This window comes from Mycobacterium pseudoshottsii JCM 15466 (assembly GCF_003584745.1).
GTDB classification, from domain to species: Bacteria; Actinomycetota; Actinomycetes; order Mycobacteriales; family Mycobacteriaceae; genus Mycobacterium; species Mycobacterium marinum.
Genome location: NZ_AP018410.1, coordinates 2,478,389 through 2,536,059, shown reverse-complemented (window position 1 = coordinate 2,536,059; position 57,671 = coordinate 2,478,389). Strand labels below are relative to the sequence as shown.

General features: G+C 64.6%; 45 protein-coding genes and 11 pseudogenes (2 of these 56 running past the window's edge). 17 read left to right on the top strand and 39 right to left on the bottom strand.

Features of this window, described 5'->3' with window-relative positions:
• Both MPSD_RS11585 and MPSD_RS31035 read left to right on the top strand, forming a co-directional pair.
• A protein-coding gene (locus MPSD_RS11585) for a DegT/DnrJ/EryC1/StrS family aminotransferase (protein WP_020787759.1) crosses the window boundary here: on the top strand, nucleotides 1-327 show its 3' portion. It extends 234 nt beyond the left edge of the window; 327 of the gene's 561 nt are visible here — the last part of the coding sequence; its start codon lies off the left edge, out of view; the stop codon is at nucleotides 325-327.
• A pseudogene (locus MPSD_RS31035) lies at nucleotides 328-1,976 on the top strand (mmar_2319 family lipooligosaccharide biosynthesis protein).
• Nucleotides 1,977-2,008: 32 nt separating this feature from the next.
• On the opposite strand, the pseudogene MPSD_RS11575 reads toward MPSD_RS31035, so the two are convergent.
• A pseudogene (locus tag MPSD_RS11575) lies at nucleotides 2,009-2,608 on the bottom strand (mmar_2318 family lipooligosaccharide biosynthesis protein); the annotation flags it as partial.
• Nucleotides 2,609-2,750: 142 nt separating this feature from the next.
• On the opposite strand from MPSD_RS11575, the gene MPSD_RS11565 reads away from it, so the two are divergent.
• Nucleotides 2,751-3,953, top strand: a complete 1,203-nt coding sequence (locus tag MPSD_RS11565; protein WP_420811902.1) for an ISAs1-like element IS2404/ISMul1 family transposase — start codon at nucleotides 2,751-2,753, stop codon at nucleotides 3,951-3,953.
• Between the two features lie 7 nt (nucleotides 3,954-3,960).
• Here the strand turns inward: MPSD_RS11565 and MPSD_RS11560 are convergent.
• The 6 genes and pseudogenes from MPSD_RS11560 to MPSD_RS11535 all read right to left on the bottom strand — a co-directional run.
• A pseudogene (locus tag MPSD_RS11560) lies at nucleotides 3,961-4,146 on the bottom strand (phytanoyl-CoA dioxygenase family protein); the annotation flags it as partial.
• Nucleotides 4,143-5,178 (bottom strand): annotated as a pseudogene (losA, locus tag MPSD_RS11555) (glycosyltransferase LosA). The pseudogenes MPSD_RS11560 and losA, both read right to left, overlap by 4 nt.
• Before the next feature lie 293 nt (nucleotides 5,179-5,471).
• Nucleotides 5,472-6,404, bottom strand: coding sequence for an NAD-dependent epimerase/dehydratase family protein (locus tag MPSD_RS11550; protein ID WP_020787768.1), 933 nt, complete (start codon nucleotides 6,402-6,404; stop codon nucleotides 5,472-5,474).
• Between the two features lie 85 nt (nucleotides 6,405-6,489).
• Nucleotides 6,490-7,983 (bottom strand): glycosyltransferase, encoded by a 1,494-nt coding sequence (locus tag MPSD_RS11545; RefSeq protein ID WP_020787769.1) that lies wholly within the window; start codon nucleotides 7,981-7,983, stop codon nucleotides 6,490-6,492.
• Between the two features lie 29 nt (nucleotides 7,984-8,012).
• Nucleotides 8,013-9,032, bottom strand: a complete 1,020-nt coding sequence (locus MPSD_RS11540) for an NAD-dependent epimerase/dehydratase family protein (protein WP_086085694.1) — start codon at nucleotides 9,030-9,032, stop codon at nucleotides 8,013-8,015.
• On the bottom strand, nucleotides 9,029-10,285 hold the full coding sequence (locus tag MPSD_RS11535) for a nucleotide sugar dehydrogenase (RefSeq protein WP_020787771.1): 1,257 nt from the start codon (nucleotides 10,283-10,285) through the stop codon (nucleotides 9,029-9,031). Before MPSD_RS11535 ends, MPSD_RS11540 begins: the two co-directional genes overlap by 4 nt.
• A gap of 290 nt (nucleotides 10,286-10,575) precedes the next feature.
• Here MPSD_RS11535 and MPSD_RS11530 point away from each other — a divergent pair, with 290 nt between their 5' ends.
• From MPSD_RS11530 to MPSD_RS11520, 4 genes are all read left to right on the top strand, one after another.
• A complete protein-coding gene (locus MPSD_RS11530; RefSeq protein ID WP_232022817.1) occupies nucleotides 10,576-11,100 on the top strand; it encodes a GtrA family protein in 525 nt (174 codons plus the stop codon).
• A gap of 19 nt (nucleotides 11,101-11,119) precedes the next feature.
• On the top strand, nucleotides 11,120-12,394 hold the full coding sequence (locus tag MPSD_RS11525) for a hypothetical protein (protein WP_232022816.1): 1,275 nt from the start codon (nucleotides 11,120-11,122) through the stop codon (nucleotides 12,392-12,394).
• A 165-nt stretch (nucleotides 12,395-12,559) separates the two neighbouring features.
• Nucleotides 12,560-13,024, top strand: a complete 465-nt coding sequence (locus tag MPSD_RS29225; RefSeq protein WP_232022815.1) for a hypothetical protein — start codon at nucleotides 12,560-12,562, stop codon at nucleotides 13,022-13,024.
• 127 nt (nucleotides 13,025-13,151) lie between these two features.
• A complete protein-coding gene (locus MPSD_RS11520; RefSeq protein WP_011739649.1) occupies nucleotides 13,152-13,364 on the top strand; it encodes a dodecin in 213 nt (70 codons plus the stop codon).
• Between the two features lie 19 nt (nucleotides 13,365-13,383).
• Here the strand turns inward: MPSD_RS11520 and lipL are convergent.
• The 4 genes and pseudogenes from lipL to mutA form a co-directional block, all read right to left on the bottom strand.
• A pseudogene (gene lipL / locus MPSD_RS11515) lies at nucleotides 13,384-14,670 on the bottom strand (esterase/beta-lactamase LipL).
• A 63-nt stretch (nucleotides 14,671-14,733) separates the two neighbouring features.
• Nucleotides 14,734-15,723 carry a methylmalonyl Co-A mutase-associated GTPase MeaB gene (gene meaB, locus MPSD_RS11510; RefSeq protein ID WP_015356067.1) on the bottom strand — a complete coding sequence of 330 codons (990 nt, stop codon included), beginning with the start codon at nucleotides 15,721-15,723 and terminating at the stop codon, nucleotides 14,734-14,736.
• 88 nt (nucleotides 15,724-15,811) lie between these two features.
• Nucleotides 15,812-18,073 (bottom strand): methylmalonyl-CoA mutase, encoded by a 2,262-nt coding sequence (gene scpA, locus MPSD_RS11505; RefSeq protein ID WP_020787777.1) that lies wholly within the window; start codon nucleotides 18,071-18,073, stop codon nucleotides 15,812-15,814.
• 5 nt (nucleotides 18,074-18,078) lie between these two features.
• On the bottom strand, nucleotides 18,079-19,956 hold the full coding sequence (gene mutA / locus MPSD_RS11500; protein ID WP_119571726.1) for a methylmalonyl-CoA mutase small subunit: 1,878 nt from the start codon (nucleotides 19,954-19,956) through the stop codon (nucleotides 18,079-18,081).
• Nucleotides 19,957-20,148: 192 nt separating this feature from the next.
• Between mutA and MPSD_RS11495 the strand changes: the two genes are divergently transcribed.
• Both MPSD_RS11495 and MPSD_RS11490 read left to right on the top strand, forming a co-directional pair.
• Entirely contained in the window at nucleotides 20,149-20,922 is a 774-nt protein-coding gene (locus tag MPSD_RS11495; RefSeq protein WP_012394052.1) for a TVP38/TMEM64 family protein, read from the top strand.
• 64 nt (nucleotides 20,923-20,986) lie between these two features.
• Nucleotides 20,987-21,962, top strand: a pseudogene (locus MPSD_RS11490) (S1 family peptidase).
• A gap of 4 nt (nucleotides 21,963-21,966) precedes the next feature.
• Here the strand turns inward: MPSD_RS11490 and MPSD_RS11485 are convergent.
• Nucleotides 21,967-23,473 (bottom strand): annotated as a pseudogene (locus MPSD_RS11485) (ATP-binding protein).
• Nucleotides 23,473-24,216: pseudogene (locus tag MPSD_RS11480) on the bottom strand (response regulator transcription factor). Before MPSD_RS11480 ends, MPSD_RS11485 begins: the two co-directional pseudogenes overlap by 1 nt.
• 874 nt (nucleotides 24,217-25,090) lie before the next feature.
• Between MPSD_RS11480 and MPSD_RS11470 the strand changes: the two are divergent.
• Nucleotides 25,091-25,694 (top strand): annotated as a pseudogene (locus MPSD_RS11470) (TetR/AcrR family transcriptional regulator).
• A gap of 32 nt (nucleotides 25,695-25,726) precedes the next feature.
• Nucleotides 25,727-26,194, top strand: coding sequence for a nitroreductase family deazaflavin-dependent oxidoreductase (locus MPSD_RS11465; protein WP_020787783.1), 468 nt, complete (start codon nucleotides 25,727-25,729; stop codon nucleotides 26,192-26,194).
• Here the strand turns inward: MPSD_RS11465 and MPSD_RS11460 are convergent.
• Together MPSD_RS11460 and MPSD_RS30775 are read right to left on the bottom strand one after the other, a co-directional pair.
• Nucleotides 26,191-26,547 (bottom strand): DoxX family protein, encoded by a 357-nt coding sequence (locus MPSD_RS11460; RefSeq protein WP_020787784.1) that lies wholly within the window; start codon nucleotides 26,545-26,547, stop codon nucleotides 26,191-26,193. The two genes, MPSD_RS11465 and MPSD_RS11460, sit on opposite strands and share 4 nt — an antisense overlap.
• Nucleotides 26,544-26,666: pseudogene (locus tag MPSD_RS30775) on the bottom strand (SPFH domain-containing protein); the annotation flags it as partial. The pseudogene MPSD_RS30775 and the gene MPSD_RS11460, both read right to left, overlap by 4 nt.
• 141 nt (nucleotides 26,667-26,807) lie before the next feature.
• On the opposite strand from MPSD_RS30775, the gene MPSD_RS11445 reads away from it, so the two are divergent.
• Nucleotides 26,808-28,010, top strand: a complete 1,203-nt coding sequence (locus MPSD_RS11445; RefSeq protein WP_420811901.1) for an ISAs1-like element IS2404/ISMul1 family transposase — start codon at nucleotides 26,808-26,810, stop codon at nucleotides 28,008-28,010.
• 20 nt (nucleotides 28,011-28,030) lie between these two features.
• On the opposite strand, the pseudogene MPSD_RS11440 reads toward MPSD_RS11445, so the two are convergent.
• Nucleotides 28,031-29,074 (bottom strand): annotated as a pseudogene (locus MPSD_RS11440) (SPFH domain-containing protein); the annotation flags it as partial.
• A gap of 21 nt (nucleotides 29,075-29,095) precedes the next feature.
• Nucleotides 29,096-29,530 (bottom strand): NfeD family protein, encoded by a 435-nt coding sequence (locus tag MPSD_RS11435; RefSeq protein WP_086085654.1) that lies wholly within the window; start codon nucleotides 29,528-29,530, stop codon nucleotides 29,096-29,098.
• Between the two features lie 57 nt (nucleotides 29,531-29,587).
• Between MPSD_RS11435 and MPSD_RS11430 the strand changes: the two genes are divergently transcribed.
• On the top strand, nucleotides 29,588-30,538 hold the full coding sequence (locus tag MPSD_RS11430) for a hypothetical protein (protein ID WP_086085655.1): 951 nt from the start codon (nucleotides 29,588-29,590) through the stop codon (nucleotides 30,536-30,538).
• Between the two features lie 6 nt (nucleotides 30,539-30,544).
• Here MPSD_RS11430 and MPSD_RS11425 read toward each other — a convergent pair whose 3' ends face one another.
• The 9 genes from MPSD_RS11425 to MPSD_RS11385 all read right to left on the bottom strand — a co-directional run bounded on the left by MPSD_RS11425 (nucleotide 30,545) and on the right by MPSD_RS11385 (nucleotide 39,608).
• Nucleotides 30,545-31,567: a ferrochelatase gene (locus MPSD_RS11425; protein WP_020724996.1), complete on the bottom strand. Its 1,023-nt coding sequence runs from the start codon at nucleotides 31,565-31,567 to the stop codon at nucleotides 30,545-30,547.
• Nucleotides 31,568-31,573: 6 nt separating this feature from the next.
• Nucleotides 31,574-32,383: an NADH-dependent enoyl-ACP reductase InhA gene (gene inhA, locus MPSD_RS11420; RefSeq protein ID WP_015356077.1), complete on the bottom strand. Its 810-nt coding sequence runs from the start codon at nucleotides 32,381-32,383 to the stop codon at nucleotides 31,574-31,576.
• A 78-nt stretch (nucleotides 32,384-32,461) separates the two neighbouring features.
• The gene (fabG1, locus tag MPSD_RS11415; RefSeq protein ID WP_011739633.1) at nucleotides 32,462-33,229 is read right to left on the bottom strand and encodes a 3-oxoacyl-ACP reductase FabG1; all 768 of its coding nucleotides are present in this window, start codon (nucleotides 33,227-33,229) and stop codon (nucleotides 32,462-32,464) included.
• A gap of 114 nt (nucleotides 33,230-33,343) precedes the next feature.
• Nucleotides 33,344-34,351: a VWA domain-containing protein gene (locus MPSD_RS11410; RefSeq protein WP_086085647.1), complete on the bottom strand. Its 1,008-nt coding sequence runs from the start codon at nucleotides 34,349-34,351 to the stop codon at nucleotides 33,344-33,346.
• A 34-nt stretch (nucleotides 34,352-34,385) separates the two neighbouring features.
• Complete coding sequence (locus MPSD_RS11405; RefSeq protein ID WP_051153799.1) at nucleotides 34,386-35,297, bottom strand: DUF58 domain-containing protein; 912 nt, start codon at nucleotides 35,295-35,297, stop codon at nucleotides 34,386-34,388.
• A 59-nt stretch (nucleotides 35,298-35,356) separates the two neighbouring features.
• Nucleotides 35,357-36,472 carry a chaperone MoxR1 gene (moxR1, locus tag MPSD_RS11400; RefSeq protein WP_086085648.1) on the bottom strand — a complete coding sequence of 372 codons (1,116 nt, stop codon included), beginning with the start codon at nucleotides 36,470-36,472 and terminating at the stop codon, nucleotides 35,357-35,359.
• 198 nt (nucleotides 36,473-36,670) lie between these two features.
• Nucleotides 36,671-37,390: an NlpC/P60 family peptidoglycan endopeptidase RipB gene (gene ripB / locus MPSD_RS11395; protein WP_020787788.1), complete on the bottom strand. Its 720-nt coding sequence runs from the start codon at nucleotides 37,388-37,390 to the stop codon at nucleotides 36,671-36,673.
• A 25-nt stretch (nucleotides 37,391-37,415) separates the two neighbouring features.
• Entirely contained in the window at nucleotides 37,416-38,825 is a 1,410-nt protein-coding gene (ripA, locus tag MPSD_RS11390; RefSeq protein WP_036426688.1) for an NlpC/P60 family peptidoglycan endopeptidase RipA, read from the bottom strand.
• 231 nt (nucleotides 38,826-39,056) lie between these two features.
• Nucleotides 39,057-39,608, bottom strand: coding sequence for an Rv1476 family membrane protein (locus MPSD_RS11385; protein WP_020787790.1), 552 nt, complete (start codon nucleotides 39,606-39,608; stop codon nucleotides 39,057-39,059).
• Between the two features lie 302 nt (nucleotides 39,609-39,910).
• On the opposite strand from MPSD_RS11385, the gene MPSD_RS11380 reads away from it, so the two are divergent.
• A complete protein-coding gene (locus tag MPSD_RS11380) occupies nucleotides 39,911-42,730 on the top strand; it encodes an aconitate hydratase (RefSeq protein WP_086085649.1) in 2,820 nt (939 codons plus the stop codon).
• 9 nt (nucleotides 42,731-42,739) lie between these two features.
• Nucleotides 42,740-43,303, top strand: a complete 564-nt coding sequence (locus MPSD_RS11375; RefSeq protein WP_086085650.1) for a TetR/AcrR family transcriptional regulator — start codon at nucleotides 42,740-42,742, stop codon at nucleotides 43,301-43,303.
• 1 nt (nucleotide 43,304) lies between these two features.
• Here MPSD_RS11375 and MPSD_RS11370 read toward each other — a convergent pair whose 3' ends face one another.
• From MPSD_RS11370 to MPSD_RS11345, 6 genes are all read right to left on the bottom strand, one after another.
• Nucleotides 43,305-43,496, bottom strand: a complete 192-nt coding sequence (locus MPSD_RS11370) for a helix-turn-helix domain-containing protein (RefSeq protein ID WP_020787792.1) — start codon at nucleotides 43,494-43,496, stop codon at nucleotides 43,305-43,307.
• Nucleotides 43,497-43,580: 84 nt separating this feature from the next.
• The gene (locus MPSD_RS11365) at nucleotides 43,581-45,209 is read right to left on the bottom strand and encodes an ABC-F family ATP-binding cassette domain-containing protein (protein ID WP_012394033.1); all 1,629 of its coding nucleotides are present in this window, start codon (nucleotides 45,207-45,209) and stop codon (nucleotides 43,581-43,583) included.
• 24 nt (nucleotides 45,210-45,233) lie between these two features.
• Nucleotides 45,234-46,043 carry an enoyl-CoA hydratase gene (locus MPSD_RS11360; protein WP_086085651.1) on the bottom strand — a complete coding sequence of 270 codons (810 nt, stop codon included), beginning with the start codon at nucleotides 46,041-46,043 and terminating at the stop codon, nucleotides 45,234-45,236.
• An 83-nt stretch (nucleotides 46,044-46,126) separates the two neighbouring features.
• Entirely contained in the window at nucleotides 46,127-46,456 is a 330-nt protein-coding gene (gene trxA, locus MPSD_RS11355; protein WP_036427390.1) for a thioredoxin, read from the bottom strand.
• An 81-nt stretch (nucleotides 46,457-46,537) separates the two neighbouring features.
• Nucleotides 46,538-46,879, bottom strand: a complete 342-nt coding sequence (locus MPSD_RS11350) for a thioredoxin family protein (protein ID WP_086085652.1) — start codon at nucleotides 46,877-46,879, stop codon at nucleotides 46,538-46,540.
• 94 nt (nucleotides 46,880-46,973) lie between these two features.
• Nucleotides 46,974-48,953, bottom strand: coding sequence for a heavy metal translocating P-type ATPase (locus tag MPSD_RS11345; RefSeq protein WP_020787795.1), 1,980 nt, complete (start codon nucleotides 48,951-48,953; stop codon nucleotides 46,974-46,976).
• A 347-nt stretch (nucleotides 48,954-49,300) separates the two neighbouring features.
• On the opposite strand from MPSD_RS11345, the gene MPSD_RS11340 reads away from it, so the two are divergent.
• Both MPSD_RS11340 and MPSD_RS11335 read left to right on the top strand, forming a co-directional pair.
• Nucleotides 49,301-50,398, top strand: coding sequence for a PE family protein (locus MPSD_RS11340; protein ID WP_086085653.1), 1,098 nt, complete (start codon nucleotides 49,301-49,303; stop codon nucleotides 50,396-50,398).
• A gap of 105 nt (nucleotides 50,399-50,503) precedes the next feature.
• Nucleotides 50,504-52,333 (top strand): acyl-CoA dehydrogenase, encoded by a 1,830-nt coding sequence (locus tag MPSD_RS11335; protein WP_011739954.1) that lies wholly within the window; start codon nucleotides 50,504-50,506, stop codon nucleotides 52,331-52,333.
• Between the two features lie 68 nt (nucleotides 52,334-52,401).
• Here MPSD_RS11335 and MPSD_RS11330 read toward each other — a convergent pair whose 3' ends face one another.
• From MPSD_RS11330 to sufD, 7 genes are all read right to left on the bottom strand, one after another.
• A complete protein-coding gene (locus MPSD_RS11330) occupies nucleotides 52,402-53,604 on the bottom strand; it encodes an ISAs1-like element IS2404/ISMul1 family transposase (RefSeq protein WP_420811900.1) in 1,203 nt (400 codons plus the stop codon).
• 61 nt (nucleotides 53,605-53,665) lie between these two features.
• On the bottom strand, nucleotides 53,666-54,613 hold the full coding sequence (locus MPSD_RS30235) for a PE domain-containing protein (protein ID WP_165601484.1): 948 nt from the start codon (nucleotides 54,611-54,613) through the stop codon (nucleotides 53,666-53,668).
• A 183-nt stretch (nucleotides 54,614-54,796) separates the two neighbouring features.
• Nucleotides 54,797-55,144, bottom strand: coding sequence for a metal-sulfur cluster assembly factor (locus MPSD_RS11315; protein WP_011739953.1), 348 nt, complete (start codon nucleotides 55,142-55,144; stop codon nucleotides 54,797-54,799).
• Nucleotides 55,137-55,634 (bottom strand): Fe-S cluster assembly sulfur transfer protein SufU, encoded by a 498-nt coding sequence (gene sufU, locus MPSD_RS11310; RefSeq protein WP_085979812.1) that lies wholly within the window; start codon nucleotides 55,632-55,634, stop codon nucleotides 55,137-55,139. The genes MPSD_RS11315 and sufU overlap by 8 nt, the downstream gene beginning before the upstream one ends.
• Complete coding sequence (locus tag MPSD_RS11305) at nucleotides 55,631-56,884, bottom strand: cysteine desulfurase (protein ID WP_086085740.1); 1,254 nt, start codon at nucleotides 56,882-56,884, stop codon at nucleotides 55,631-55,633. The genes sufU and MPSD_RS11305 overlap by 4 nt, the downstream gene beginning before the upstream one ends.
• Before the next feature lie 2 nt (nucleotides 56,885-56,886).
• The gene (sufC, locus tag MPSD_RS11300; protein WP_020787799.1) at nucleotides 56,887-57,669 is read right to left on the bottom strand and encodes a Fe-S cluster assembly ATPase SufC; all 783 of its coding nucleotides are present in this window, start codon (nucleotides 57,667-57,669) and stop codon (nucleotides 56,887-56,889) included.
• Nucleotides 57,666-57,671, bottom strand: partial view of a Fe-S cluster assembly protein SufD gene (gene sufD, locus MPSD_RS11295; protein ID WP_012394023.1) — the final stretch only. Its footprint extends 1,194 nt past the window's final position; only the last 6 of its 1,200 coding nucleotides appear in the window; the start codon falls outside the window, past its right edge — the gene reads right to left on this strand; its stop codon occupies nucleotides 57,666-57,668. Before sufD ends, sufC begins: the two co-directional genes overlap by 4 nt.

Below are 57,671 nucleotides of genomic sequence, written 5' to 3'. Positions count from 1 at the left end.
GAGCAACGCGGGCTCCTACGCCGCCCGATCATCCCCGAAGGCTGCTCTCACAACGCCCACATGTACTACGTGCTGCTGGCACCGGGCACCGATCGCGCGGGTGTGCTCGCCGCGCTGGCAAAGGAAGACATAAACGCCGTCTTTCACTACGTGCCCCTGCACGATTCGCCGGCCGGCCGTCGCTACGGCCGTACCAGCGGTGACCTGACCGTCACGAACGACTCGTCTTCCCGGCTGATCCGTCTGCCGATGTGGGTCGGACTGCAGGAGGCCGATCAGAACCGGGTCGTCGACGCCTTGACGCGCATCTTGACGTTCGGCGCGTGAATGAGCGGCGAAGTGACAGACTCCTCTCCTCCCGCCGCCGAGCCTGCCGAGGAAACTGGGCCATCGACGGCTCGTCGTCGCGCTCTGAAGGCAACGGCAGCCGCGTTCTTCTGCCTGGGCATCTGGGCACTGTCGCCGATCTATCCCGACGAGATCGCCTATCGCCAACAGTTTGGGCGCATCATCCCCGACCATGGGGTCATCTATGGCCTCTATGAGATGTGCCCGTCCAACATAAAAACGGTTCCGCTCGTTTTGGAACCGGTCGCCTGGCTGCTCGGCCAAACCATGCGCATTCTGTCGCCGCTTGAAATGCGCATCCTGTCTTTCGCAGCCGTGTTGGCCGTGGTGTTCATGGCAGTCCGCCAAGCGGCTAGCAATCGGAATCCAGCTGCCGGCTACCTGGTTCTGGCTTCGTTCGTGGGGGTGGCCGGGGCCGGTCTGATCTTCGTTCGATATGAATTTGCGCTGGAACTCCAACTCCTGTCCTGTCTCGTTGCCGCGGCACGGCTGACGAGTAGACGAACCGGCGTGGCGGGAGACCTAGGCGTTGCCATCGGATTGCTCCTGGCTGCTGCGCTGTCGGTGTGGTCCCATGTCCAGGGATTACTGTTTCTGCCCCTCACCGCCTACCTCTTGGCTCGCCTAGCCGTGCGCCGGTTCGGGTCCGTGGGATTGCTGGCGGCCGCCGTTCCGTTCGTGCTGTTCGTTCCTCCGGCCATGAAGCTGCACCATTCGGCCTGCACTAAGCACCCCGAGATTGAGGCGTTCTGGCGGAGCCTGGCTTTTGATGGCTCCGACCTCGGCGCACGGAATTTGGCTGTGGCGCTGGCCAACACCGCACGCTCCTATGTTGGCAGCTTTGTCTATGCGCCACTTTTTCCAATCCGTTTTCTCCCTGGCGTCGATGCCCCGAGCGGCCCGTCACCGTGATGAACCTGTTCATCTCGGTGGTCGTCGTCCTCTTGGCGGGGCTTGTCCTTTACCTCCTGACGATGGCGTCCATTCGCTGCGGCAAGTCGATCCGGTTCCGCTCCAGGGACACCACGTTTCCCGAACGGTTCGAGAAGAATCAGCCGGTCGTCATCGCGGCACTGATCACGCTTCCCGTAGCAATTCTCTTTGTCTACGACGCACAGCACGCCTTCTATAGAAATTTCTACTTGAACCACTTGACGTCGGTCGCCGCTTGCCTGATTCTCGCGTCGGTCTCCGGTCCCCTCGCTCTCCGCTTCACCAAGGGCGCTAGCGTCCTCGTTGGAATCGTGGTCGGGGCCTCGTTGATATTCAACGCATTCCTGTTCGTACGGCCGTTGGCGAACGGGTATGAGGGCCCATCGCTATCCGTCCTGCGCAGGTGGCCGCAAGTATCGCGCGACACCGCCAAACTGGCGCGGGTGTGCAAAATGGACCTAGGGCGGGGCCGTATCATCGTCGACGATCTCACCCAGGCGGGCGTTTACTCCAGGCCAATGACCATTCCGCTGACCTACCTTCATCTGCAGGCAAATCTTGTTGGCATGAGCGCCCACGACGCCGCTATCGAGATGAAGGCCAACTATGCGATCCTGCGCTGCCCCGACTTTGACGTCTTGGGTGTTGCGCCACAGGGTAGAACCGGGGACGTCTGCTGTTACACGTTCGGCTAGATCCGGGCGCCGCAGCCGCCATCCATCACACGCTAATCATCCAGAACTGCTAGACCGAATCCTGTGCGACCATAGCCATCGCCTGGATAAATCAGAAAACGCTGTCCTTTATGGTCGAAGACGCAAGGGTACCCGACCGAATTAGCGTCCCACTCGCCAGGCGAGGCATCAATACCGTTGTCTTTACCGAGTTGCGTCCATATCACGCCGTCCTCCGACACCGCGTGATAAATGCTGTATTGTGCGCCACGCGCGCAATACCACATTCTGTACAACCCGGGATCGCGGACGACGCAGGGCCGGGCGGCAGCGATGTCATCACATCCGGCTGTATCAATAGCGACCAGTTCTTGTTTCTCCCAGTGGATGGCATCGATCGACTCCGCACTCTTAATCACGTGCGGAAGTCCGTCCATGTTTTTTGTCTTCTGTTCCCAACGCACATTCGAGCCGTACCACATGCGATATTTGTCGTCATCCCGGATTACCCAGGGATACGAAATTGAGTACGGATCCCCCTCGTCCAGCGGAACAACCGGGAATGTGGACCAACGCTTGAACGGCCCGCCCGCTTGGCTAATGGCAAGGCCAATGGCATTTTTCCAGGGTACGGTGACGGCAAGATTCCAGCCAGGGCTCCGGCGTTGTTGATTAGCAGGCTTGTGAGCTGGGTTGATGATCTTTGGTGCCGCGCTATTGGGGCCGGAGTGTAGGCACGGGCTATCTGGAGAACGATCGAGTTGGTTACTGTTCGTCGTTGGTCTGGAGTTGCCCGTGCCTACCGTTTCAGTATTGCGTGTGTCGTCGGTTCCAGAGGTGTTCGACCGCTGGAGTCCTGGTGAGCGCAGCGAGCTCATCGGATCGGAGTTTCTCGATGTGTTGGCCTCGGTGCCAGACCCGAGGGACCCACGCGGTCGGAGGTATTCGCTGATGGCTTTGTTGGCGATCGCGGTTCTGGCCACTGCCGCGGGGATGCGCGGCTATGCTGGTTTTGCCACATGGGCGGCCACCGCTCCCGATGATGTGTTGGCCCAATTAGGGGTCCGGTTCCGGCGGCCCAGTGAGAAGACCTTCCGCGCTGTTTTGTCTCGGCTAGACCCCGCCGACCTCAACGCCAGGATGGGCAGTTACTTCACTGCACACGTGGCCAGCAGCGACCCCAGTGGATTGGTGCCGATCGCGTTGGACGGCAAGATGCTGCGTGGTGCTTTACGCGCCAAAGCGACAGCCACGCATCTCGTGTCGGTGTTCGCCCACCGTGCCCGATTGGTGCTCGGTCAACTCGCTGTCGCCGAGAAAAGCAATGAAATTCCCTGCGCACGTGCCCTGCTCACGCTGCTGCCGGGTAGCTTGCGGTGGCTGGTCACCGTGGATGCGATGCATACCCAGGTCGTCACCGCGAAGTTGATCTGCGCCACCTTGAAGTCGCACTACCTGATGATCGTCAAGTCCAACCAAGCCAAAATATTTGCGCGTATCACCGCGCTGCCCTGGGCCGAGGTGCCCGCAGCCGCTACCGACGACTCCCGCGGCCACGGCCGTGTCGAGACCCGCACCCTGCAAATCATCACCGCTGCACGAGGAATCGGCTTCCCCTACGCAAAACAAATCATCCGGATCACTCGTGAACGCTTGATCACCGCCACCGACCAGCGCAGCGTGGAGGTGGTCTATGCCATCTGCAGCCTGCCGTTCGAGCACGCCCGCCCTACCGCGATCATGACCTGGATGCGTCAACACTGGGGAATCGAGAACAGCCTGCACTGGATACGCGACGTCACCTTCGACGAAGACCGTCAAAGGGCACATACCGGAAACGGCGCACAGGTCCTAGCAACGCTACGCAACACCGCGATCAATCTGCACCGCCTCAACGGCGCCGACAACATCGCCGAAGCCTGCCGGATCACCGCTTTGACCGCCAACCGCCGCCTAGACCTCCTCAATCCACAATTCCCCAGCTCACAAGCCTGCTAATCAACAACGCCGGAGCCCTGCGCTCCTGGCCGATCTCGCTGAGAATTCGCTCCTGCACCAGGTACATACGATCGCGGGTTGTGGCGAGAAACCCCGCATCAAGCACATCTTCGACAACTGCGTAACCTACGCAGTGCAGCGCGTCCTGCAGCTGGACCAGCCATGGACTGGCATCACACTCGACGGCTGTCATAGCCCTCGATCGCCCCGCGGCGAACGAACCGGATCCGCGCCGAAGCGTTCCCAGCTCGCCGGGGGCATGGCGCGGAAAGCGGCCTCAAGCGACGCCGGCCCCTGGGACGTGAAGTTCGGCCCGTAGATTCTTCGGATTATCGTGTACGGCCGCTGCTTGGTTTCGGTGAAGATCTTCGAAATATAGATTCCAATCAGCCCCAGGCAGAAAATCGTCAGGCCACCCCAGCATCCAGATGGAAACAATCAATGACGGCCAACCACCGAGCAAGACCCGGAAGAAAAGCCGATCGATGATCAAGTATCCCGCGGCCAAGCTGGAAATCATGAAAATTACAGCACCGAGATAGAAAATGAAGACCAGGGGTTTGTTACTAAATGATGTGACATTGTCGACCAACGCCTTGACCTTGTGCGCGAAGGTATATGTGGTTGTTCCCTTCGACGCCTTGTGCACAGACATCGGAATCTGATTGAAACCCGTAATCTGCCACAGGCCGGCGATCGAGAGTTCTCGCTCCTGGTGCTGGACCAGACAGCGCACATAATCGGCTCTCATCAACCGGACGGTGAGGACGTTTTCGTGCAGCGGTGGGTTGCACAGCATCGCGGACGCGCGATAGTGCATCTTGGGGCCAAAGTTCTTCCACCAGCTGCCAGGGCGCTGCGCCTGGCAACCAAATACCACGTCAGCGTCGGTCGCTATCAGCTTCTCGTAGAACTGTTCGAGGAGGGCGGGATCCTCCTCCAGGTCTGAGTCGATCAGAAAAACGAGATCACCGGTGGCGTGCGCCAAGCCGGTCATCATCGCCTTGTGATGACCGAAGTTTCGTGACAGCTGAATCACCCGCACGCTGGGATCTTTACCGAGCAACGAAACCGCCTGATCAAGCGATCCGTCCGGCGAGCCGTCATCGACGAAGATCATCTCGACGTCGCTCGTAATCTTCTCCGCCGCCGCGCGAACTCGCCGGTAGAACTCGAGCACATACGGCTCGGACATGTACAGGGTCGTTACGATCGAGAGACGCATTGCCAATCCAATCCACCGCTGCAGAGCATCTTTCCCGGGGATCATACCGAGGGCACACGGGCATGGCGGCGGTTTTGGACTCGTTGGATTCGCCGATCGAGAACTCGATGATCACTTTGACTGTTCGCATTTGCCGGTCTCGATATCGACCATTGGCGGATTACCCGAAAAACGCCCCCGCTGAAAATATTTCAGCTCCTCGCCGCCGGCTCAGGCAATCGAACACGCCACACATTGCATAATCGAAAAAGTGACCATCCCCGGCAATTTCGCCAACTCTGCGCCGAAACTGCTTAGGCCATACCAAGCACTCCGCGGGCGGTGATCTCGATCTGACGATCAAGGGGTGCGCTAGCCAAATCCCACTTCTGGCACAGCCGCTGCCAATCCCGGCCGTCAGAATGGTATTGATCCGGATTGCGGGGATCGATCTCGTCGCGGCTGATCACCGCATCGGGGCGCACCACCGCGGCGACCCGCGCGGCAAGCTCGGCCATCTCCACCAGCTCGCCGCCGCTGTCGATGGTGACCGGGCCAATCCCGCCCTCGGCGATCGCCACCGCCAGCAGCTCTTCAGCTAGGGAATACCGACGGAATACCGGGCGGCGGGCGGTGATCCGGATCGCCCCCGAACTGGCTGCCCGGATCATCGACCCCAGCGCGTAGGCCTCCGGCTTCTGCACGTGAGCACCCGAGATACTCCAGGCCCGCACGACTGCGGGCACCGTCCCGGCCTCGGCAGCGGCCTGCGCCAGGCGCTGCTCGGCCTCACGCTTGAGGTAGCCATACGGGTTGTCCTCGATCGGGTCCATCAGCGCGTCTCGCGGATAGACCGCCGCACCGCTGGAGACCGTGAGCGCGAGCCGGACGTCGGGTAGCTGTGTCGCGTAGACCAGGCGCTCGGTGAGGGCACGGTTGGCGCCAACATATTCGCCCAGCGGCATGCCGGCGACTAGGTCGCGCGTAAGAAACGCACAGTCCAGCACGACCGTGGGCGCAAAGGAGGCCACTTCCCGCTCGTCCCATACCCGGCAATCGATGTCGCGATCCCCGACCCGAATGGTCCGGGCCCGGCTGGCCAGGGCCAGCGTGGGCAGGCCCAGCGGGGCCAGCAGATCCAGTGCGGTGCGCCCGAGCCAGCCCGATGCGCCGGTGACAAGCACTCGGTCCTCGCCAAGCGCCCGCGCCGCCAGTGCGCGCGCGCTCGCATTCACCAATGTCGTCACGGAGCAAGTCCACCCGTGGAGCAGTTCAGGTGCGCACGGCCAGGAGCCTGCGGCCGCGCGGGCCGGCATTCCTGCGTACTCCGATTCACCTCGACGGCAATGTCTTTCGGCTCTGCTGAGCATCAACACAGCGGCGCCGGCGCGCGAGCCACATGGCCCCGAGCGCGGCCAGCGAGCCGGTGGTCCCGCGCAACACCGGACCCCGCATCGCCAACCCGTACCAGTGCAGATACGAGGGCAACCAGCCGACCAGGTCGAACTTGCTGGTGCCGGCGGTCCGGTCTTCCCAGCTGCTGGGCACCTCATCGACGCGAAAGCCCATCAAGTGCGCCTTCGTGGTGAGTTCCAAACCCACCTCAAACCCCTTGATGCTCTCCACTGGAACTTCATCGAGGAAACGCCGGCTGTATCCGCGGAAGTTGGTCGTCGCATCATGGGTGGGCATCCTGCCCACGTAATGCAGGCTGAGCCCGGCCGTCCTCGACATCAGCGTCTTCAACCGGGGCCCGCCGGTCTGCGAGCCGCCGGGCATGTACCGCGAACCGCTGACGATGTCGGCTCCCTCGTCGCGAATCTTGGCTGCCATCAACGGAATCACCGACGGCGGATCAGACAGGTCGGCCATGCTGGTCACGACGACGTCCCCACGGGCCGCCGCAAAGCCGGCGATCAGGGCATTGGCCACGCCCTTGCCGATGGAGTTGCGGACCAACCGCAGCGTCCCCGGCTTGTCTGGCATCGCCGCGAGCGCCGGTAACGTCGTGTCCTCGTCGAAGTCGTAGCAGACGAGTAATTCGTGGGGCACGTCCGACAACGCCTCGGTCAATCTGCGGACGCAGACTTGAATGTTCTCGCCCTCGTTGTAGACCGGGATCACCACGCTGATCAGGCGCTCGTCGTCGAGGTCGGTTCGTTCTTTGCGGGCACGAATCACGAACTGCTTGCCGAAAATCGGCCACGCCGCCCGGGAACGCAGGTACTGCCGCACCAAGATTGGCGCCTGCGGCCAGGGCGACCTCGTCGTATAGGGCAAGAACCGGTCGTAGTCGTCGACGATCCTCAGATGCTGGGATTCGAGCACCTCAATGAGCGAACGGTCGCTGATCGGCACCGTGTGGTCCCAGAAATCCCAATAGTCGCCACTGAGAAAGCGAATATTGGGCCCCATCGCTATGAGGTGCCCCCCGGGCGTGAGCACACGGTGTGCCTCAGCGATGGTGCGCTCCACCTCGGCCTTGCTCTGCAGGTGCTCGAGCAGGTTGCTGGTGAAAACCACATCCACCGACTCGTCGGCCAAGAAGCTGAGATCATCGGCCCGCCCGCCGTGGAACTCGATGCCGGGCTCGAGCATGTCGGCGCTGTCGGGATTCAGATCGACACCGATCCGACGTGCGGCGCAGACATGATTGAGGAACTCGCCGTAACCACAGCCGAGATCGAGCACCGTGTCGCTGCGCCTGACCCACGCTTGAAAGAAATCGCGAACTAGTACGGCCCAAATGGCGGCACGCGATTCGCGGGCGTGGCCAAAGCGATTGCGATAGAGCTGCTGCAGGTCGGGTTCACCTGCGATGCGCATGGCGTCCTCGTGGGTAGCACCAATACACGTCAGATCGTCTCGGCCTCAACCGCGTTCACGATCCACGGGATGACTTCGTCGAGCATGGCGTCAAGCGTAGTCGTCGCCTCGAAGCCGAGTACCTGGGTCGCTTTGTGAACGTCGGGAGAGCGCAGCTGCACGTCGTGCTCGAATGGCGGATCACTTTCGTAACGGAAGGGAGTGTCAGGGCGCATCTTGCGCCAGATCACTTCTGCCAGTTCCAGCACGGTGGTGGCTTCCGGGGTCGACAGGTTGAAGTCGCCGTTGAGTGCCGCGGGGTGCTCCATGCAGGTGCGAATCCCCCGGGCCAGGTCCCCACCGTAGGTGTAGTGGCGTACCTGGCTACCGTCCCCCAGGATGTGCAGCGGATCTTGGCCCTTGACGACCTTCTGGACCAGGTCTGGCACGACGTGGCTCATCGCGAGTTTGACATTTCCGCTTGGGATTTCACGGCCACCAAGCGCGCGTTGTTCACCGGTTCCGACACAGTTGAAGGGCCGAATGATGGTGTACGGCAGCCCGTACTGCTCGTAGGCGCCATGGGCGAAGTACTCGCAGGCCAGCTTCTGGAAGCCGTAAGTGCTTGTTGGAGGCGGGCATTCGGTGATGTGCTTTTCCGGCGTCGGGAAAATGCTGGCGTTCTCGAACACCATGGAAGAACTGATCACGTTGATCTTCTTCAGCCAACCCTTGCGGTATGCATAGATCGCCGTGTCAAAGTGGGCAGCCGCAATTCGCTCGTTCTCGGCCAGCAAGTCGTAGGCGTACTCGTGAAAATAGGTGATGCCACCGATGCGGGCGGCGCTGGCCACCATCTGCTCGCAACCCTCGACCAGGTCGAACATCAGGTCAACGTCTTTGACGTCGCCCTCGACGAAGTGGTAGTTGGGGTGGTCGTCGTAGCTCTTCGTTACCTTGCCGTACTTGGAATAGTTGTCGATGCCGACCACTTCGTGCCCAGCCTGCAACAGCTCTTGGACGACGTACCCGTTGATGAATCCTGCACTGCCGGTTACCAGTACCTTCACCGGGCCGCCGCCGTCCCCAGGTCCGCCAGGTTCGCCCCGTTGCACGGGTCAACGTCGAGCTCGGTGACGTCCAGACACCCCCAGACATCCTCAACCACTTTGCCGCGCGGGACCCGAAGGCCCCGATAGGCGGAGTGGGGCACGCCTACAACAATGACGTCGGACCGGTCCACCACGGTCTGCAGCGGGTGGTAATCCTTGCCCTCGAGGAATGGGTCGTGCAAGATCACTTCCTTTGCTTCCAGCATCAGCAGGTGCCTGAGTTTAAAGCTGAGCGAGTCGCGCGTGTCGTCGCAGTCGGCCTTGAACGTCATACCGAGTATGCCAACCGTCTTGTCACGCAGATTAACCCGGCGCTTGAGCATGTTGACGATGAACTGCGGCTGGCCTTCGTTGATCAGCATGGCCGAATGCCCGAGCATGAAGTTGTTGTTGCTGAACGCGGCGAGCTGCATGGTGTCCTTGAGCAAGCACGGGCCGGCCGCGAGTCCGGCCCTCGGCAGGCTGTCGACGCGGCTGTTCTTGTAGGTCGCGGCATGGTGAACTCGGTCGAAATCGAGCCCCGCCTCGCGACTGAGCAGGTAAAACTGGTTGGCGACCGCGAACTGGATATAGCGGTAGCTGTTGCAGAAGAGCTTGGCCAGCTCAGCTTCTTGCGGCTCGACCTTGATGATCTCACTGGCTATCCCGGAGAAGAGCTCGCGGACCACCCGAAGTCCCTCGGCGTCGAATCCGCTGATGATCTGCGGGATGATCCGCAATTCCCGGATCGAATGTCCTTGGGCGATGCGCTCCGGACAGAAGGTGACGTGAACGCCAATCCCACGTTCGGAGAACATGTCGTGGACCCGCTGGCTCAGTTCCGGGTAGACGGTGCTTCGCAGGATCAGGGTCTGCCCATCGTGGAAGTACGGGCTGATCTCATCGATCACCCGAAAGAACGTGTGCGCCTGAGGCGTTAGGTATTCGTCGACCGGAGTCCCCACCACACAGATCACGATGTCGGAGTTGCGGACCACCTGCGAATCGGTGCTACCGCTGATTCGCCCGGTTGGCAGCAGCCGCTTGAGGAGATCCTCGGCTCCGGTCTCGATGAAAGGCATCCGCCCGGCCATGATGGTTTCCAAGGCTTCGGCGTTGGTGTCGAGGATGTCAACGTTGTACCCCTCGTCCGCAAGCACCAGCGCCAGCGGAAGCCCGACGCGGCCGGCGCCCCCGACAATACAGATCCGTTCGGACGGTTGAGTTGTCACGCGAACCGCCGCCTCCCCTTCATGCTCTCGGCCTCGTTAAGGGGTTGGACCATAACAAGGGCCGGTCGTTTGTCTAGATAGGTCTATATGGATGGTGTTGGAGCCTACGAGATCACCGCCAGAGCCTGCGGCATTTCTCGCGAACCAACAAGGCCGGTCCTCCCCGCGGCTCCGTTGACGGCGGCAGCCTTTCGCTACAGCATTTCACGCGCGCCGCGAGCTTGTCTTTTGAATGGTGAAGATCCGGATTCCGGCCGCGCCGGCCCGCCCGGATTCTCGAGTTCTGGCCCGTGCCTACTTGGTTGCAGGTAACTTGGCTGACCATGGGGCCGGCGGGGGGCTGGATCATGCACACCAGCAGCGAAGCAGCGCGCAGAAAGCTGCGTTATGGCGCGGTAGCGCTGGTGTTTCTGCCCATCGGACAGGGCCTCATCCAGGTGCTGGGCCCGTGGCTGCACAACTACACCATCGCCTCGCTGCTGGCCGCGGGCGTGGCCACCATTCCCAACTTCTTCGCCAACAAGCACTTCGTTTGGCGGGCAACGTCGGGGGGCGATCTGCACAAGCAGGTGCTGTTGTTCTGGACGATGGTGATGCTTGCCGTCGTTCTGGCCACCAGCTTCACCTACCTCGTCGACCGCGCGATGGCCGCTGAGCCAACGCCGGTGCATGGCCTCGCCGTATTCTTCGCCCAGGTGCTTGGCTTCGGTGTCGCATGGGTCGGCCGCTTCTTACTCCTGGACAGGTGGCTCTTCAGGCTCGACCAACGTCCGGCCGGACACACCCACCTGGTCTTCAGCGAGATGCGGGCCTGATCCGGGATAACTTGCACGCATGCTTTCAACGCAGTCGGAGCGCGCCAGCTCCTGGTTTTCGGAGACGACATGGGGCTCCGCACGCTGGCAGCGTTGCCTGGCCGCACTTGTTGCCGTGGTCTTTTTCTGGCCTCAGGTACCCGTCGAAGCCCCAACCGGGGTAGACCCGTCCTGGCAGGCCGCGGTGGCGCTGGGCCAAATCCGCCACCTCGCGTGGGGACCCCAAATCGTCTTCACCTACGGACCGCTGGCCTTTCTGCAGGACAGTTCCTACTACTCACCGCTTCAGGCCGTGCTGTCGACGATCTATCAGGTAATCGTCGTGGCAGCGCTGTTCCTGGGTATCGCCGCGGCGCTGCGCCAACGACACCCACCGATGACATCGCTCGCATTGGCGTTCGTGACCACCGGCGTCACCGCCATCGCGATGGGGACCATGTACCCCGAAATGGTCGTGCTGGCGGCCTTGGCGTGGGCCAGTGTTCCCCTGTTGCGGTCCGACCCGCAACGGTCGACGGTCTTCATCACCGCCACCGCGCTCGGCGTGGTGGCGGGATTTGAGCTGCTGGTCAAGTTCAACACCGGCCCAGTGGTCTTGGCCATCGCCCTGGGCATGTCGCTGCTGCTGGATTGGAAAGCACGGTGGCGGCACTGCGCTACTGTCGCCGCGTTCGCCGCCACCGTTCCGGTCTGCTGGCCGCTCATGGGGCAACCACTGGGCAACCTGCCAACGTGGCTGCGGCTCAGCTCCGAGATCGTGTCCGGATACATCGATGCGCAGTCAGTGCCGATCCCCTTGGATGCCGGCGGCGCCGTCACCTTGACCCTGGTCTGGTTCGTTGCGCTTTTCGTCATGTTCTTTCGCGGCAGCCCGCAGATCCCACGCAAGTATGTGGTGCTGGTCGGGGTGACAACCGTGCTTGTCGCCAAGAGTGCGTTCGGACGCTACGACACGATTCACTTCGCCGCCCTGCTCGGACTGATGGTCGTTGCGATGGCGGTGGGGGGTGTGTTCGAAATACTTCCTCGGGCAGCCAAGTTCGTCGTCGTCGCCGTCGTCGTGATCTTTGTTGCCGGCGTGGTGGCGATCGAACTGCGCCCCCTCGGGGTGATACAGGCACCAGTGCGCGCACTCGACCGATTGGCAACCGTCGCCGTACCAGGTCACGCCCGCAGCCATATCGAGGAGGCCAAGGCACGCCAGCGTCGGCTCTATGATATTCCCAGCCGCTTCGTCAAGACGATCGGGCCGGATCCGGTTCACATCGACCCGGATGAAACCTCAGCCGTGTGAGCCTACGACTTCGCCTGGCACCCGGCGCCGATATTCCAGACCTACTCGGTCTACACACCGGCGCTGGACAAGCTAAACCGCGACACCCTCGCGGCCGGGCCGCAGTTCGTCCTGTCGCTGCGATCGGCGACCTCGCCCGCCACCGGTATCAACGGACGGCTCGGCGTGCAGGAGAACCCGCTGTATTCGCGCGCACTGCTGTGCGATTTCCGCCGCAGCGCGGTGGAAGACCATTGGGCGCTGTTCACCCATACCCAGCCCCTGTGCGGACCGCTCACCCCGATCTCAGAAGTCGTTGTCCACGACGGCAAGCCCGTCCCGGTGCCCAAACCAAGCGGACCGGACGTGGCCGTCCTGGTCGGCGTTGATCTGGAGCCAACCTTCATCGACCGGCTTTTCATGGGATCGCTCGTTCCCCTGACCTCTTTCACGGTGAACCTGGACGGCGTCAGCTATCGCCTCATCGCCGGCAACGCCGCGGAGCCGTTTCTGATCAAGACGCCCGATTCCGTCAGCGCCACCAATCTCGAGATCGACTCCCGCACAATCGGTGTTGACCGGAGCCGGTCGCTGGGCCAGGGCAAGCCCACGGCGCGGCTGCGCTTTTACGAGATGCACGTCAGCCCCTGACGCTGGACGCGCTTGGTCATTTGCACCGAGCCAGCTGCGTGTCGGGCCTCATCCGGCGCCGACCACCGGCGCAAGATGATTCTTCGGACCCTCTTGGGACGTCAACACTCAAAGATAAGGGGACGAAATGAGCGATCACACCTACCGGGTAATCGAGATCGTCGGAAGCTCGGCCGACGGAGTCGACGCGGCAATCCGCAACGGTTTGACCCGGGCCGCCCAGACTATGCGCGCCCTGGACTGGTTCGAAGTCGAATCAGTGCGCGGCCATCTGGTTGACGGCGCCGTCGGCCACTTTCAGGTGACCATGAAGGTGGGCTTCCGGCTCGAAGATTCTTAGCGCTAGAACGCCCCTGGGCTCAGCCCGCGACGGCTCCCGGCTCCGAGTACGGCGCCCCGATGCCCGTGACCGGCTGGTAGCCACGCTCGCGGGCCTTGGCGGCCGCCTGCCGGATCAGGGCATAGATGGCGACGAAACCGGCGTGGTCGGTGGCCACCAGCGGAGTCAACAGCCGATTGTGCACCAGCGCAAACGCCACGCCGGTCTCCGGATCTGTCCATCCGACGGACCCGCCCATCCCGACGTGACCGAACCCCGGCATCACGTTGCCGATGGGCAGACTGTGGTAGCCCAGGTGAAAAGCCATCGGCATGAAGAGATTGCGATCCGGCTGCAGCCGCCGCTCGCCGGTCAGCCCCGCCACCAGCTCCCGCGACAGGAACTGGGTGCCGTCAATCTCGCCGCCGTTGGCGATCGCGCCGTACATCCGCGCCAGCGCGCGGGCGGTGACGACTCCGTTGGCGGCCGGAATCTCGGCGTCCAGCATGGGGGTTTCGCCCTGAACCGTCGCGATGACGCCCGGAAAGTACATCGAACGGAATCCGCTGGAGAACTGGTTGGCGATCTTATGCGCCGCAAAGGTGACCAGCGGGTTGGCGGCGATGTCCTGCGGCATGATGATCTGGGCGACCTGCGTGGGCGAGCCCGCCGGCGGCCGGCCCAGATGAAAACCGTCGGTGTCCAGTGGCTCGGCGAGCTCCTCGCGGAACAGGACGCGCATGTCCTTGCCGGTCACGGCCCTGGCCAGGCCGGACATCAACCAACCGAAGGTAAGCGCGTGCTAGGCCGGTTTGCCGAGCAGCCTTCCCGGAGCCGCCGCCGCCAGCCGCTCCTCCATCACGACGTGATCCAGCAGGTCTTCCTGGCTGGCACCGCGCAGTCCCGACAAGCCCGCCGCGTGCCGCATCACCTCGCGGACGGTGAGCTTCTCCTTGCCGTTGGCCGCGAACTCCGGCCAGTACTGCGCGACCGGCGCCTCGTAATCGATCAGCCCCCGATCGGCGAGCCGGTGGATCACGGTGGCGGCCATGCCCTTGGTGGCCGAGAACACCATCGGGGCCGAGTCCGCTGACCACGGGACCTCGCCCTTGCGGTCCGCCCACCCTTTCCACACGTCCACGACAGGCTGGCCGTCCAGGTAGACTGCCAACGCTCCCCCACCAAACCGGCGAGCGGGAAACATGCTGGAGAACATTCGAACGACGCACGCAAATTGAGAGTCCGCAGCGCCGGATACACGATGGCCTGCGTCAGGGTCACCGTGGGAAGAAACCGCGCGGCGATTGACTCCGATGTCTATCGTCACATCTTGAATTTACTTGGATTTCATAGAGCCCAGTGTCAAACCCGGAATTAATTTACCATTCCGTTAGGACTGCGCGGTATCCAAAATTTGCTGGGCGGCCAGAGCGGGAGTCAGCTCCCCCGCCCGAACCCGGCGCTCGACGTCGGCTCGGATCTTGCGCACGTCCGGGTTGGACAGCACTCGGTCCAGCACCGCATCTCGCACCATCTGCCATGTCCAGTCCACTTGCTGTTCGCGTCGGCGCGCTTCGAACTCACCGGCCTCGGTGAGCACTTGGCGATGGCGCTCGACAGCTTCCCACAGCTGTGTCAGACCGGTTCCTTCCACCGCGCTCATCGTGAGAACCGGTGGCCGCCAGATTGTTTCGCGTGGGTAGATCAGCCTGATAGCGCCGGACAGCTCCCTGGCTGCCAAACGCGCATCGCGCAGATGTTCCCCATCGGCCTTGTTCACGACCACGATGTCGGCCAGCTCCAGCACACCTTTCTTGATGCCCTGTAGTTGGTCGCCGGTGCGCGCCAAAGTCAGCAAGACGAAGGTGTCGACCATGTTTGCGACGGCCACTTCGGACTGGCCGACGCCGACCGTTTCGATCAGAACCACGTCGAAGCCGGCGGCTTCCAAGAGCACTACCGATTCCCGCGTTGCCTTTGCTACGCCGCCCAGAGTTCCCGACGTCGGAGAGGGCCGGACGTAGGCATCCGGGTGCATTGCCAACCGCGCCATCCGCGTCTTGTCGCCCAGAATCGATCCGCCGGTACGCGTCGACGAGGGGTCCACCGCCAGCACGGCCACCTTGTGGCCCTGCTCGATGAGGTACATGCCCAGGGCCTCGATCGTGGTGGACTTCCCCACTCCCGGGACGCCGGTAATACCCACCCGATGGGCCTTCCCGGATTCGGGGAGCAGTGCCAGCAACAGCTCTTGGGCCTGCCGCCGATGGTCGGCGCGGGTGGACTCCAGCAGCGTGATCGCCCGTGGCAGCGCGGCACGGTCGCCATTGCGCACGGCGGCGGCCAGTTGCTCGACCTTGGCGTCGTCCGGGGAGGTCACCGGCCCCACCTCATCGGACACGCCCTGGTGCAGATGCGCGGCGGAATGCGCGATGGCGTCACACTCACGCGAGTAGTTTTACCGGCCACTAGTCCAGCGGGTATCCCAGCCGCTCGGCCAGCTTGTGCAACAGGCCGATGGCGGCGTCGGCGATCACGGTGCCGGGCGGATAGATGGCCGTGGCCCCGGCGGCGTACAACTCGTCGAAGTCGCCCGGTGGGATGACACCACCGACCACGATCATGATGTCCGGCCGTCCCACCTTGGCCAGCGCGTCCCGCAAGGCCGGCACCAACGTCAGGTGGCCAGCGGCCAGCGACGACACGCCCACGACGTGCACGTCGTTGTCGGCGGCCTCGCGGGCCACCTCCTCGGGCGTGGAGAACAGTGAGCCGACGTCCACGTCGAACCCGATGTCGGCAAACGCCGTCGCGATCACCTTCTGGCCGCGGTCGTGGCCGTCCTGGCCCATTTTGGCGACCAGGATGCGGGGGCGACGGCCGTCCGCCTCGGCGAACTTCTCGACAAGCTCGGTCGCTTTGGAAAGCGGGGTGATGTTGCCGCCTCCTTGAACTTCGTCCCGGTAGACGCCGGCGATGGTGCGGATCTCCGCCTGATGGCGGCCATACACCTGTTCCAGCGCATCGGAGATCTCTCCGACGGTGGCCTTGGCGCGGGCCGCGTCGATGGCCAGCGCGAGCAGATTATTACCCAACCCGTCATCGCCGGCCCGACCGTGGGCGGCGGCGGCGCGGGTGAGCTCGGCCAGGGCGGCATCGACCGCCGCCTGGTCGCGGCCGGCTCGCAGTTCTTGCAGTTTGGCCAGCTGCTCGGCACGTACCCGGCTGTTTTCGACCTTGAGTACCTCGATCTGCTGGTCCTCGTCGACTTGGTACTTGTTCACCCCGATGACCGGCTGCTGGCCGGAGTCGATGCGCGCCTGGGTGCGCGCGGCCGCCTCTTCGATGCGCAGCTTGGGAATCCCCTCGCCGATGGCCGCCGCCATGCCGCCGAGTTCGGCAACCTCGTTGATTTGAGCACGTGCCCGCTGCGCAAGCTGGTGCGTCAGCCACTCCACGTAGTACGAGCCCGCCCAGGGGTCAATCGGGCGCGTGGTACCCGACTCCTGCTGCAGCAGCAGCTGAGTGTTGCGCGCGATGCGTGCGGAGAAGTCGGTGGGCAGTGCCAGCGCCTCGTCAAGTGCGTTGGTGTGCAACGACTGGGTGTGCCCCTGGGTGGCGGCCATCGCCTCGATACAAGTGCGGGCGACGTTGTTGAAGACGTCCTGCGCCGTCAGCGACCAGCCTGAGGTCTGCGAATGGGTACGCAGCGACCGCGATTTGGAGTTCTTCGGCTCGAACTTCGCCACCAGCTCACTCCACAACAACCGGCCGGCACGCAGTTTGGCGACCTCCATGAAGAAGTTCATCCCGATGCCCCAGAAGAAGGACAGCCGGGGCGCGAACTTATCGATGTCCAGGCCCGCATCCAGGCCCGCTTTGATGTAATCGACACCGTCGGCAAGGGTATATGCCAGCTCCAAATCCGCTGTGGCTCCGGCTTCTTGGATGTGATAGCCGGAGATCGAGATGGCGTTGAACTTGGGCATTTTCACGCTGGTGTAGGCGAAGATGTCGGAGATGATCCGCATGGACGGCTTGGGCGGATAGATGTAGGTGTTGCGCACCATGAACTCTTTGAGGATGTCGTTTTGGATGGTGCCGGCCAGTTTCTCCGGCGGCACGCCCTGTTCCTCGGCCGCGACCACGTACAACGCCAAGATCGGCAGCACGGCGCCGTTCATGGTCATCGACACCGAGACCGACGATAGGTCGATACCGTCGAATAATTGCCTCATGTCGAGAATGGAATCGATTGCTACGCCCGCCATTCCAACGTCGCCCTGAACACGGGGGTGATCGGAGTCGTAGCCGCGGTGGGTCGCCAGATCAAAGGCGACGGACAGCCCCTTCTGGCCAGCGGCCAGATTGCGACGGTAGAACGCATTGGAGTCGGCAGCGGTGGAGAAGCCGGCGTACTGGCGAATGGTCCATGGCTGGTTGACGTACATCGTCGGATACGGGCCCCGCACATAGGGCGGCTCCCCAGGAAAGCTGTTCACCGGATAGCCGTCGGCCTGCGCTGCCCTGCGGTCGGCACCGATGTAAACGGGTTTGACCTCAATACCTTCCGGCGTCTGCCATCGAAGTTGATCGGTTGCGTACCCGTGCGCAGCAGCGGTCGCTGCTACTTGTTTCTCCACCGACGCTTCGGTGGCCGACGCCACAGCGCGCTCGCCATGAAGTGGTACGTCAGCGAAACTGCCGATGGCCGATGCAGTGGTAGTCATCGTGGCTACGCTCCCAACCGCGTGAGCAGATCGGACAGGGCTTGCACCGCATTGATTTTCGCGGTCAAGAATTCGTCGGGCCGACTCGCGACGTCAACCGCCTCGTCCAGTGCGCCCGGCGGTCCGGCCAGGTAGACCCGGGAGATGCCGGCCGATCTTGCCGCCTCGACCACGGCGGGCGCCTCGTCCCGATAACGGCGGTCGGTGCCGCAGATGACCGCGACCGTCGGCGAACCCGCCTCAGCTACCGCCGTTGCGACGCCTTGCGCGTCGACGGTTCCCGGATTGAGCGCCTCGACGCCACCCGAGGCCAAGAGATTCGATGCGAAAGTCGCCCGAATGTTGTGTTCAGCCAGCGGACCCAGTGGCAGCAACAGCACCCGCGGTCGCGCTCCGGTGTCGGACAAGTAGGCATCCGATCGATCGCGCAATGTCTCGAATTCGGCGCCGTAGCGCAACAGCTTTCCGCAGCCGTCGGGCGAGAAACCGCGATCCGGTTGCGGCAGAGCAGGTTCGTCGAGGTTGGGAAATTCGTTGACCCCGGTGATCGCGATCCGCCGATGCGCGATGTCGTCGGCGCGGCGTGCGGCGAGCTCGGCGATCTGCCCGGCGACGTAGTCATGGGCGTTGGCAAATCCGCCACGCGCCTCGATGGCCTGGAAATGCTGCCAGGCGTGTTGGGCCAGTTCTTCGGTGAGGTCCTCGACGAACCACGACCCACCGGCCGGGTCCAACACGCGCCCCACGTGGGACTCCTCCAACAGCAACAGTTGGGTATTGCGGGCGATCCGGCGCGCAAAGCTGGTGGCCGTACCCGGAAAGCCACCCGCAATCGCGACATCGAAGGGATGAACCAGCACGGTGTCCGCACCGCCGACACCCGCGCCGAAGGCGGCCAGGGTGCAACGCAGCATGTTCACCCACGGGTCGCGTTGGGTCATCATCGGCAGCGAAGTCTCCCCGTGCAACGTCGCCGCCCCGCCATCCGGGTCACCGGCGACCTCGGCGACCCGGGCCCACAACCGGCGCGCGGCTCGCATCTTGGCCAGTGTCATGAACTGGTCGTCATCGGCGGCCAGCCGGAGGCCGATCTGTGCCAGCGCGTCGCCGATCGAGAGACCGGATTCGGTGAGCAGCCGGAGATAGGCCACCGCCGCGCCAATGGTGGCCGCGAGTTCCCAGGCCGCAGTCGCGCCCAGATTGTGAAACGCCGGCCCGTCGACGGTGATCGTCCGCACGCCTCGATCACCGGCCACCCGTCCCGCGATCGCGAGTACATCGTCAATCGAGGGGGCGGGACGCCCGCTCAGCGTCGCGGTCAACGGATCGGCGCCCAGATCGATCGACATCGTCGCGCGCTGGTCGGTATCCAGCCCAGCCGCCAACCGCAGCATCGCCTCGCTGGCCGCCCGGTACTGGGCACCGGCATCCACAATCACCGGCGCCAGGTTCAGATACACACCCGCGAGCAGCCCTTCGAGCTGGTCAGGCGCCACGCCGTGGTCCCCCACCCGGACCAGCAGCGCGCTGACGCCGTCACCCAACATGCCCAGCAGCGCCTGGTTGGCGTCCACCACGGACGCATCCGGCTGCGGTACCGCCTCGACGACCTTCCAGCCCGAGTTGACGTCGCGCAACGCGTCGCCGCCCCGGACGTAGGGCCACTCGCCCGGCAGCGGTGGTTCCGGCAACTCGTCGAAGGCACTGTAGAGCGCCCGGATGGCGATTCCGTCGTAGGTGGGAGTGTTCAGCAGCCGTTCGGGTTGATCGCCGAACCCGGCAGAATCCGGCCGCGCGGTCTTGGAAAGAACACCGGCGACCGCACCGCGCCAACGCTCGCGAACCTGTTCTAGCTCGGCGAGCTCGGGTACATCAATGGACACCGACTGCTCCTATTTACGCAGCAATTGACAACTTTGTTTCCGGTTGCTCTTGGCCTGCCACTAAACTAATAAGGCTAGTTGATTGGAGCCGGGGGCTAGGTGACCAGGTGCAGCCTTGCCGCTCACAGTGTGACCAGAAACGCCAGCCGGGAGAAACGATATATTCACCTTCGCCCCGTACTCTGGGTGATTGTGACAGCCTCTGTCCTGTGCAAAACCACCGATACGGTGCGCGGCATCGCTCTCGCGCTCCGGACGGCCGCACGGCAGATGTCACGACTGCGCAAGGTCAGCACCGTGGCAGGAATCACACTACTGGTGGCGGTGGCATTGCTGGTTCCGCTGCCTACCGCGGTGCAGATGCGGGACTGGGCATCATCGGTGGGGCCATGGTTACCCCTGGTGTTTCTGCTGGTCCACATCGTCGTCACGGTGCCACCCTTTCCCCGTACCGCATTCACCGTTGCCGGCGGCCTGCTGTTCGGACCGGTCTTGGGCATCGTGATTGCGGTGACGGCCAGTACGGCGAGCGCGGTGATTGCGCTGCTGCTGGTGCGCGCGGCCGGGTGGCGGCTGAACCGGCTGGTGCCGCACGGTGCGGTCGACCGGCTCGATGAGCGTCTGCGGGAACGGGGCTGGCTGGCGATCTTGTCGCTGCGGCTGATCCCCGCCGTGCCGTTTGCGGCGCTCAACTATGGCGCCGGCGCATCGGCGGTGCGGGTGGTCCCCTACACGCTGTCCACGCTGGCGGGCTTGCTCCCCGGCACCGTCGCGGTGGTGATTCTGGGCAGTGCGCTCGCCGGTGACGGCAGCCCATTGCTGGTTCTGGTGTCGGTATGCACGGCGGCCCTGGGCATGAGCGGGCTGGTCTTCGAGGTCCGCCAATATCGACGGCACCATCGCCACCAGGCGCCATCGGACCACGGACCCGTTCTCGAGCCGGCTTGCGAGCCGCTGGGCGTCTGACCGTCAGCTGCCGGTCGTAGACCGGTATTGAATCTCAAACCGTTTTGCCTGAAAGATCTACCCAATGGTCGGCGTCAGTGCGCACGCGCTCGCGAATCTGGGCTCGCCGTCGTCCCTGGCTCGCACCGCGTTGTTGTTGGCCGGAGCGCTGCTGTGCCTGTCGGTGGCAGCCTGGCCGGTGCTGAGCCAGCGCCGCAGGCAGCACCCCGAGACACAAGAGCAGATGTTCGCCGGCACGAATGTGCCCTACGCCGCGCCACCGCAGCGGCGGCAGTCCGACGGTGGGCGACTGACGATTGCCGCGCTGATCTGCGCGGCCGGATTCGTCGCGGCTATCTGGCTGCCAAGCAAGAGCACGATGCCGGCGCGACCCCTGGTTGCCCTGCCAGGCGCCAGTGCCATTGCCCCGGGCACCGGCATCGCCGTCACCTACGCCGACGGGTCAGGAGGAATGGGCTGCACCGCTGGGTTCTTGGTGCGCACCAACGCCGGCCGGACCAGGGATACTCACCGCCGGCCACTGCAACAAAGAAGGCGAAGCGAGCAAGGTCAGCATCAACTACTCCGCGGGCGGCGGATACGTGAACATCGGTACCTTCAGCCAGTCGGTCAGCGAGGGCCTCAACGGGGAAGCCCACGACATCGGACTGATCACGCTGGATTCCGGAAAGATCCCGCAGTCCCCGGCGATCAAGGCGGCTGTTCCGGTCACCGGCATAGCCACCGATCTGAAGGTGGGGCAACTGCTCTGCAAGTTCGGGATGAAGACGGGCCGGGCGGAATGTGGGCAAGTCACCGATATCAGTGCGAGCAAGGTGGCATTTCTGGCGGCCAGCGAATGCGGCGATTCCGGGGGCCCGGTCTACCGCCTGGACGACGATGGCACCGCGGTGGCGGTCGGCATTCTCATTCGGGCCGGCCATGCCAACGACCCACATCCCGGATGCTCGACACCGGCCACATTCTCAATCGCCGAGCTGGTGCGCCCCTGGCTGGACCGGTGGAGCCTGACCGCCATTACCGAACCGGGTTCCCCCTGAGCGTTCACTCAACGCCACCGGCCACCGCCAGCGGCAAAGTGAGCCGGAATCGTGCACCACCCTGGTGCGGTAGACAAACCAGCTCGCCCCCGTGTGCCCGGGCCAGCGCCCGCGCGATCGGCAAACCCAGGCCCGCACCACCATGGTCGCGGGTGCGCGCGGCATCGAGTCGCACCAAGCGCTCGAAGATGCGGTTGCGCGCGTCGTCGGGGATGCCGGGGCCGGTGTCGATGACGGTAACCGTGGCCACTCCTTGGCCGGCCCGCAGATCGATGGCGATGGCTCCCCCGGCCGGGGTGTATCTGCGCGCGTTGTCGAGCAAGTTGGACAGGATCTGCGCCACCCGAGTCGGGTCGGCCGCAACGGTAAGCGCGCCAAGCCCGGACCGGGTCACGGTGATCTGCGGCGCCAGCATCGTGGTTCGCTGGCTTTCGGCGTCGACGATCTCGGCCAGGTCGGTGTCGTGGCGATCCAGCGGCAGCCCCGCGTCGATACGGCTCAGATCCAGCATGTCGGCGACGAGCCGTCCCGCGCGACGCGCATCAGAGAGCAGCAGGCTGGCGCGGCGGTACTGGCCGCGCGCTGCGGGATCTTCCTGCTGCTGCCCGGCGCTGCTGGCGAGTTGTTCGGCGGCGACCTGCATCCCCGCGATCGGAGTGCGCAGTTCGTGGGCGGCATCCACGAGAAACTGCCGCGTCGCGTTCTCGGCGCGCTGCGCGGCCGTAGCGGCCTGCTGGGCACGCAGCTCTGAGTCTTCCAGCGCATCCAGCATTCCGTCGAAAGCGCTCGCGGCCCGGCCGAGTTCGGTATCGCCGCGGCTGGGGCGCAGCCGGCAACCGCGATCTCCGGTGGTGATGTCCTTGGCCAACGCCGCGAGCCGATCCAGCGGCGCCAATGCCGCCCGGCTGACCAGTACCAGTAGCAGTGCCGCCACTACCAGGGTCACCAGCCCGGCACCGATCATCAGCTGGCGCAGCTGGCGGGTCACTTGAGTGGTCTGCGTGGTGTCGGCGACCAGGATCAGTCGCGAACCATCCGGCAAGGTGTGTACCGCCGCCGTGGCGGTCGCATCCGGCGGCGGTCCCCCAGGTGGAGGGGGAGGCGGCGGCGGGGGCCATGAGGACCCTGGTGCCCCCGGGCGGAATCAGGGGCGGAGGGCCGGGCAGCGCCGGGACGGCGGGGCCCGCGGTGGTGTCCGGGCTGATGTTGGGGTCCCCGTAGGTAGCACCGTCGGCTGTCACCAGCAGCGCGCGCACGCTGCCGCCGTTGATCTCGGCGGCGATCAGTTCCGGAGAGGTGCCCACCGAGGCCAGCGCGTCGGCGCGCGAGGTGACCGCCAGCAGCAGATCGTGCAGATTCCGCCGAACCTGCAAGCCCAGGCTGACGTCGATGGTCACACCCAGCACCACCAATAGCACCGCCAGCAAGGTCACCACCAGCAGAATCACCCGTCGCTGCAGCGACGGTGTGGGGGTTTCGGGATCGCCCGGGGATTCGAGCTCCTCGGCCATCATGACCTCGGCGGCTGCAACCGGTAGCCGATGCCTCGGACGGTCTGCACAATTCGTGGGCCATGCGCTTCGAGCTTGCGGCGCAAGCTGCTGACATGCACCTGCACCAGGTTGGCGTCGTAGGCGTCGTAGCCCCACACGGCATTGAGGATCTGCGTGGCGCTCACGATGCGGCCGCGTTGTTATACCAGGAAGTCGAGCAGTCGGAGTTCGGTGGCGGTCAGGTCCAGCTGGTGGCCGTCGCGTGCAGCGACCCCAGCCTCGCTGTCCAGCATCAGATCGCCGACCTGAACCACCCGGGGCAGCCGACCCCGGCGGCGCAGAACCGCGCCCACCCGCGACACGAGTTCGGCGAGCTCGAACGGTTTGACCACATAGTCGTCGGCACCTCCGTCGAGACCGCGCAGCCGGTCGGGCAGACCGTCGCGGGCGGTGATCAAGACGATGCCGATATCGCCCCACTCGCGGATGACGTCGATGAGGGCAAATCCGTCCCGACCCGGCAGCATCACGTCGAGTACCACCAGGTCGGGCCGTAGGCCCTGCAGAACTTCTTCCAGTCCTTCTCCATCGGAGCGGGTGTCGGTGTGGTAGCCGACGTCGGCCAGGGCCTCGTTGACCATTTCGCGGATGGTCTCGGAATCCTCGACCACCAGCACTCTCGGCGCGCCGACACTGAATTGGTCCGTGCGGCTCGCAACCTGGCGATTGCCGGTGTGGTCGGTTCGTGAACGATCGGTCATGGCCCCATTGTTAACGCGTGGTCCTGAGATCAATCTGAAGCGCCGCACGTTTCTTGCGATAACCGACAATCTGGGTGCCGATCCGACCGCCGCAACCACCCGGTCCGGTCTCGGCGGTGCGGCGCGCTCGGCATTCTTCAGTTCCACTTCAAGTTCGGAAATTAGCGTCGCGATCACCGACAACGACGGAGTGGAGATCGCCATGAGTGCACAAGACAGCAACACGACCCCAAACATCGGCGCCCAGGCGCCAGGCCAGGGCGCCGCCCCGCCACCCGCACCGCCCGCCCCGGCCGCGCCGGTGCCGCCCGCCCCGCCCGGACATCAGCAGCGCCGCTTCTCGACAGGGATGCTGGTGGGCTCGGGCCTGCTGGGCCTACTCGTTGGTGCGATGGGAACCGCGGGCGCGGCGCTGTTTCTTTGGGCGTTTGCCTTCGGACCTCCCCCGCCTCCGGGGCCAGGCGGCGGGGGCCCGTCCATGAGATGGCACCAAGCGCCTCCGCCCGGACCGGGCGCGCTGCGGGGTCCGATGCCCGGGGGACCGCCCCCGATGCCGGTGCCGCCGGCGGGCCACGCCTTCCGGGGCGGTCCGCCGCCGGGGGCACCGGGGCCCGGGCAACTCCCCGGGGCACCAAAACCACCCGCGCCCGGGCAGTTGCCGGGCGGCCCGCAATCGCCTGCGCCGACACCAGCACCCGCAACACCAGGTGCGCATGCCTGAGGGTGGCGGGACAACGACGTCCTAGCGGGTGATCATTGGCCGCAAACCGGTGTCCCCGCCCCGGTCGCGATGCACGACATCTGCGACCGGGGCGGGGTTCGTCGTAGTACTCCCGGCGCACCAACTGATAAACAATTGTTTACAATTGTAAACGTGCATTTAGCGACCGATGATCGAACCGCGCGGGCAAGGATCCGCGACGAGGCACTGCGACTATTCGCCGAGCGCGGTCACCATGCGAGACATCGCGACCGCCGCGGGGGTCTCGCCCGCTTTGCTCATCCGCCACTACGGCTCCAAAGACGGGCTGATCGAGGCCGTCGACAACCCCGTCATCGCCATATTTGAAGTGCTGCTGACCGAAGCCACCCGAAAAACCGAGGCCGTCGGGCTCGGCCAGGCCGCCGTGGGAGGCCTGCTCGACGGCCTCGCCACGCACCTACCGCCCGACTCAGCGGTCCCGGCATACCTGAGCCGAATGTTGATTAGCGGCGGTACGGCCGGACCAGGGTTGTTCGCGCGGCTGTTCCGGCTCAGCCAAGACACGCTGAACGCGATGGTTGCCGCGGGAACTGCCAGTCCTGGTGCCGATCCGGCGGTGCGGGCGGCGTTCTTGCTGGTCAACGATCTAGCGTTGCTGACACTGCGGCCACGGCTCATCGAAGTCCTCGGTGTCGATCCGCTCACCGACGCCGGAATGCGGCGCTGGGCCGGCGAGGTGTTCGCCGTCTATCGCGACGGCCTGGTCAGCGATTGACGCAGCAAGAAGAAGAGGAAATGGAGGCAAGGATGTCACTAGTAGCCAAGACCGGCGCACGGCTGATGCGCTCCCGCACGCTCATGCGCGCGCCCATCTGGATTTATCGGGCGCGGGCAGGCGCCGTTTTCGGGTCGCGGATGCTGATGCTCGAACACATCGGCCGCAAATCCGGCACGCCGCGCAATGCCGTGCTGGAGGTCGTCGATCACCCGGCGCCGGACACCTACGTCATCGCTTCCGGGTTCGGGAAGAACTCCCAGTGGTACCGCAATATCGTGGCCAACCCCCGGGTTCGGGTCTACGTCGGCAGCCACCGCGCCGCACCCGCCACCGCACGCGTTCTCGAACAAGCCGAAGCCGACCAGGCGCTGGCCTCCTACCGCAGCCACCACCCGGCGGCGTGGGAGAACCTCAAGCAGGTGATCGAGGAAACGCTCGGCGGCCCGATCACCGACACCGACACGGCACTGCCGATGGTGGAACTGCGCCTCGACTAAGCCTGGTCGGGCCCTTTGACCGCCATTACCGCGAAGGTGGCCAGAAACGAGGCCGCGGGGATGATGTTGACGATCTTGTCCCGCACCCGAACGTGGGCCGCCACAGCCAGCACGAAATATAGGGTCAACATCGCTGTGGTCAGCCTGGCCAAGGCGGGAAATCGGGTGACCGAGAACAGACCGACCGCCGCGGCGGCCTTGACTAGCGGAAAAACCGGGCGCACCGCTTCGGGAACGCCCAGGTCATCGAGGATCTTGGCGATCGGGGGCAACGGAATCGCGCACGCCACGGCATCTCCGGCCTGGAACGCGCCCAGCACCGCATAGGCCTTCGGTGACGTCACGACGCTCATCGGTTGTATGGCCCCAGTTCGGGCGGCGAGCCCACTGGGCCCTCCACGGGCTTGCGCGCTATGGCCTCGGCCTTGGCGACCGCTTGCGCGATCGCCGGGTCGGTTTCGGTGGAGAACCAGGGCTCCGGCGTTGTTGATTAGCAGGCTTGTGAGCTGGGTTGATGATCTTTGGTGCCGCGCTATTGGGGCCGGAGTGTAGGCACGGGCTATCTGGAGAACGATCGAGTTGGTTACTGTTCGTCGTTGGTCTGGAGTTGCCCGTGCCTACCGTTTCAGTATTGCCTGTGTCGTCGGTTCCAGAGGTGTTCGACTGCTGGAGTCCTGGTGAGCGCAGCGAGCTCATCGGATCGGAGTTTCTCGATGTGTTGGCCTCGGTGCCAGACCCGAGGGGCCCACGCGGTCGGAGGTATTCGCTGATGGCTTTGTTGGCGATCGCGGTTCTGGCCACTGCCGCGGGGATGCGCGGCTATGCTGGTTTTGCCACATGGGCGGCCACCGCTCCCGATGATGTGTTGGCCCAATTAGGGGTCCGGTTCCGGCGGCCCAGTGAGAAGACCTTCCGCGCTGTTTTGTCTCGGCTAGACCCCGCCGACCTCAACGCCAGGATGGGCAGTTACTTCACTGCACACGTGGCCAGCAGCGACCCCAGTGGATTGGTGCCGATCGCGTTGGACGGCAAGATGCTGCGTGGTGCTTTACGCGCCAAAGCGACAGCCACGCATCTCGTGTCGGTGTTCGCCCACCGTGCCCGATTGGTGCTCGGTCAACTCGCTGTCGCCGAGAAAAGCAATGAAATTCCCTGCGTACGTGCCCTGCTCACGCTGCTGCCGGGTAGCTTGCGGTGGCTGGTCACCGTGGATGCGATGCATACCCAGGTCGTCACCGCGAAGTTGATCTGCGCCACCTTGAAGTCGCACTACCTGATGATCGTCAAGTCCAACCAAGCCAAAATACTTGCGCGTATCACCGCGCTGCCCTGGGCCGAGGTGCCCGCAGCCGCTACCGACGACTCCCGCGGCCACGGCCGTGTCGAGACCCGCACCCCGCAAATCATCACCGCTGCACGAGGAATCGGCTTCCCCTACGCAAAACAAATCATCCGGATCACTCGTGAACGCTTGATCACCGCCACCGACCAGCGCAGCGTGGAGGTGGTCTATGCCATCTGCAGCCTGCCGTTCGAGCACGCCCGCCCTACCGCGATCATGACCTGGATGCGTCAACACTGGGGAATCGAGAACAGCCTGCACTGGATACGCGACGTCACCTTCGACGAAGACCGTCAAAGGGCACATACCGGAAACGGCGCACAGGTCCTAGCAACGCTACGCAACACCGCGATCAATCTGCACCGCCTCAACGGCGCCGACAACATCGCCGAAGCCTGCCGGATCACCGCTTTGACCGCCAACCGCCGCCTAGACCTCCTCAATCCACAATTCCCCAGCTCACAAGCCTGCTAATCAACAACGCCGGAGCCCTGGGTGGAGAACCAATCCGAGACTTCGTCGTCGTCGCCGTCTGTCGCATGCTTGGGCAGGTCCTCGACCGGGGAGGCCTCGAAGCGGAACACCCCGTCCTCCCCCGGCTTACCCAACATTCTGGTGAAACCTTGCAGCGCCGCGTTGAAGTCGCTGGGCACCACCCAGACCTTGTTGGCGTCGCCGCGCGCCATCTCCGGCAGCGTCTGCAGATACTGGTAGGCCAGCATCTCCGGGGTGGGCCGCCCGGCCTTGATCGCGGCGAATGTCTTCTGGATGGCCTTGGCCTCACCCTGCGCCCGCAAGTAGGCCGCGGCGCGTTCACCCTGAGCACGCAGCATCCGTGATTGCCGGTCTGCCTCAGCTGCCAGGATCGCGGCCTGCTTGGCGCCCTCGGCCGCCAGGATCTGGGACTGCTTCTGCCCTTCGGCTTGTTTGATGGCCGCCTCCCGGGTGCCTTCGGCGGTCAGGATCATCGCGCGCTTCTCCCGGTCGGCCTTCATCTGCTTTTCCATCGACGCTTGAATGGACGGCGGTGGGTCGATGCTGCGCAGTTCGACGCGCGCCACCCGCAGGCCCCAACGGCCGGTCGCCTCGTCGAGCACCCCGCGCAACTGGCCATTGATCTGGTCACGAGAGGTCAGCGTCTGCTCGAGCGTCATCCCGCCGACGACGTTACGCAGAGTCGTCGTGGCGAGCTGTTCGACGCCCACGATGTAGTTGCTGATCTCATACACCGCGGCCTGCGGAACCGTCACCTGGAAATACACCACGGTGTCGATGTTGAGCGTCAGGTTGTCCTCGGTGATCACCGGCTGCGGCGGAAAGGACACCACCCGCTCGCGCAGATCCACGCGGGCGCGGACGCGATCAATGAATGGCACCAGCAACGTCAGCTGACCACTGACCGTGCGGCTGTATCGACCCAGCCGTTCGATCACGGCGGCCTCAGCCTGAGGGATCAGCGCAACCGACTTGGCGACCACGATGATGGCGAATATCACCAGAACAGCTAAAAACACCAGGCCAACAACCGCATCGTCCATTGGCATACCTCTCTCGAATCGCTATACGTCCCTGAAGACCACCGCGGTAGCACCCTCGATGTGCACTACCGTCACCGAATCACCCGGCTCAAACACATCGCCGTCGTTCAGCGGGCGCGCCGTCCACACCTCGCCCTCAATTTTCACCTGCCCGTTGTCGCGAGCAACCCGATCCAGCACCAGCGCGTTCTTGCCCTCGAGCGCCTTGATCCCCAGCTGCAGGGCTTTGGCGGGAGCCAGCTTACGCCGCAGCGCGGGCCGAACCAGGGCAAGCAGCAAAACCGAAACGATGAGGAAAACCGCCCCATCGGCCCACAGCGGCCAGTCCGTCAGCCAGCTGATTCCCGAAGCAGCCAAAGCGCCACCACTGGGCATCAGCAAAAACATGTCGCCTGTCAACGCCTCGGCTCCGGCGAGCACCAACGCTGCAATCAGCCAGATCAGCGCGACAGGCATGGCCACAGGATACGCGTGATCCGCCTTAGCCGCGGCGAACAACTACACTGCGAGACCATGTGGTGTCCGAGTGTTTCGCTGTCGATGTGGGCCAATGCCTGGCTCGCGGGCAAGGCCGCGCCCGACGATCTTTTGGACGCGTTATCACTCTGGGCGCCAACACAATCGGCTACCGCGTATGATGCCGTCGCGGCGGGCCATACCGGATTGCCGTGGCCGGACGTGCACAATGTGGGTACGGTGTCGCTGCTGCAGACACTGCGTGCCGCGATGGGCAGGTCGACGGCGGCGGCGCCGCCGACGCCCGACGGGTTGTTCGGGACCATCAACGTGGTGCTGCCGGTACCGGGTGATGTACGGGGACTTTCGGCTGGAACGCAATTCGCGCGTGGCGCGCTGGCCTCCGGCGAAGCGCTGATCGTCAGCAATCCCGATGATCCCGGCACCGCTATCGGACTGGTCCCTGAGTTCTCTTACAGCGATGCGGATGAAGCCGCAGATGACGAGACGGGGACACCCGAATTGTCTGCACTGGCCTGGACGGTGTACTCGCTACCGGGAGCCCCGGCCTTCGATCACTACGAACTCGCCGACGCCGAATATGCACTGCGTTCGGCTGTGCGTTCAGCTGCCGACGCATTGAGTGCCATCGGATTGGGATCGGCAGCCAGCGACGTGGCCAATCCACGCGGTTTGGTTGAGCAGATGCTGGAATCATCACGGCAACACCGCATCCCCGACCACGCACCGTCGAGAGCGCTGCGGGTGCTGGAGAACGCCGCCCATGTCGACGCGATCATCGCAGTCAGTTCCGGGCTCAGCCGACTGCCCGACTCCGCCCCGGAACACATGGCACACCGGATGGTGGCCGGGCTGGAGCCGGTGGGAACGCAATCGTCGTCGGAGGTTCAGATCGCCACCGACGCGCTGCGGCCGCTCAACGCCGTGGTGCGTTCGGCACGGATGGCCGCGATCAGCGCGATCCTGCACTCAGCCTGGTCTGACTGACCGCAATCAGGCCCCCTGAGGTGCTGTTTCCCGCGCGGCGCAATGTGGTGGGCGGCACGGCTCGCCGTTGACGCCGGCCAGACATCCGGACACGGGATCCGGGCCGCCGACTCGCGCCGGCTCACCACCGCTGCGAAGTTCCTCGATCAAGCCCCGGGCCAGCCGCGCGAATCGGCGATCGGCATTCGGCGTGGCGGCCCGGGCAAGTGCGATCCCGGCATCCTGCGCCTGAGCCCGCAACTCAGCGTCGAGATCCCACACCACTTCGATGTGATCGGCGACAAATCCAATGGGACAGACGATCACGGCTTTGACCCCGCCGGCGCGCAGCATCTCGAGATGGTCAGCGACATCGGGCTCGAGCCACGGAACCTGGGGCGGTCCTGATCTCGACTGCCAGGCCAGATCGTAGTCGTCATATCCCGCCGCCGCGGCGACCAGGCTTGCGGCATAGGCAACTTGGCGACTGTAGAGCCCGGGCCCACAGCGCCGATCCGCGGCCACCGGAATCGAGTGCGCGGTAAACACCAAGCGGGCGCCTTTCGGCACCGTTGCCGCAGCAGCCGCAATGGCATCGGCGAACATCTCGACAAACAACGGATGATCGAAATAGCTTCTGAGCTTCACCAGTTCGGGTGCATCCGGCCCGGCGGCCCGACGCGCTCGGGCAATGTCCTCGACGTACTGAGTGCAGCCGGAATACCCGCTCCAGGCCGAGGTGGCGAAAACCGCCGCTCGTTTAACACCGTTGTCACGCATCGCCATAACGGTGTCCTCGACGTAGGGCTCCCAGTTGCGGTTGCCGAAATACACTGGCAGGCCAACTTCGGCGCGCAGCTCGGTGACTAGCGCCCGGTTGATGCCGTTGATCGGCGACACCCCGCCGAAATGCATATAGTGCTCCGCCACCGCGTCGAGCCGCTCGGGCGGCACTCCGCGGCCGCGGGTCACGTTCTCCAGGAACGGCCGCACCTGCTCCGGACCTTCCGGCCCGCCGAAGGACAGCAGCAGGACGGCATCAAATTCCATTGCCCGCTACAGCAATTGAGTGTGTGCGCCACCATCGGCGAAGATGATGTCGCCCGTGGTCGCCGGGAGCCATTCGGACAGCACCGCACACACCGTCTTGGCGACCGGCGTGGGGTCCTTCATGTTCCATCCGACCGGAGCTCGTTGATCCCAGCCATCTTCGAGCAGCTGAATCTGTGCGCCGGCTTCCTCGCCGAGCGCACCGCCGACGATCGCGCTCATTGCCAGGGTCCGGATCGGTCCTGCTGCAACCAGATTCGAACGAACGCCATACTTGCCAGCCTCGCGCGCGACAAAGCGGTTGACCGACTCCAGCGCACTCTTGGCAACCGTCATCCAGTTATAGGCCGGCATCGCCCGAGTGGGATCGAAGTCCATACCGACGATGGAACCGCCGGGATTCATGATCGGCAGCAGCGCCTTGGCCAGCGAAGCATAGGAATACGCGGAGATGTGGATGCCCTTGGAGACGTCCTCGTAGGGCGCATCAAAGAACGGGTTGATGCCCATTCCGCTTTGCGGCATGAAGCCGATCGAGTGCACCACGCCGTCGAGGTTGTTGCCCTCCCCGATCACCTCGGTGACCCGACCCGCCAGGCTGGCCAGATGATCTTCGTTTTGCACGTCGAGTTCGATCAGCGGAGCCTTCTGCGGCAACCGGTCCACGATGCGCTGGATCAGCCGCATCCGGTCGAAACCGGTCAACACCAGTTGGGCACCCTGTTCCTGGGCCACCCGGGCGATGTGAAACGCGATCGAGGAGTCGGTGATGATCCCGGAGACCAGGATCCGTTTGCCTTCCAGCAGTCCTGCCATGTCCGTCCTTCGTGTTGTGGTTCGGTTAGGTCGTGATTCCTTCAGGTCGTGGCCGAAGCCTTCGCCTCATGGGTGGACTCAGTGGCCCATACCCATGCCGCCATCGACGGGGATGACCGCACCGGAGATGTAGCTCGCATCCTCGGAGGCCAGAAAGCTGACCACCCCGGCGACCTCGGCGGCGGTGCCGACCCGCTTGGCCGGGATGAACTGCAGCGCCCCCTCCTGAATCCGCTCATCCAGCGCGCGGGTCATATCGGTGTCGATGTAGCCCGGCGCCACCACATTGGCGGTCACATTGACCTTCGACAGCTCGCGGGCGATCGAGCGCGCCATCCCGATCACGCCTGCCTTGGAGGCGGCGTAATTGGCCTGGTTGCCAATCCCCCAGCTACCGGAGACCGAACCGATGAAGATCAGCCGGCCGAACTTCTTGCGCTGCATGCTGCGAGATGCGCGCTGAGCCACCCGGAATGCCCCGGTGAGGTTGGCATCGATAACCTTTTCGAACCTCTCCTCGGTCATCCGAATGAGAAAGGCGTCCGCGGACAGGCCGGCGTTGGACACCAGCACCTCGACCGGGCCCTGGTGCTCCTCGACCTCTTTGAACGCACGGTCGACGGCGTCGTTGTCGGTGACGTCACACTCGACGCCGAACAGCCCCTCGGGAGCCCCGGATCCGCGGTGCGTGACGGCCACCCTGTGACCATCGGTGGCCAGTCGCTGCGCGATCGCCAGACCTATCCCCCGGTTTCCGCCCGTCACCAGGACTGAGCGGGATACGAATGCGGGTTTGCCGCCGTCGGCGGCACTTTCGGTGTTTTGCTCGGTGGCCGTATCAGTCACCCCGCCAACCTAGCGCCTCACCACCGCAAGCCTGTAACCGGCTGGTCGCCAACGAGACGCCCCGGCGCATTTTCTGCCCCGGATTGTGCCCTGCGCTACGTTCGCGCGCCAGAGCTAGGTCGGCAACCGGCGGTTGATGAGCAGCGCGGCCAGCGCCGCTGCCACCAAGACGAGCGCGCCCAGACGCAGCCAACCCATGCTGGCGTCGCCTCTGATCGTCTCGTACCCGATCTGCTGCTGCAGCGAGGCGTAGACCGAGTTCAACTCGGCCAGGGTCGCGGCGTTGTAGGAGTTTCCGCCGGAGAGCTGGGCAACTTTCTTCATCGTCTCGTCGTCGACGGGCACCGGCTGGCGCTGATCGTTGATCTCGACAAAGCCGTAGGGGGTGCCGAAGGAGATCGTCGAGATCGGAACACCCTGGTCCTTGGCCGTGCGTGCGGCGGTATAGGCGCCCTTGGGGTTGTCCGGATTGGTCGGCATCGTCTCCTTGCCGTCGGAGAACAGCACGATGCGAGCCGGCGGTGGTCTGTCACCACCACCGATCACCGCTCCGACGGTGGCGATGGCCTGCAGGGCCGTGAAGATCGCTTCCCCGGTGGCGGTGCGGTCGGCGAACTGCAGCTTGTCGAGCGCGGCCTTGGTCGCCTCCCGATTGGTCGTCGGCGAGACCAGGACCGTCGCGGTGCCGGCGTATGCGATCAGCCCAAGGTTGATCCCGGGGGTCAGCTCGTCGGCGAACTGTTTGGCGGCCTCTTGGGCCGCGACCATGCGGTTGGGCTCGACGTCGGTGGCCCGCATCGACTGCGATACGTCGATCACCAGCATGACCACCGCGCGGTTGCGTGGAATCCGGACGTCGTGCGTCGGCCCGGCCATGGCGACGGTGAACAGCACCAACGATAGGGCCAGCAGCATCGCCGGAATGTGACGGTAGCGCGAGGGCCGCTGGGGGGCCACGCTCTCCAGCAGCTCCATGTTGGCGAACCGCAGCATCCGCTTCTGGCGCGCCAGTTGCAGCACGACGTAGACCGCGATCAACCCGGCGACGACCAAGAGGAATAGGAAGAACCAAGAGTGTGCAAAGCCGGACAGCGTCATCGGCCCCAGCAACGGCAATGTCATAACAGACCTGTCTCAACGTGCATGAGCGTTGGTGTCACCGGCGCCCCGCGATTGCCCCACGCCGGCGGGAGGTGACGAAACGGACGATGTCGGCGATCCAATCGCGGTCGGTGCGAAGCGACATGACCGGTGCCCCGCAACCGCGGATGGTGCGGACCACGTCGGCCCGGTGCGCCGCGGCCGCCCGGGCGAAGTCGTTCTGCAGCTGGGCATCGATGGTGAACTCACGGGTCACCCCGGTTTCGGCGTCTTGCAGCACCACGTCGCCGATGTCGGGCAGTTCGACATCGCGTGGATCGAGCACTTCGATGGCCAGCACCTCGTGCCGAGCTGAAATCGCCCGCAGCGGGCGCATCCAATTGATCGGCCCCAGGAAGTCGCTGATGATCACCGCCATCCCGCGACGGCGCTCCGGACGGCGCAGCGCATCGATGGCGACGGCCAAGTCGCCGCGCACCCCGACCGGCGTCTTGGGTGTGGTCGCGATGGTGCGCAACATCGTCTGCAGATGCTGGCGCCCGGATCGCGCCGGCACCCGAGTGAGCGTGGCGCCGTTGGAAATCAGGGCGCCAAGCCGGTTGCCGCCACCGCTGTTGAGGAACGAGATGGCCGCGGCCGCCGCTACCGCAAGGTCACGCTTCTCGCACACGGCGGTACCGAAGTCCAGGCTGGCCGACATGTCGACCACCAACCAGGTCTCCAACTCCCGGTCGGCAATCATCTGCCGTACGTGCGGTGTGGTGGTACGGGCGGTAACCGACCAGTCCATCCGCCGTACGTCGTCGCCGGGCTGGTAGATGCGGGATTCGCCCGGCTCGCTCCCCGGCCCCGGGAGCAGGCCCAGGTAGTCGCCATGCAGCACGCCGTCCAGCTTGTGGCGGACGGCCAGCTCGAGCGTTTTCAGCGCCGCCGCCAGCTTGGGGTCATTGATGTCCCCGCGCTGCATCGACGGCGGGTTGACGACACGTGGCCCAACCGCCTCTTGAGCCACCGGGACCGAATCGCTCACCGACCGCCAGCCGCCGCGGCGGCCTGCATCACCGGCGGCACCGAATGACCTTGCTGCGGTACCGCATTCACCTGCGGCAGGGCAACCGTCTGCAGGACCCGGTTGATCACGATCTCAGGCGAAATCTCGTCGACCAGTGCGTCGTAGGTCAGCACCAGGCGGTGCCGCAGCACGTCGGGAACCACCTCGATAATGTCTTGCGGGATCACGTAATCACGGCCCCGGACCAGCGCCAGCGCCCGGGACGCGGCGATGATGCCCAGCGACGCGCGCGGTGAAGCACCGAACGCGATCCAGGTCTTGACATCGTTCATGCCCAGCTGCTCGGGCTGGCGCGTTGCCATCACCACGCGGACGACGTAGTCGACCAAAGCGTGGTGTACGAAGTTGTTGGCGGCGATGTCCTGGAGCCGCAATAGGTCACCGGTGCCCAGGATTTGCTTGGGCTGCGGCGGGGTGACGCCCATCCGGTAAATGATCTCCCGCTCTTCCTCGGGTGTCGGGTAACCGACGTTGATCTTGAACAGGAAGCGGTCGCGCTGCGCCTCGGGCAGCGGGTAGACACCCTCCTGCTCGATCGGGTTCTGGGTCGCCATCACCAGGAAAGGGTTGGGCATCGGGAAGGTCTTCCCGCCGATCGACACGTGCCGCTCGGCCATGACCTCCAGCAGAGCCGACTGGACCTTTGCCGGCGCCCGGTTGATCTCGTCGGCAAGCAGGAAGTTGGCCACCACGGGGCCCAGTTCGGTGTCGAACTCCTCCTTGCCCTGCCGGTAGATACGGGTACCGACGATGTCGGTCGGCACCAGGTCGGGCGTGAACTGGATACGCGCGAACGACCCGCCGACCACTCGGGCGAAGGTCTCCACCGCCAGCGTCTTGGCTACCCCGGGAACACCCTCGAGCAGCACATGCCCTTTGGCCAGCAGGCCGACCAGCATCCGCTCCACCAGCTGGTCCTGGCCGACGATGATCCGCTTGACCTCGAAAATTGCCCGCTCGAGGGTGTGTACCTCGGCGGCCAGCCCGTCCGGGCCACCCGAAGGCGCCTCATGGGCCGGTGGGGCCGAATGCCCACCCGGACCCGAGTAACCGCCACCTGCTGATGTCATCAACAACCCTCCACCGCTCGATCAGACACGACTGCTGACACGACTAAATTCGCGGGGCAGCGACGTGCCCGCGTTCAACTATTCCAGGCCTCCTGGATTCCGTCGACGCCGCGGTTGCCGACCGGCAACCGTAACCGGCGCACCACGCCCCGCTCCGCCTCAGGCGCCCGGGCCCGCTAACCGGGCGGCACACCTGACTCAGTACTCGATGATCCTAGTCACGAAGGGGGTCATGCCGGCCTTGCGCACCGGGCTCACCGTGACTTTGCCCGCGCTTCCGGATGCCTCCAGCATTTGGCCGTTGCCCAGATACATGGTCACGTGCTGGCTGCCCCCCGGGCCGTAGAAGATCAGGTCGCCGCGCCGCGCCTGATCAGGAGAAATATGCCGGCCGGCGTTGTACTGGTCACCGGAATAGCGTGGGATCAGCACGCCCACTCCGGCGAAGGCGTAACGCATCAACCCCGAGCAGTCGAAACCGACGGTGTTGGCACCGGAGTCGACGCCCTTGCTGGGGCCCTGCAGGCTGCCGCCGCCCCAGGAATACGGGACCCCCATCTGCGATCCGCCCCGACGGATCACGTACTCGAGCGCCTGCCGGCCGTAAACCCGCGGGATCCGGTTTGCTCCGGTATTGGCCGCACTGGGCGCGGGACTACCGCCCAGATTGATCCCGAACCCGCCGAGAAACTGCCGGCCCAAGTCCAAAGTGGTCTGGGTGGCCTGGGCGGTGGCCTGCAGCGAAGCATTTGCCATGGCAAGCGCGTCCCCGGGTGCACCCGCGCTGGCGGTTGCCGGCAAGGTGGGATCCCATCCGCCCGGATCGGCGTCAGCCGGCGCTGACACCACGACCATCAGGGCTGCCACCGCCAGGGTTATCCAGGCCAGACCGAGTAGGCGAAATCGCTTGTATCGCATGGGACCTCGATAACTACTCATCGTGCTAGTAATCGATGTAGCGGACCACGAAGGGCGTCATGCCGCTGGTGCGCACCGGCGCAACCCGTACTTTCAACCCGATGTCGGGGGCTTCGAGCATCTGACCGTTGCCCAGATAAAGGGTGACGTGCTGGCTGCCGCCGGGTCCGTAGAAGATGACGTCGCCGCGGCGCATCTGCGAGGTTGGGATCTTGCGGCCCAGGTTGTACTGCGAACCCGAGTAGTGCGGCAGCTTGATTCCCACCCCGGCGAACGAGTAGAGCACCAGGCCCGAACAGTCGAAGCCGGTGATACCCGCCCCGGAGTCGATTCCTTTACTGGGTCCCGCAGCATTACCGCCGCCCCAGGAGTAGGGCACTCCGATCCGCGCCATTCCGCGACGGATCACGTATTCGGAGGCCTGTCGCCCATAGACCCGCGGAATCCGGGTAGCGCCCGTTGCGGCGTTGGTGATTCCGGTGTCGGTGGGCTTGAGGATGCCCAACTGCTGCAGGAAGTTTCGCCCCATGTTGGCCGTGACCTGCGCAGATGTTGCCGAGATGCCCAACACCTGGTTAACCACGGCGATCGGGTCGCCGGGGATGTTGGCACTGGGTATCTGAGGCAGCGTGGGGTCCCAGCCGTCCCACCGGCGCCCGTTGCCCGGTCTCGCCCCGGGATCCCACATCGCCCCCGGCGGCGGACCTTCTGCACCAGCCGAGGACCAGGCAACCAGCCTGGCGGCCTGCAGCTTGGCTTCCGCTTCATCGCGTTCGGCGGCCAGGCGATTGACTTCCTCGCGCTGTTGGTCGAACTTGCGTTGGGTATCGGTGAGCGCCGTCACGGCCGCGTCCTGGCTGGTCTTGGCGTCTTCGGCGGCCTTGTCGGCCTTCTGCTTGGCCAGCCGCGAGGCCGATTCCTTGTTGACCTGCCGGGTCCGCGCCCGCTCCAGATTCGCCATGACGGTCTGCGCACTCGCGGCCAGGGTCTTGGCGGCGGTCGCCGCCGCGATGATCTCGTCGGGACTGGTCGCGGTCAGGTAGCTGTCCGACGGGCCATTCATATAGGTGGCGGCCGCGAACGTATCGAACCGGTGTTGGGCCGCGGCGATGGCCGCATTGGCATCTTTGACCGCTTGCTGGCTGGCCTCGAGTTCGTGCTCGGCGGAGGCGGCCTCATCCCGGGCCGTCTCCACGGCGACCATCACCTTGTTGACGCCCTCCTGCTCGAGCTCAACGGCGGCACTCAGGTCGTCCAGCCGCTGGTTCGCCCGTGCAACGTCGGCGATCAGCGCGGCGATGGAGTCGGTTCGGGAATCAGCATTGGCCACCGCTGGAACAGTTACCAGCAGGGCAACACTGACCACCGAAGGAATGGCCGGTCGGACAAGTCTTGCTGCCGATCTCGAAGCTGAGCTACGGCGGGTCCGTCTCATTGGTCAGGTCTCCTATGGCTTAAACCGGACGGACGGCGCCTGTTGGTACGGAAAGCGCCAAAAACATCACAATCACCATTCGCACCGTACGTCACACTTGACGCAAAGGAAACGTATGTCACAAAGTGCGCCCGCTACGTGCGTTTAATGTGACCGAACGGTTATCTAGCGCGTTTGCCACCGGCAGACGGAGTAGATCCGCGCAAATGCCAGAAATGCCCTTCTAGCTGGCTAAACCCCTGGGTCAGCCAGCTCGGCCACCGCCTGGGCAACCTCGGGAGAGGTTGCTGATCGCCTGGCGCGCAGCTGCGTGAACCGGGTTCCGACCGCTGCCGCGAGCACCCCAATCAACAAAAAGATTGTCAACCCGGTCCAGGGAAACTCGGGTGTATCGAGCTCGTTCAAAAAGTTCTGTGCGGACTGGACGGCGTTGCCCGTCTTGGAATGGTCCTCCCCCGCCTCCAGGGTGACGCGTGGGAACTCCTTGCTGTAGCTGCCGACATAGCTCGGGCTCAGCGCTAGCACCGTCACATCCGGGTAGTCGGCGCCGACGACGGTCGCGATGTCCCGCAGGGGGGTGTCGTTGGGAGGGTTGTGGTCGATCAGCACGATCTTGAGATTGATTCCATCGTGCTGCGCTTGGCTGACCACCTCTACCAGTCCGGGCAGTGCCTCGGGTGGAGCGCTGACGCCGATCGCGGCGACCTCGGCCTTGACCGCCGCCATGTCGACGTCCTGCGGGATGTAGGCCGGCAGGAACGGGATAGTTTCTGGTCCGCTCATGACGTCCTTTCTGCCGCGTTGGCCCACGGGTTCGGCTCGCGCGCCGGACGGCCGGATGATGCCGTCCCACCCGGGTGAATTCCGGCTAGCGCGGCCACCCTAGCCTGACAGTAGGCAGGTCGTGGGGCCACCTCCCGCGGTCGAGTCGAAAAATGGGGTTCCACCACGCGCCCCGCGCGACAAGACTGACAGTGCGAGTGCCAACGCAATGCAGGACAAGCGTACTGTTAATGTTGCTTTGCGCATTTGAAGCCCCGTCGACACGGCCCGTTGGCGGGAGAATTTAATCCTTGGGAGTTGATGTGACCAGCAAAGATTCTGTGAACTCGTTCGGAGCCCGCAACACCCTCGAGGTCGGCGACAAGAGTTACCAGATCTATCGTCTCGACGCCGTCCCAAACACCAAGAAGCTTCCCTACAGCCTCAAAGTGCTCGCCGAGAACCTGCTGCGCAACGAGGACGGCAGCAACATCACCAAGGATCACATCGAGGCCATTGCGAACTGGGACCCGCAAGCGGAACCCAGCATCGAAATCCAGTACACCCCCGCCCGCGTTGTGATGCAGGACTTCACCGGGGTGCCGTGCATCGTCGACCTGGCAACCATGCGTGAAGCCATCGGAGATCTCGGCGGCCAGCCCGACAAGGTCAACCCGCTGGCCCCCGCCGACCTGGTGATCGACCACTCGGTGATCGCCGACCTGTTCGGTCGGGCCGACGCCTTCGAGCGCAACGTCGAGATCGAATACCAGCGCAACGGTGAGCGCTACCAGTTCTTGCGCTGGGGGCAAGGCGCTTTCGACGACTTCAAAGTGGCGCCTCCCGGCACCGGCATCGTGCACCAGGTCAACATCGAATACTTGGCCAGCGTGGTGATGGACCGTGACGGCGTGGCATATCCCGACACCTGCGTGGGCACCGACTCGCACACCACCATGGTCAACGGCCTCGGCGTGCTGGGCTGGGGCGTGGGCGGCATCGAAGCCGAGGCGGCGATGCTCGGCCAGCCGGTGTCGATGCTGATCCCGCGGGTGGTCGGGTTCAAGCTGACCGGCGAGATCCAACCCGGCGTCACGGCCACCGACGTGGTGCTCACCGTCACCGAAATGCTGCGCAAGCACGGCGTCGTCGGCAAGTTCGTCGAGTTCTACGGCGAGGGCGTGGCCGAGGTGCCATTGGCCAACCGCGCCACGCTGGGCAACATGAGCCCCGAATTCGGTTCCACCGCAGCAATTTTCCCGATCGACGAGGAGACCATCAAGTACCTCGAGTTGACCGGTCGCTCCGCTGAGCAGGTGGCGCTGGTTGCGGCCTATGCCAAGGAACAGGGCATGTGGCACGACCCCAAGCACGAGCCGGTGTTCTCCGAGTACCTCGAACTCAACCTGTCCGACGTGGTGCCGTCCATCGCCGGGCCCAAGCGCCCGCAGGACCGAATCGTCTTGTCCGAGGCCAAAGGCACCTTCCGCGAACAGATCACCCACTACGTCAGCGACGACTCCTCCGCACACGACCAGCACTCGAAACTGGACGAGGTAGTGGAGGAAACCTTCCCGGCCAGCAACCCCGGGCAACTGACCTTCGCCAATGACGATGTCGCCGCCGTCCACTCCGCGGCCGCGCACGCCGATGGCCGGGTGAGCAAGCCCGTGCGGGTGCGCTCCGATGAACTCGGCGAGTTCGTGCTCGACCACGGCGCGGTGGTGATCGCCGCGATCACCTCCTGCACCAACACCTCCAATCCCGAGGTGATGCTGGGCGCCGCGCTGCTGGCCCGCAACGCCGTCGACAAGGGGCTGACCTCCAAGCCATGGGTGAAGACCACCATGGCGCCCGGGTCTCAGGTGGTCAACGACTACTACGACAAGGCCGGGTTGTGGCCGTACCTGGAGAAGTTGGGCTTCTTCCTGGTCGGCTACGGCTGCACCACGTGCATCGGCAACTCCGGGCCGCTGCCCGAAGAGATCTCGAAGGCCGTCAACGACAACGACCTCTCGGTGGCCGCGGTGCTGTCGGGCAACCGGAACTTCGAGGGCCGGATCAACCCCGACGTCAAGATGAACTACCTGGCCTCGCCGCCGTTGGTCGTCGCCTATGCGCTGGCCGGCACCATGGACTTCGACTTCGAGAACCAGCCGCTGGGCACCGACAAGGAAGGCAAAGACGTCTTCTTGCGTGACATCTGGCCGTCGCAGCAAGACGTCGCCGACACCATCGCCTCGGCGATCAACCAGGAGATGTTCACCAAGAACTACGCCGACGTGTTCAAGGGTGACGAGCGCTGGCGCAACCTGCCCACCCCCAGCGGCAACACCTTTGACTGGGACCAGAGCTCGACCTACGTGCGCAAGCCACCGTACTTCGAGGGGATGGCCGCTGCCCCCGCTCCGGTCAGTGACATCACCGGCGCGCGGGTGCTCGCGCTGCTTGGCGACTCGGTGACCACAGACCACATTTCCCCCGCCGGCGCAATCAAGCCGGGCACCCCGGCCGCCCAGTACCTCGACGAGCACGGCGTGGCACGCAAGGACTACAACTCCTTCGGGTCGCGACGCGGAAACCACGAGGTGATGATTCGCGGCACGTTCGCCAACATCCGGTTGCGCAACCAGTTGCTCGACGATGTCTCCGGCGGCTACACCCGCGACTTCACCCAGGATGGCGCGCCGCAGGCCTTCATCTACGACGCGGCGCAAAACTATGCGGCACAGAACATTCCGCTGGTGGTGCTGGGCGGCAAGGAATATGGTTCCGGTTCGTCTCGCGACTGGGCGGCCAAGGGAACGCTGCTGCTGGGCGTGCGGGTGGTGATCGCCGAGTCGTTCGAGCGTATCCACCGCTCCAACTTGATCGGCATGGGCGTCATTCCGCTGCAGTTCCCCACGGGGCAGTCGGCATCGTCACTCGGCCTGGATGGCACCGAGACCTTCGACGTCACCGGTATTGAAGAGCTCAACTCCGGCAAGACTCCCAAGACGGTGCATGTGAAGGCCACCAAGGACGGTGCCGACCCGATCGAGTTCGACGCGGTGGTGCGCATTGACACTCCGGGTGAGGCCGACTACTACCGCAACGGCGGCATCCTGCAGTACGTGCTGCGCAACATGCTGAAGTCGGGCTAGCCCCGAACCGTGCCCAAGGTCAGCGAGGACCATCTGGCGGCCCGCCGCCGCCAGATCCTCGACGGCGCTCGCCGTTGCTTTGCCGAGTACGGCTACGACAAGGCCACGGTCCGGCGTCTGGAACAGGCGATCGCCATGTCGCGCGGTGCGATCTTCCACCACTTCCGGGACAAGGACGCACTGTTTTTCGCGCTGGCACATGAGGATGCCGAGCGGATGGCCGATGTCGCATCCCGCGAAGGCCTCATCCAGGTGATGCGTGACATGCTGGCCGCGCCAGAGCAGTTCGACTGGCTGGCCACCCGGCTAGAGATCGCCCGCAAGCTGCGCAACGACCCGGAGTTCAGCCGCGGGTGGGCGGAGCGCTCCGCCGAGCTGGCGGCCGCGACCACCGATCGGCTACGTCGCCAGAAGCAGGCCAACAGGGTGCGCGACGACGTTCCCAACGAAGTGTTGCAGTGCTACCTGGACCTGGTTCTTGACGGGCTGGTTGCACGACTGGCATCCGGGGAGGATCCGCAACGGCTCACCGACGTTCTCGACTTGGTGGAGAACTCGTTGCGCCGCAGCTGATTTAGCGCGGCCGGGAACGGCGATTGGGCCCGCCGCGGCTACGCATCGTGGTACCGGATTCCCGCAGCATGCTGTGAACGGATCCGTACGAGCGGCCGGTGTTGGCAGCCAGATTGCGAATGCTGGCACCGGCTTCGTAGGCGTGGCGCAACTCATCCAGCAGCTGATCGCGCGTCTTCTTTGACTTTCGCATGGGCACCTCCATCGCTCCCCGGCACCTAGCGTAGAAACCCGCTGCCGCCAAAGGGCCACTTTGGACGAAATCGCCTGGCGCTATTCAGGCCAGCTCGATGAGGTCCCGGTACTCGTCGGACCAGTAGTCCTCGGTCGCGTCGGGCAGCAGCACCACGCGCTGGGGGTCGAGCGCCTCGGCCGCACCAGGGTCGTGTGTCACCAGCACCACCGCGCCCTGATAGCTGCGCAGCGCATCGAGGACCTGCTCGCGCGAGGCGGGATCGAGATTGTTGGTCGGTTCGTCGAGCAGCAGGACGTTCGCGGTGGAGGCCACCAGGCCGGCCAGCGCCAACCGGGTCTTTTCCCCACCGGAGAGCGTGCCGGCCGGTTGGTCGAGCTGCGGACCGGTAAACATGAACGCACCCAATAGCCCGCGCAACTCCTGCTCGCCGGATTCGGGTGCGGCGTGGCGAATGTTCTCCCAAACGGTCGCGTCGTTGTCGAGCGTGTCATGCTCCTGCGCGAAATAGCCGATCCGCAAACCGTGTCCAGGTTCCAGCCCGCCGGTATCGGGGTGCTCCACACCGGCCAACAAACGCAGCAGCGTGGTCTTACCGGCACCGTTGAGACCGAGCACGACCACCCGCGACCCCCGGTCGATCGCCAAGTCGACGCCGGTGAACACTTCCAGCGACCCGTAGGTCTTGCTCAGCCCCTTGACTACCAGCGGCACCCGGCCGCAGGCGGCCGGAGTGGGGAACTTGATTCGGGCCACCTTGTCGGCCACACGTTCCTCATCGAGCGCGGCCATCATCCGGTCCGCCCGGCGCAACATGTTCTGGGCGGCAACAGCTTTGGTCGCCTTAGCGCCCATCTTGGCAGCCTGGGTCCGCAGCGCGGTGGCCTTACGTTCGGCGTTAGCGCGTTCCCGGCGGCGACGTTGCTCGTCGGTAGCCCGGGCATCGAGGTACTTGTGCCAGCCCATGTTGTAGACGTCGACCTCGCCCCGAACGGCGTCCAGGAACCACACCCGGTTGACGACATCGGCGAGCAGCTCCACATTGTGGCTGATGATGATCAGCCCACCGGTATGCGCTCGCAGGAAATCGCGGAGCCAGCCAACCGAATCCGCGTCGAGATGGTTGGTCGGCTCATCGAGCAGCAAAACGGTGGACGAACCCGCGCCGGTGTCCGATGCCGCGAACAGGATGCGGGCCAGCTCCACCCGGCGGCGCTGGCCCCCGGACAAGGTACGTAGCTGCTGGGTGAGCACCCGTTCGGGCAGGCCGAGACTGGCGCAGATGCGGCTGGCTTCGCTTTCGGCGCCGTAACCGCCCAGCGCCACGAACCGCTCCTCGAGCTGGCCGTAGCGGCGGATGGCGCGGTCGCGGGCAGCGTCATCGGCCACCTCGGCCATCAGCGCCTGCTGTTTCTCCAGGTCGGTGAGCAACACGTCCAGGCCGCGGGCCGACAGCACCCGATCGCGAGCCAGCACTTCGAGGTCGCCCTCTTTCGGATCCTGTGGCAGGTATCCGATTTCACCGGCTCGGGTGACCGAACCGGCGTACGGTTCGCTCTCCCCCGCTAGGATGCGCAAGGTTGTCGTCTTGCCCGCTCCGTTGCGGCCGACCAGACCGATCCGATCGCCAGGTTGCACCCGCAAGTCCGGGCCGTCAGGCGAGAGCAGGATACGCGCGCCAGCGCGGACCTCCAGGTCCGTGGCCGTGATCACGATCTCTCTCCCTGCGTTGTGGTGTTACTTGTCATCGGTGAAAACCGCCGGCCGCTTCTCGGCGCGTGCGGCCACCGCTTCTTCGAAGTTTGCGGTCAGCAGGCGGACGAAGAGCTGGCCCAGCCCCTCGGCCTGCATGTGCCCCTCCAGGCTAGCGGCGTCTAGTCCACTCCACAGTGTGCGTTTGGTCAACTCAATTCCCGGCCTGGAGAAGGCCGCCATTCGTGCCGCGATCGCGTAACAGGTGTCCATTAGCTGACCATCGGGCACCCGGCAGGACACCAGACCAATCCGCTCGGCTTCCTCCGCGGTGACATCGCGGCCGGTCAACATGATCTCGAAGGCGCGCGAGGACCCGATGGCCCTGGGCAACAGGTAACTCAGGCCCAGCTCGCTGGCGGTCAGCCCATTGTTGATGCCGGCGGCCCGGAAGTACGCGCTGGCCGCGGCCACCCGGACATCGGCGGCCAACGCCAGGCATAGTCCCCCACCGATGGCCGGCCCGTTGACCGCGGCGATCACCGGCTGATGCAAACGCCGCAGCATCAGGATCACTTCGTCGAGCAGCTCCATCGAACGCAGCGCGTATGTCGGCCGGGTCAATCCCCCAACGTTCGGAACGGCGCCCGCTGACTTGTGATCAGCGCCAGACGAGAAGCCCCGGCCAGCCCCGGTCAGCACCACCACCCGCACCGAGTTGTCGTAGCTGACCTCCTCGAGCACCTCCTTGAGCGGCACCATGACGTCGAAGGCCATGGAGTTCATCCGCTCGGGCCGGTTGAGGGTGACTAGCGCAATGTCTGGACGCGGGTGCTCTAACAGGACCAAAGACACCCGTGAACGGTATCGCGTAGGGCCACAGCACCGCGCGTAATGCCACCATCAGCGCACCGGGGCTGCTGGCACGCTGCCAGCCGTCAGACGACTTCGTAGGACTTGAGCTGTTGCACCAGGTCCTCGAGAGCCTCCGCGGGCAGCGCGCCGGGTTGGTTGAACAGCAGCTTGCCCTTCTTGAAGGCCATCAGCGTAGGAATGGACCGGATCTGGGCGGCCGCAGCCAGCTCCTGCTCGGCCTCGGTGTCAACCTTGGCGTACACGACGTCGGGGTGAGCCTCCGAGGACGCCTGGAACGTAGGCGCGAACGCGCGACAGGGGCCGCACCAGGAGGCCCAGAAGTCGACCAGCACCATGTCGTTGTCGTTGACGGTTTCGCTGAACTTTGCAGCTGTTAAGTCTTGGGTAGCCATGTCAGCCATAACGCCGCGGCGGGGCGGGTTTGTTCCGGTCGAGCCTGCGGCGAACGCAAGCGGGGGCTAGAGCAGGCCCTTCTAGGCTACCGCCGGCTCGATCCGGTACTCCCGTAGGTGCCGCACCAGATCGTCCATGACCGCGGGGTTGGCGATGCCGGCTTGTTTGAACACCAGCTTGCCCTTCTTGAACGCCATCAATGTGGGCAGGTGTTTGACCGCCGCGGCGGAGACCAGCTCCTGCCCGGTCTCAAAGTTGACCTTGCCGTGCACGATGTCGGGGTGCTTGTCCGAGGACCCCTCGTAGGTGGGAGCGAAAACGTCACACGGTGCGCACAACGGCGCCCACACGTAGACCAACACACTGTCGTTTCCGTGGACGGTTTGCTTGAAGTTCGCTGCCGTCAGATCTTCGGTGGCCACTGGTTTCCTCACCCATCGCGCGTCGGTCCGGCATCGAGCCTACGTCGAGGGCAACCGCAGAGTTGTCCGCTTTGACCGCTTGGCTCACCAGCGCCTAGCGCACCGGCGATGCCGCGGCTCGCCAGGACCGGTTGGTCAGCAGCCGCATGCCGTTCAGCGCCACCAGCACGGTGGACCCTTCGTGACCCGCTACCCCCAGCGGTAGCGGCAACTGCCCGAACAGATCCCACAACACCAGCACACTGATGAAGGTTCCCGCGATGAACAGATTGGCGGTGACCACACGACGGGCCTGACAAGCCAGTCCGATCAGGGTCGGAATGGTGTGCAGTTCGTCGCGCACCGTGACGCCGTCGGCCGTCTGCAACGTCAGATCCGCGCCGGCACCCATGGCGACCGATGTGTGCGCCGCAGCCATGGCGGGCGCGTCGTTGACACCGTCGCCGACAACGAGCACCCGATGACCGCTGGCCTGCAGCGCCTGAACGGCTTCCACCTTCTGCTCGGGCAGCAGTGCGGCGCGTACGTCGGTGATCCCGGCGTGCTGTGCGACTCGTTGGGCCGCGCACGGGTTGTCGCCGGTGAGTAGCACCGGCGGGGCTGAGGTCAAGGCGGTCAGGGCCGCAACCGACGGTGCCGCATCCGCACGAACCTGGTCGGTGAGTCCGAGCACCCCGATGGCGACGCCGTTACGCAAGACGATGGCCGCGGTGGCACCGGCCTCCAGGATCGGGGCTAGTTCGGGCAGCGGGGCGCCCCGATAGCTGTGCGGGCTGCACACCTCGACAAACTCACGGCCGACGCTGGCCCGGACTCCGCGACCGGGCAGGGCGCGGAAGTCCTCGGCCCCCGGGATGGTGATACCACGCCGACGCACCTCCTCCACGATCGCCCGGCCCAACGGGTGCTCGCTGGATTGTTCTGCGGCAGCAGCTAATTGAAGCAATTTCTTGATACCGACATCGGCACTAAGCGGCTCGACGATGGCCAATTGCGGTAGCCCGAATGTCAATGTTCCGGTCTTGTCCAAAGCGACCACGCCGGTGTCGGCAAGGTGCTCCACGACAATCGCGGATTTGACCAGTACTCCGTGCCGGCCGGCATTAGCAATCGCCGAAAGCAACGGCGGCATGGTCGCCAGTACAACTGCGCACGGGGAGGCAACGATCATAAATGTCATCGCGCGCAACAAAACCACCTGCACCGGGGTACCCAACATCAGCGGAATGGCGATCAACGCAAGCGTGGCGATGACTACATCGATGGAGTAGCGCTGTTCGATCTTTTCAATGAACAGTTGAGTTTTGGCCTTGGTCACCGACGCTTCGGAAACCAGCTCGACGATGCGGGCCACTACCGTTTGCGACGGGTCGCGGGTGACCAGCAACTGCAAGACCCCTGAGCCGTTGACGGTGCCGGCGAACACCTCATCACCACGGCCCTTGGCAGCCGGCATGGACTCGCCGGTGATAGAGCATTGGTCGACTTCGGAGCATCCCGACAGCACCGCACCGTCGGCCGGTATGCGCTCGCCCGGGCGCACCACGACCCGATCGCCGACCACCAGCTCACTGGCCGCCACCACCTGCTCGTTGCCATCGACATCGAAGACCGTCGCCTGCTCCGGCGCCAGGTCTAATAACCCTTTGACCGAGTCAGCGGTGTGCTTGGTCGCGACATCATCGAGTGCGCCGGAGGTCGCAAAGATCACGATCAACAGCGCCCCATCGAAGATCTGCCCGATTGCCACGGCTCCGATTGCGGCCACGATCATCAGCAGATCCACGTCCAGGGCCCGATTCCGCAGCGCCTGGGCGCCGGCCCAGGCCGAACCCCATCCACCGGCCAGATAGCAGGCCAGATACGGCGTCCACCACACCGGCTCCGCAGCGCCGTTGAGCTGGGCCACCAGCCCGGTCAAGAACAGCGCCAGCGCGATTCCCGCCCAACGCACCGACATGACCGACCACAGCGCGGCACGCCAAGTCAACGGTCGAACGCTGGTGCTTGGAATGCGATCCGACCGATCTGACGAAGCCTCGGCAGCACTCACTTCAAACGCGGTCAAAGTCATTCCGGCGGCCTCACAGAGGGGTGGGAGTTCGTCAGGATGAACCGAGTCTAGGGACGCCAAGAACCCGGGAAAATCTCGATTGCATTGCGGTATGCGATTGAATTGGTCACTGCGACAAGGCAAGCCGCAATGTAAACGAAGCCGGCTTATGTCCGGCATCCTTCGTGAGCCCTAAACCGGGGACTCAGGGCAACCTCCCGCACCCATCTTCTTGGCCTCAGATGCCGCCTGAATTGCATCCTTGTTCATGCAATTTCAGCCGGGAAAGGATGCGCAATGGGCAAACAGATCCGGCAGAACTGCGGTAAAATTCTTCGGCCGCTGACGCTTCATACTGGAGGTGCGCGATGTCATTCGTGATTGCAGATACGCAGTGGGTGTCGGAGGCAGCCGGGAGCCTGGCTCGCATCGGATCACTGATCGAGACGGCGAACTCGGCGGCGGCGACTCAGGCCACCGCCGTGACGGCCGCGGCGGCCGATGAGGTCTCAGCCGCGGTCGCGTCTTTGTTCGGTTCGCACGGCCAGAGCTTCCAGGCCGTGAGCCTGCAAGCTGTGGCGTTTCATGAGCGATTCGTGCAAACACTGTTCGGCGGCGCGGCGGCGTACACCGCCGCGGAGGCTGCCAGCGTCAATCCGCTGCAGCCGCTGCTCGATGTGATCAACGCACCCACCCAGTTGCTGTTGAACCGCCCCCTGATCGGTAACGGCACCGATGGGACAGCGGCCAACCCGAACGGCTGGGCCGGCGGACTGCTCATCGGCGATGGGGGCAAGGGCTTCTCGTCAGCTACCGCCGGGGTGGCCGGTGGATCCGGTGGATCCGCGGGCCTGTTCGGCAGTGGTGGCGCCGGAGGAACCGGCGGAGGGGGCGCGCTCGGCGGCAACGGCGGCACGGGAGGGCTGCTGCTCGGCAACGGCGGGGCCGGCGGTATGGGCGGCACCGGTAGTACCGCCGGAGCCGGCGGCTCTGCCCTGCTGATCGGTATGGGCGGCGCCGGCGGTACCAGCGGTCTGGCTGGGATCGGTGGCCTCGGCGGCAATGGCGGGCTGCTGTTCGGCAACGCCGGTGATGGCGGCAGCGGCGTCTTCGGCGGTGGTAACGGTGGCAGGGCCTGGCTGCTGGGCAACGGGGGCGCGGGCGGGGACTCGAGTTCCATGGGCAACTCCGGCAATGGCGGCAACGCCGGCTTCTTCGTCGGCAACGGCGGTATTGGCGGCACCGGCGGCTCGAACGCCAACGGCGGGGTGGGCGGCCAGGCCGGGCTCATCGGCAACGGCGGGGCCGGTGGCGATGGCGGCGGAGTCAGCGGCAACGGCGGCAACGGTGGCAACGCGCTGCTGATCGGCAATGGCGGCGACGGTGGCACCGGCGGTGGCACCGGCACCGACGGTCTCGGCGGAACCCGTGGGCTGCTGTTCGGCCAGGACGGCACCAACGGCTAGTGGCAGGTCAGTCCGCCCGCGGCTGGTTACGGTTGCGTACGTTTTGCCCGCTCGGAGAGACTAAGCCCCGGAAAGCGCCGATCAGCCGAGTCGAAGGGAACTGCATTGGGGCACTACATCGCCAACGTCCGTGATCTCGAGTTCAACCTATTCGAGGTTCTCGATGTCGGCGCCGTCCTCGGCACCGGAAAGTACAGCGAACTCGATGCCGACACCGTTCGTACGATCCTGTCCGAAGCGGCGCGCTTGGCCGAGGGCCCGGTCGCCGAAACCTTTGCCGCCGCGGACCGCAACCCACCGGTATTTGACCCGGCCACCCACTCCATCAGCGTGCCCGATGAGCTAGTCAAGACCGTCCAGGCCATCAAAGACGCCGAGTGGTGGCGCCTGGGCTTGGCCGAGGAGATCGGCGGAATGCCCGCCCCTCCGCCACTGACCTGGGCCGTCAACGAAATGATCTTCTGCGCCAACCCGTCTGCGGGCTTCTTCATCCTGGGCCCGACGATGGCGCAATCGCTCTACGCCGAGGGCAACGAGGAGCAACGGCGATGGGCGGCAATGGGAATCGAGCGCGGGTGGCAGGCCACCATGGTGCTCACCGAGCCCGATGCGGGCTCTGACGTCGGCGCCGGCCGCGCCAAGGCCATCGAACAACCCGATGGCACCTGGCACATCGAAGGCGTCAAGCGGTTCATTTCCGGTGGCGACGTAGGCGACACGAGCGAGAACATCTTCCATCTGGTGTTGGCCCGTCCCGAAGGCGCCGGTCCAGGCACCAAAGGGCTGAGTCTGTTCTACGTCCCGAACTACTTGTTCGACCCCGACACTGGGGAACTCGGGCCGCGCAACGGCGTCTACGTGACCGGCCTGGAGCACAAGATGGGCCTGAAGTCCTCCCCGACCTGCGAGGTGACGTTCGGCGCCACCGACGTACCCGCGGTGGGTTACCTGGTCGGCGGGGTGCACAACGGGATCGCTCAGATGTTCACCGTGATCGAGCACGCGCGAATGACGATCGGGGTGAAGTCCTCCGGGACGCTGTCCACCGGCTACCTCAACGCACTCGCCTATGCCAAGGAGCGGGTGCAGGGCGCGGATCTGACCCAGATGACCGATAAGACCGCGCCACGGGTCACGATCATGCATCACCCCGATGTGCGCCGTAGCCTGATGACCCAGAAGGCCTACGCCGAGGGGCTGCGGGCGCTGTATCTGTATGCCGCAGCGCACCAGGACGACGCTGTTGCGCAACGGGTTTCGGGCGCGGACCACGACATGGCGCACCGCGTCGACGATCTGCTGCTGCCGGTGGTCAAGGGTGTCGGGTCGGAACGGGCCTACGAAATCCTCACCGAGTCGCTGCAGACCCTGGGCGGTTCCGGCTTCCTGTCCGACTATCCGATCGAGCAGTACATCCGCGACGCCAAGATCGATTCCCTCTACGAAGGCACCACCGCCATCCAGTCACTGGACTTCTTCTTCCGCAAGATCGTCCGTGACCACGGTCAGGCGCTGCAGTTCGTGACGGCTCAGATCACACAGACCATCGACAACGTCGATCCGTCGCTGAAACCGCAAGCCGAGCTGCTACAGACCGCGCTCGACGACGTCACCGCGATGACGGGCACACTGACCACCTACCTGATGTCGGCCGCCCAGCATCCGACCGACATCTACAAGGTGGGGCTCGGGTCGGTGCGCTACCTGCTCGCGGTCGGAGACTTGATCATCGGTTGGCGGCTGCTGGTGCAGGCCGGCGTCGCACACGCTGCGCTGGCCGACTCCCCCAGCAAGGACGACGAGGCCTTCTACAAAGGCAAGATCGCCGTGGCGACCTTTTTCGCCAAGAACATGCTGCCGAAGCTGACCGGAGTGCGGGCCGTCATCGAATCCATCGACGACGAGATCATGCGCATTTCCGAAGAAGCCTTCTGAGGCCCCTGACGTCAGAAGTCAAAAATTGTCTGCCCACCCCCGGTTGGGCAGGGCTCCGGCGTTGTTGATTAGCAGGCTTGTGAGCTGGGGGATTGTGGATTGAGGAGGTCTAGGCGGCGGTTGGCGGTCAAAGCGGTGATCCGGCAGGCTTCGGCGATGTTGTCGGCGCCGTTGAGGCGGTGCAGATTGATCGCGGTGTTGCGTAGCGTTGCTAGGACCTGTGCGCCGTTTCCGGTATGTGCCCTTTGACGGTCTTCGTCGAAGGTGACGTCGCGTATCCAGTGCAGGCTGTTCTCGATTCCCCAGTGTTGACGCATCCAGGTCATGATCGCGGTAGGGCGGGCGTGCTCGAACGGCAGGCTGCAAATGGCATAGACCACCTCCACGCTGCGCTGGTCGGTGGCGGTGATCAAGCGTTCACGAGTGATCCGGATGATTTGTTTTGCGTAGGGGAAGCCGATTCCTCGTGCAGCGGTGATGATTTGCAGGGTGCGGGTCTCGACACGGCCGTGGCCGCGGGAGTCGTCGGTAGCGGCTGCGGGCACCTCGGCCCAGGGCAGCGCGGTGATACGCGCAAATATTTTGGCTTGGTTGGACTTGACGATCATCAGGTAGTGCGACTTCAAGGTGGCGCAGATCAACTTCGCGGTGACGACCTGGGTATGCATCGCATCCACGGTGACCAGCCACCGCAAGCTACCCGGCAGCAGCGTGAGCAGGGCACGTACGCAGGGAATTTCATTGCTTTTCTCGGCGACAGCGAGTTGACCGAGCACCAATCGGGCACGGTGGGCGAACACCGACACGAGATGCGTGGCTGTCGCTTTGGCGCGTAAAGCACCACGCAGCATCTTGCCGTCCAACGCGATCGGCACCAATCCACTGGGGTCGCTGCTGGCCACGTGTGCAGTGAAGTAACTGCCCATCCTGGCGTTGAGGTCGGCGGGGTCTAGCCGAGACAAAACAGCGCGGAAGGTCTTCTCACTGGGCCGCCGGAACCGGACCCCTAATTGGGCCAACACATCATCGGGAGCGGTGGCCGCCCATGTGGCAAAACCAGCATAGCCGCGCATCCCCGCGGCAGTGGCCAGAACCGCGATCGCCAACAAAGCCATCAGCGAATACCTCCGACCGCGTGGGTCCCTCAGGTCTGGCACCGAGGCCAACACATCGAGAAACTCCGATCCGATGAGCTCGCTGCGCTCACCAGGACTCCAGCGGTCGAACACCTCTGGAACCGACGACACAGGCAATACTGAAACGGTAGGCACGGGCAACTCCAGACCAACGACGAACAGTAACCAACTCGATCGTTCTCCAGATAGCCCGTGCCTACACTCCGGCCCCAATAGCGCGGCACCAAAGATCATCAACCCAGCTCACAAGCCTGCTAATCAACAACGCCGGAGCCCTGACCGTTGTCTGATATGTCTGATATTGCACGGTGTTGAACGCGTAGCTGCTATTGCCGTAGGTGACGGCGCCCGAACCGGTGGGGGTGCCCAGAGACTGCAGATTGACGTCTTGAGGCCGGACCAACAGGCCACTGGCTCCGGTATCGACCGTCACGGCGATGCCGGGGCCCCCGCCGACCGAGATGGTCACCACTGGGTTGCCGTATTGGTCCACCCGCATCAGGATTTCGTTCGCGGGTAGCGGGGTGCCGGTGCCCGCGGCCCCGGCTTGGCCCCACAGCCAGCCCCCCAGGCCACCGGTGCCACCATCCCCGCCGCGCAGGCCGGCCCCGCCCATTCCGCCGTTGCCGATCAGACCTGCGTTTCCGCCCGCGCCCCCAGCCACGCCGGCATGCGTGCTGTTGCCACCGCTTCCGCCGTTGCCATACAACCACCCACCGGCTCCGCCGGGTGTCCCTATGCCTTGGGCGTTGGTATAGCCGTTGGCCCCGTTGCCGATCAGCGGACGTCCAGTCAACTCCAGAAATGGCCCGTTGACCAGGGCGGTCGATGCGTTGACCGCGTTCGAGAACAGCTGATTTGCGTTGGCGGACTCGGCACCGAGATATGCAGCCGCGTCGGCCGCCAGCTTGCTGGCCAACTGGTCATAGGCGGTTGCCAACTGACCTGCCAGCGCTTGGTACTGCTGACCGAAGCCTCCCAGCAGTGTTGCCGCGGCCGCAGAGACCGCATCGGCGGCCGCGGCGGTAAGTTCGGTGGTCGAAATCGCCGCCGCCGCGTTTGCCGCGTTGACCGAAGAACCGATGCCCTGCAAGTCGGCCGCCGCCGAAGTCACCAGCTCGGGCGCCACCACCAGAAGAGACACATAAGCCCCCTCACTCGCCAGCGACGGATGCCACACCTAGCCGGTAAGTCGACTTGGAACAGTGTGGTCGAAGTCACAGTCTAGATGTTGGCCACGGCCGAGCATAGGCCAGAAACAATACAGGTTAATGACCAACTGTATGGCGACAGATTGTCGGCCGGCGCGGGCCGACGGAGCGTCGAGTCAGACGGTAAAACCAAGGGCGCGCAGCTGCTCCCGCCCGTCCTCGGTGATCTTGTCCGGCCCCCACGGCGGGTTCCACACCCAGTTGATCTGCATCTCGTTGACCAGGCCGCTGCCGACCAACGCGCTGCGCGACTGATCCTCGATGACATCGGTCAGCGGACAGGCCGGCGAGGTCAACGTCATGTCGATCAGCGCGACGGTACCGTCCTCTCCTTCGGCCAGGTTCAGTCCGTAGACCAGCCCCAGATCGACGACATTGATGCCCAGTTCGGGGTCGACGACGTCGCGCATCGCCTCCTCGATGTCGGCGAGCATCTCTTCATTGGGAGCGGTGGTTTCACTCATCGCTGACCTCCTCCACGTGTTCGCCGCCTTCGGCTAGCGCATTTGCGGTAATAGCCTGGGCCAGTGCGTCTTTGAAGGCCATCCAGCCAAGCAAGGCACACTTCACCCGAGCCGGATACTTCGCGACGCCGGCAAACGCAACTCCGTCGCCCAGGACATCCTCGTCGCCCTGCACGGTTCCGCGCGAGGACACCATTTGGCTGAAGGCGTCGACGGTCTCGAGCGCCTCTGGCACCGTTTGCCCGATCACCTGCTGGGTCAGCACCGAGGTAGCGGCTTGGCTGATGGAACAACCTTGCCCGTCATAGGAAACGTCTGCAATCGTCGCCCCGTCATTGGACAGTGTGACCCGCAGGGTGACTTCGTCGCCGCAGACCGGGTTGACGTGGCTGACCTGGGTGGCGAACGGCTCCCGCAATCCACGATGCTGCGGGTGCTTGTAGTGATCGAGGATCACGTCTTGATACATCTGCTCCAGTCGCAACTTCAGCCTCTCCCAAAGAAATTCAGCGACCGCTGCACACCGGCCAACAGCCGGTTCACCTCGTCGCGGGTATTGTACACCGCGAACGACGCGCGCGCGGTTGCGGCTACGCCGAACTTGCGGTGCAGCGGCAATGCGCAGTGATGCCCGACCCGGACCGCGACGCCTTCGTCATCGAGCACCTGACCGACATCGTGGGCGTGCACCCCATCAACGACGAACGACACCGGCGACCCGCGGTTCTCCATCGACGTGGGTCCGATGATACGGACGCCCTCGATGGCCGAGAGCCCCTCGATGGCCGCGGCAACCAGGTCACGCTCGTGGGCTTCGATGACATCCATACCGATGGCGTCCAGATAGCGCGACGCTGCCGCCAATCCGACCACTTGGGAGGTCATCGGGGTGCCCGCCTCGAAGCGCTGGGGCGCGGGCGCGTACGTGCTGGCCTCCATGGTCACCGTTTCGATCATCGAACCGCCGGTGAGGAACGGCGGCATCGCCGCCAACAGCTCACGACGGCCATAGAGCACACCGATTCCGTTGGGACCCAGCATTTTGTGTCCCGAGAAGGCGGCGAAATCCACATCAAGTTTGTGAAAGTCGACCGGCTGATGCGGCACCGACTGGCAGGCATCCAAAACCGTCAGCGCCCCCACCGCTTTGGCGCGAGACACCAATTCGGCCACCGGCGCCAACGCACCGGTCACGTTCGAATGATGGGTGAAAGTAACAACTTTGACGCGCTCATCGAGCTGCAGTGAATCGAGGTCGATACGCCCCTCGTCGGTCACCGAGTACCAACGCAACGTTGCCCCGGTGCGCCGGGCGAGTTCCTGCCACGGAATCAGGTTGGCGTGGTGTTCGAGTTCAGTGGTGACGATGACGTCGCCCGGGCCGATGGCTCGGTCGAACCGGCTGTCCCCCAGCACGTATGACACCAGATTGAGTGACTCGGTGGCGTTCTTGGTGAACACCAGTTCGTCGGGCTCGGCACCGACGAAGGCCGCGATGTCGGCTCGGCCCTGCTCGTAGGCGTCGGTGGCCTCTTCCATCAGCTGATGGGCACCGCGATGCACCGCGCCGTTGCACGTGATGAGAAATTCCCGCTCGGCATCGAGCACCTGCAGCGGGCGCTGCGATGTGGCACCGGAATCCAGGTAGGCCAACTGATTTCCGCTACGCATGACGCGCTGCAGGATCGGGAAGTCGGCCCGGATCGCCGCGAGGTCCAGACGCGCCACCGAGACAGTCATTTTCAGGCCCCTGCGGCCGCCGCTTGGGTAAAGCGGACGTACCCGTTCTGCTCGAGTTCGTCGGCCAGCTCGGGCCCACCGGACTCGGCGATGCGGCCGCCGACGAACACGTGGACAAACTCTGGACGGATGTAACGCAGAATGCGGGTGTAGTGGGTGATCAACAAGATGCCGCCGTGTTCTGCCTCCGCGTAGCGGTTTACCCCCTCGCTGACCACGCGCAACGCGTCGACGTCGAGGCCGGAGTCGGTCTCGTCGAGAATGGCGATCTTGGGCTTGAGTAGTTCCAGCTGCAGAATCTCATGGCGCTTCTTCTCGCCGCCGGAAAAGCCCTCGTTGACGCTGCGCTCGGCGAACACGGGGGCGATCTCGAGGGCGGCCATCGCGGCCTTGACCTCTTTGACCCAGTGCCGCAGCTTCGGCGCCTCGCCGCGGATGGCCGTCGCGGCCGAACGCAGGAAGTTCGACACCGAGACACCGGGCACCTCGACGGGGTACTGCATGGCCAGAAACAGTCCGGCTCGGGCGCGCTCGTCGACACTCATCTCCAGCACGTCGGCGCCGTCTAGCGTGATGGAACCCGATGTCACCTGGTACTTGGGGTGACCGGCGATGGCGTAGGACAACGTGGACTTGCCGGAGCCGTTGGGGCCCATCAAAGCGTGTGTCTCACCGGATTTCACGGTGAGATCGACGCCCTTGAGGATGGGAATCTCGCGCTCGCCCTCGGCGGCGTTGGGATTCTCGACGCTGACGTGCAGGTCCTTGATAATCAATGTGGTCATGA

What these genes read in the sequence shown, in the direction of transcription:
- MPSD_RS11545 (WP_020787769.1), bottom strand. Translation starts at nt 7,983, where the DNA reads ATGCGCATCGCAGGTGAACCCGACCTGCAGCAGCTCTATCGCAATCGC.
- MPSD_RS11525 (WP_232022816.1), top strand. Translation starts at nt 11,120, where the DNA reads ATGCTTTCAACGCAGTCGGAGCGCGCCAGCTCCTGGTTTTCGGAGACG.
- MPSD_RS11520 (WP_011739649.1), top strand. Translation starts at nt 13,152, where the DNA reads ATGAGCGATCACACCTACCGGGTAATCGAGATCGTCGGAAGCTCGGCC.
- scpA (WP_020787777.1), bottom strand. Translation starts at nt 18,073, where the DNA reads ATGACTACCACTGCATCGGCCATCGGCAGTTTCGCTGACGTACCACTT.
- MPSD_RS11465 (WP_020787783.1), top strand. Translation starts at nt 25,727, where the DNA reads ATGTCACTAGTAGCCAAGACCGGCGCACGGCTGATGCGCTCCCGCACG.
- MPSD_RS11460 (WP_020787784.1), bottom strand. Translation starts at nt 26,547, where the DNA reads ATGAGCGTCGTGACGTCACCGAAGGCCTATGCGGTGCTGGGCGCGTTC.
- MPSD_RS11435 (WP_086085654.1), bottom strand. Translation starts at nt 29,530, where the DNA reads ATGCCTGTCGCGCTGATCTGGCTGATTGCAGCGTTGGTGCTCGCCGGA.
- MPSD_RS11430 (WP_086085655.1), top strand. Translation starts at nt 29,588, where the DNA reads ATGTGGTGTCCGAGTGTTTCGCTGTCGATGTGGGCCAATGCCTGGCTC.
- MPSD_RS11425 (WP_020724996.1), bottom strand. Translation starts at nt 31,567, where the DNA reads ATGGAATTTGATGCCGTCCTGCTGCTGTCCTTCGGCGGGCCGGAAGGT.
- inhA (WP_015356077.1), bottom strand. Translation starts at nt 32,383, where the DNA reads ATGGCAGGACTGCTGGAAGGCAAACGGATCCTGGTCTCCGGGATCATC.
- MPSD_RS11410 (WP_086085647.1), bottom strand. Translation starts at nt 34,351, where the DNA reads ATGACATTGCCGTTGCTGGGGCCGATGACGCTGTCCGGCTTTGCACAC.
- MPSD_RS11405 (WP_051153799.1), bottom strand. Translation starts at nt 35,297, where the DNA reads ATGCAGCGCGGGGACATCAATGACCCCAAGCTGGCGGCGGCGCTGAAA.
- moxR1 (WP_086085648.1), bottom strand. Translation starts at nt 36,472, where the DNA reads ATGACATCAGCAGGTGGCGGTTACTCGGGTCCGGGTGGGCATTCGGCC.
- ripB (WP_020787788.1), bottom strand. Translation starts at nt 37,390, where the DNA reads ATGCGATACAAGCGATTTCGCCTACTCGGTCTGGCCTGGATAACCCTG.
- ripA (WP_036426688.1), bottom strand. Translation starts at nt 38,825, where the DNA reads ATGAGACGGACCCGCCGTAGCTCAGCTTCGAGATCGGCAGCAAGACTT.
- MPSD_RS11385 (WP_020787790.1), bottom strand. Translation starts at nt 39,608, where the DNA reads ATGAGCGGACCAGAAACTATCCCGTTCCTGCCGGCCTACATCCCGCAG.
- MPSD_RS11370 (WP_020787792.1), bottom strand. Translation starts at nt 43,496, where the DNA reads ATGCGAAAGTCAAAGAAGACGCGCGATCAGCTGCTGGATGAGTTGCGC.
- trxA (WP_036427390.1), bottom strand. Translation starts at nt 46,456, where the DNA reads ATGGCTACCCAAGACTTAACAGCTGCAAAGTTCAGCGAAACCGTCAAC.
- MPSD_RS11345 (WP_020787795.1), bottom strand. Translation starts at nt 48,953, where the DNA reads ATGACTTTGACCGCGTTTGAAGTGAGTGCTGCCGAGGCTTCGTCAGAT.
- MPSD_RS11340 (WP_086085653.1), top strand. Translation starts at nt 49,301, where the DNA reads ATGTCATTCGTGATTGCAGATACGCAGTGGGTGTCGGAGGCAGCCGGG.
- MPSD_RS11315 (WP_011739953.1), bottom strand. Translation starts at nt 55,144, where the DNA reads ATGAGTGAAACCACCGCTCCCAATGAAGAGATGCTCGCCGACATCGAG.
- MPSD_RS11305 (WP_086085740.1), bottom strand. Translation starts at nt 56,884, where the DNA reads ATGACTGTCTCGGTGGCGCGTCTGGACCTCGCGGCGATCCGGGCCGAC.
- sufC (WP_020787799.1), bottom strand. Translation starts at nt 57,669, where the DNA reads ATGACCACATTGATTATCAAGGACCTGCACGTCAGCGTCGAGAATCCC.